Annotated in this window: 52 protein-coding genes, 2 tRNA genes, 2 rRNA genes, 1 pseudogene and 1 riboswitch (2 of these 58 only partly in view); of the genes and pseudogenes, 43 read left to right on the top strand and 14 right to left on the bottom strand. The window is 46.0% G+C overall.

The features are described from left to right. The 8 genes from EXU30_RS09740 to EXU30_RS09705 form a co-directional block, all read left to right on the top strand. Positions 1–275, top strand: partial view of a formate dehydrogenase subunit gamma gene (locus EXU30_RS09740; RefSeq protein WP_130599578.1) — the 3' end only. The gene continues 742 nt to the left of window position 1, outside the view; 275 of the gene's 1,017 nt are visible here — the last part of the coding sequence; the start codon falls outside the window, past its left edge; its stop codon occupies positions 273–275. Positions 276–765: 490 nt separating this feature from the next. Beyond that, positions 766–963 (top strand): twin-arginine translocation signal domain-containing protein, encoded by a 198-nt coding sequence (locus EXU30_RS09735; protein WP_130599576.1) that lies wholly within the window; start codon positions 766–768, stop codon positions 961–963. Positions 964–979: 16 nt separating this feature from the next. Next, on the top strand, positions 980–3,835 hold the full coding sequence (locus EXU30_RS09730) for a molybdopterin-dependent oxidoreductase (RefSeq protein WP_130599574.1): 2,856 nt from the start codon (positions 980–982) through the stop codon (positions 3,833–3,835). Between the two features lie 29 nt (positions 3,836–3,864). After that, positions 3,865–4,434 carry a formate dehydrogenase FDH3 subunit beta gene (gene fdh3B / locus EXU30_RS09725; protein WP_130599572.1) on the top strand — a complete coding sequence of 190 codons (570 nt, stop codon included), beginning with the start codon at positions 3,865–3,867 and terminating at the stop codon, positions 4,432–4,434. A 72-nt stretch (positions 4,435–4,506) separates the two neighbouring features. Beyond that, positions 4,507–5,475 carry a formate dehydrogenase subunit gamma gene (locus EXU30_RS09720; protein ID WP_130599570.1) on the top strand — a complete coding sequence of 323 codons (969 nt, stop codon included), beginning with the start codon at positions 4,507–4,509 and terminating at the stop codon, positions 5,473–5,475. A 280-nt stretch (positions 5,476–5,755) separates the two neighbouring features. Further along, positions 5,756–7,093 (top strand): coproporphyrinogen III oxidase family protein, encoded by a 1,338-nt coding sequence (locus EXU30_RS09715; protein ID WP_130599568.1) that lies wholly within the window; start codon positions 5,756–5,758, stop codon positions 7,091–7,093. A gap of 165 nt (positions 7,094–7,258) precedes the next feature. Continuing rightward, positions 7,259–8,119: a PfkB family carbohydrate kinase gene (locus EXU30_RS09710; RefSeq protein ID WP_130599566.1), complete on the top strand. Its 861-nt coding sequence runs from the start codon at positions 7,259–7,261 to the stop codon at positions 8,117–8,119. A gap of 410 nt (positions 8,120–8,529) precedes the next feature. Continuing rightward, a complete protein-coding gene (locus tag EXU30_RS09705; RefSeq protein WP_130599564.1) occupies positions 8,530–9,288 on the top strand; it encodes an MOSC domain-containing protein in 759 nt (252 codons plus the stop codon). A gap of 101 nt (positions 9,289–9,389) precedes the next feature. On the opposite strand, the gene EXU30_RS09700 is transcribed toward EXU30_RS09705, so the two are convergent. Together EXU30_RS09700 and EXU30_RS09695 are read right to left on the bottom strand one after the other, a co-directional pair. Next, positions 9,390–11,303: a methyl-accepting chemotaxis protein gene (locus EXU30_RS09700; RefSeq protein WP_130599563.1), complete on the bottom strand. Its 1,914-nt coding sequence runs from the start codon at positions 11,301–11,303 to the stop codon at positions 9,390–9,392. Between the two features lie 237 nt (positions 11,304–11,540). Then, the gene (locus EXU30_RS09695; RefSeq protein ID WP_130599561.1) at positions 11,541–13,190 is read right to left on the bottom strand and encodes an electron transfer flavoprotein-ubiquinone oxidoreductase; all 1,650 of its coding nucleotides are present in this window, start codon (positions 13,188–13,190) and stop codon (positions 11,541–11,543) included. A 265-nt stretch (positions 13,191–13,455) separates the two neighbouring features. Continuing rightward, a riboswitch (molybdenum cofactor riboswitch) is annotated at positions 13,456–13,589 on the top strand. Here EXU30_RS09695 and moaA point away from each other — a divergent pair. From moaA to EXU30_RS09640, 11 genes are all read left to right on the top strand, one after another. Further along, positions 13,577–14,557, top strand: a complete 981-nt coding sequence (moaA, locus tag EXU30_RS09690; RefSeq protein WP_130599559.1) for a GTP 3',8-cyclase MoaA — start codon at positions 13,577–13,579, stop codon at positions 14,555–14,557. It overlaps the preceding riboswitch by 13 nt. A 32-nt stretch (positions 14,558–14,589) precedes the next feature. Next, complete coding sequence (moaC, locus tag EXU30_RS09685; protein ID WP_130599557.1) at positions 14,590–15,066, top strand: cyclic pyranopterin monophosphate synthase MoaC; 477 nt, start codon at positions 14,590–14,592, stop codon at positions 15,064–15,066. A gap of 84 nt (positions 15,067–15,150) precedes the next feature. Beyond that, positions 15,151–15,399, top strand: coding sequence for a molybdopterin synthase sulfur carrier subunit (gene moaD / locus EXU30_RS09680; protein ID WP_130599555.1), 249 nt, complete (start codon positions 15,151–15,153; stop codon positions 15,397–15,399). Between the two features lies 1 nt (position 15,400). Continuing rightward, positions 15,401–15,862 carry a molybdopterin synthase catalytic subunit MoaE gene (gene moaE / locus EXU30_RS09675; RefSeq protein WP_130599553.1) on the top strand — a complete coding sequence of 154 codons (462 nt, stop codon included), beginning with the start codon at positions 15,401–15,403 and terminating at the stop codon, positions 15,860–15,862. A 93-nt stretch (positions 15,863–15,955) separates the two neighbouring features. Next, positions 15,956–16,675, top strand: a complete 720-nt coding sequence (gene modA / locus EXU30_RS09670; RefSeq protein WP_130603391.1) for a molybdate ABC transporter substrate-binding protein — start codon at positions 15,956–15,958, stop codon at positions 16,673–16,675. Beyond that, positions 16,675–17,355 carry a molybdate ABC transporter permease subunit gene (gene modB, locus EXU30_RS09665; RefSeq protein WP_130599551.1) on the top strand — a complete coding sequence of 227 codons (681 nt, stop codon included), beginning with the start codon at positions 16,675–16,677 and terminating at the stop codon, positions 17,353–17,355. The genes modA and modB overlap by 1 nt, the downstream gene beginning before the upstream one ends. Further along, positions 17,336–18,439 (top strand): ABC transporter ATP-binding protein, encoded by a 1,104-nt coding sequence (locus EXU30_RS09660; protein WP_130599549.1) that lies wholly within the window; start codon positions 17,336–17,338, stop codon positions 18,437–18,439. Before modB ends, EXU30_RS09660 begins: the two co-directional genes overlap by 20 nt. A 214-nt stretch (positions 18,440–18,653) precedes the next feature. After that, positions 18,654–19,166, top strand: a complete 513-nt coding sequence (locus EXU30_RS09655) for a hypothetical protein (RefSeq protein ID WP_242620377.1) — start codon at positions 18,654–18,656, stop codon at positions 19,164–19,166. Between the two features lie 8 nt (positions 19,167–19,174). Then, positions 19,175–19,852, top strand: coding sequence for a response regulator transcription factor (locus EXU30_RS09650; protein ID WP_130599545.1), 678 nt, complete (start codon positions 19,175–19,177; stop codon positions 19,850–19,852). Between the two features lie 34 nt (positions 19,853–19,886). Continuing rightward, positions 19,887–21,158, top strand: coding sequence for a sensor histidine kinase (locus tag EXU30_RS09645; RefSeq protein ID WP_130603389.1), 1,272 nt, complete (start codon positions 19,887–19,889; stop codon positions 21,156–21,158). Positions 21,159–21,310: 152 nt separating this feature from the next. Beyond that, entirely contained in the window at positions 21,311–22,036 is a 726-nt protein-coding gene (locus tag EXU30_RS09640; protein WP_130599543.1) for a TIGR01621 family pseudouridine synthase, read from the top strand. 244 nt (positions 22,037–22,280) lie between these two features. Here EXU30_RS09640 and EXU30_RS09635 read toward each other — a convergent pair whose 3' ends face one another. Next, positions 22,281–23,453: a GGDEF domain-containing protein gene (locus EXU30_RS09635; protein WP_130599541.1), complete on the bottom strand. Its 1,173-nt coding sequence runs from the start codon at positions 23,451–23,453 to the stop codon at positions 22,281–22,283. A gap of 151 nt (positions 23,454–23,604) precedes the next feature. Continuing rightward, positions 23,605–24,681, bottom strand: a complete 1,077-nt coding sequence (locus EXU30_RS09630) for a GGDEF domain-containing protein (RefSeq protein WP_165399002.1) — start codon at positions 24,679–24,681, stop codon at positions 23,605–23,607. Positions 24,682–24,925: 244 nt separating this feature from the next. Between EXU30_RS09630 and EXU30_RS09625 the strand changes: the two genes are divergently transcribed. Then, positions 24,926–25,093 carry a YqaE/Pmp3 family membrane protein gene (locus tag EXU30_RS09625; RefSeq protein ID WP_130599537.1) on the top strand — a complete coding sequence of 56 codons (168 nt, stop codon included), beginning with the start codon at positions 24,926–24,928 and terminating at the stop codon, positions 25,091–25,093. A 223-nt stretch (positions 25,094–25,316) separates the two neighbouring features. Then, a complete protein-coding gene (locus tag EXU30_RS09620) occupies positions 25,317–25,571 on the top strand; it encodes a DUF2986 domain-containing protein (RefSeq protein WP_341274643.1) in 255 nt (84 codons plus the stop codon). 100 nt (positions 25,572–25,671) lie between these two features. Here EXU30_RS09620 and moeB read toward each other — a convergent pair whose 3' ends face one another. Together moeB and moeA are read right to left on the bottom strand one after the other, a co-directional pair. Beyond that, on the bottom strand, positions 25,672–26,430 hold the full coding sequence (gene moeB, locus EXU30_RS09615; protein ID WP_130599535.1) for a molybdopterin-synthase adenylyltransferase MoeB: 759 nt from the start codon (positions 26,428–26,430) through the stop codon (positions 25,672–25,674). A 38-nt stretch (positions 26,431–26,468) separates the two neighbouring features. After that, positions 26,469–27,721 (bottom strand): annotated as a pseudogene (moeA, locus tag EXU30_RS09610) (molybdopterin molybdotransferase MoeA). Positions 27,722–27,887: 166 nt separating this feature from the next. Between moeA and EXU30_RS09605 the strand changes: the two are divergent. Both EXU30_RS09605 and EXU30_RS09600 read left to right on the top strand, forming a co-directional pair. After that, complete coding sequence (locus EXU30_RS09605; protein WP_130599533.1) at positions 27,888–28,181, top strand: GIY-YIG nuclease family protein; 294 nt, start codon at positions 27,888–27,890, stop codon at positions 28,179–28,181. 159 nt (positions 28,182–28,340) lie between these two features. Then, a complete protein-coding gene (locus EXU30_RS09600; RefSeq protein ID WP_242620376.1) occupies positions 28,341–29,177 on the top strand; it encodes a hypothetical protein in 837 nt (278 codons plus the stop codon). Positions 29,178–29,284: 107 nt separating this feature from the next. Here EXU30_RS09600 and EXU30_RS09595 read toward each other — a convergent pair whose 3' ends face one another. The 4 genes from EXU30_RS09595 to hslR form a co-directional block, all read right to left on the bottom strand. Beyond that, positions 29,285–31,156, bottom strand: a complete 1,872-nt coding sequence (locus EXU30_RS09595) for a M14 family metallopeptidase (protein ID WP_130599529.1) — start codon at positions 31,154–31,156, stop codon at positions 29,285–29,287. Between the two features lie 163 nt (positions 31,157–31,319). Further along, positions 31,320–32,864 carry a phosphoenolpyruvate carboxykinase gene (locus EXU30_RS09590; RefSeq protein WP_130599527.1) on the bottom strand — a complete coding sequence of 515 codons (1,545 nt, stop codon included), beginning with the start codon at positions 32,862–32,864 and terminating at the stop codon, positions 31,320–31,322. Between the two features lie 323 nt (positions 32,865–33,187). After that, positions 33,188–34,051, bottom strand: coding sequence for an Hsp33 family molecular chaperone HslO (hslO, locus tag EXU30_RS09585; protein ID WP_130603385.1), 864 nt, complete (start codon positions 34,049–34,051; stop codon positions 33,188–33,190). 51 nt (positions 34,052–34,102) lie between these two features. Next, entirely contained in the window at positions 34,103–34,504 is a 402-nt protein-coding gene (gene hslR, locus EXU30_RS09580; protein ID WP_130599525.1) for a ribosome-associated heat shock protein Hsp15, read from the bottom strand. 266 nt (positions 34,505–34,770) lie between these two features. Between hslR and gspC the strand changes: the two genes are divergently transcribed. From gspC to EXU30_RS09520, 12 genes are all read left to right on the top strand, one after another. Next, on the top strand, positions 34,771–35,688 hold the full coding sequence (gene gspC / locus EXU30_RS09575) for a type II secretion system protein GspC (RefSeq protein WP_130599523.1): 918 nt from the start codon (positions 34,771–34,773) through the stop codon (positions 35,686–35,688). A 21-nt stretch (positions 35,689–35,709) separates the two neighbouring features. Continuing rightward, positions 35,710–37,833, top strand: a complete 2,124-nt coding sequence (gene gspD, locus EXU30_RS09570; RefSeq protein ID WP_130599521.1) for a type II secretion system secretin GspD — start codon at positions 35,710–35,712, stop codon at positions 37,831–37,833. A gap of 2 nt (positions 37,834–37,835) precedes the next feature. Then, positions 37,836–39,392 carry a type II secretion system ATPase GspE gene (gspE, locus tag EXU30_RS09565; protein WP_130599519.1) on the top strand — a complete coding sequence of 519 codons (1,557 nt, stop codon included), beginning with the start codon at positions 37,836–37,838 and terminating at the stop codon, positions 39,390–39,392. A 3-nt stretch (positions 39,393–39,395) separates the two neighbouring features. Continuing rightward, positions 39,396–40,625, top strand: a complete 1,230-nt coding sequence (gspF, locus tag EXU30_RS09560) for a type II secretion system inner membrane protein GspF (protein WP_130599517.1) — start codon at positions 39,396–39,398, stop codon at positions 40,623–40,625. 112 nt (positions 40,626–40,737) lie between these two features. Next, positions 40,738–41,172, top strand: coding sequence for a type II secretion system major pseudopilin GspG (gene gspG / locus EXU30_RS09555; protein ID WP_130599515.1), 435 nt, complete (start codon positions 40,738–40,740; stop codon positions 41,170–41,172). Continuing rightward, a complete protein-coding gene (gspH, locus tag EXU30_RS09550; RefSeq protein ID WP_130599513.1) occupies positions 41,173–41,754 on the top strand; it encodes a type II secretion system minor pseudopilin GspH in 582 nt (193 codons plus the stop codon). Further along, positions 41,744–42,139: a type II secretion system minor pseudopilin GspI gene (gspI, locus tag EXU30_RS09545; RefSeq protein WP_130599511.1), complete on the top strand. Its 396-nt coding sequence runs from the start codon at positions 41,744–41,746 to the stop codon at positions 42,137–42,139. The genes gspH and gspI overlap by 11 nt, the downstream gene beginning before the upstream one ends. Further along, complete coding sequence (gene gspJ / locus EXU30_RS09540) at positions 42,117–42,881, top strand: type II secretion system minor pseudopilin GspJ (protein ID WP_423213368.1); 765 nt, start codon at positions 42,117–42,119, stop codon at positions 42,879–42,881. Before gspI ends, gspJ begins: the two co-directional genes overlap by 23 nt. Then, on the top strand, positions 42,881–43,894 hold the full coding sequence (gspK, locus tag EXU30_RS09535) for a type II secretion system minor pseudopilin GspK (protein ID WP_242620375.1): 1,014 nt from the start codon (positions 42,881–42,883) through the stop codon (positions 43,892–43,894). The genes gspJ and gspK overlap by 1 nt, the downstream gene beginning before the upstream one ends. 52 nt (positions 43,895–43,946) lie before the next feature. Then, positions 43,947–45,149: a type II secretion system protein GspL gene (gene gspL / locus EXU30_RS09530; protein WP_130599507.1), complete on the top strand. Its 1,203-nt coding sequence runs from the start codon at positions 43,947–43,949 to the stop codon at positions 45,147–45,149. Next, positions 45,150–45,626 carry a type II secretion system protein M gene (locus EXU30_RS09525; protein WP_130599505.1) on the top strand — a complete coding sequence of 159 codons (477 nt, stop codon included), beginning with the start codon at positions 45,150–45,152 and terminating at the stop codon, positions 45,624–45,626. A gap of 56 nt (positions 45,627–45,682) precedes the next feature. Further along, positions 45,683–46,444: a type II secretion system protein N gene (locus tag EXU30_RS09520; RefSeq protein ID WP_130599503.1), complete on the top strand. Its 762-nt coding sequence runs from the start codon at positions 45,683–45,685 to the stop codon at positions 46,442–46,444. A 159-nt stretch (positions 46,445–46,603) separates the two neighbouring features. Here the strand turns inward: EXU30_RS09520 and yrfG are convergent, their stop codons facing one another. Then, a complete protein-coding gene (yrfG, locus tag EXU30_RS09515; protein WP_130599501.1) occupies positions 46,604–47,269 on the bottom strand; it encodes a GMP/IMP nucleotidase in 666 nt (221 codons plus the stop codon). A gap of 79 nt (positions 47,270–47,348) precedes the next feature. Between yrfG and nudE the strand changes: the two genes are divergently transcribed. After that, positions 47,349–47,903 (top strand): ADP compounds hydrolase NudE, encoded by a 555-nt coding sequence (gene nudE / locus EXU30_RS09510; RefSeq protein WP_130599499.1) that lies wholly within the window; start codon positions 47,349–47,351, stop codon positions 47,901–47,903. 213 nt (positions 47,904–48,116) lie between these two features. Further along, positions 48,117–48,926: a 3'(2'),5'-bisphosphate nucleotidase CysQ gene (cysQ, locus tag EXU30_RS09505; RefSeq protein WP_130599497.1), complete on the top strand. Its 810-nt coding sequence runs from the start codon at positions 48,117–48,119 to the stop codon at positions 48,924–48,926. Between the two features lie 74 nt (positions 48,927–49,000). Here cysQ and EXU30_RS09500 read toward each other — a convergent pair whose 3' ends face one another. After that, positions 49,001–50,107, bottom strand: a complete 1,107-nt coding sequence (locus EXU30_RS09500; protein ID WP_130599495.1) for a fatty acid desaturase — start codon at positions 50,105–50,107, stop codon at positions 49,001–49,003. 150 nt (positions 50,108–50,257) lie between these two features. On the opposite strand from EXU30_RS09500, the gene fabR reads away from it, so the two are divergent. Beyond that, positions 50,258–50,881 carry an HTH-type transcriptional repressor FabR gene (fabR, locus tag EXU30_RS09495; RefSeq protein ID WP_130599493.1) on the top strand — a complete coding sequence of 208 codons (624 nt, stop codon included), beginning with the start codon at positions 50,258–50,260 and terminating at the stop codon, positions 50,879–50,881. Between the two features lie 182 nt (positions 50,882–51,063). On the opposite strand, the gene trmA is transcribed toward fabR, so the two are convergent. Beyond that, the gene (trmA, locus tag EXU30_RS09490; RefSeq protein WP_130599491.1) at positions 51,064–52,161 is read right to left on the bottom strand and encodes a tRNA (uridine(54)-C5)-methyltransferase TrmA; all 1,098 of its coding nucleotides are present in this window, start codon (positions 52,159–52,161) and stop codon (positions 51,064–51,066) included. 131 nt (positions 52,162–52,292) lie between these two features. Here trmA and murI point away from each other — a divergent pair, with 131 nt between their 5' ends. Beyond that, entirely contained in the window at positions 52,293–53,063 is a 771-nt protein-coding gene (murI, locus tag EXU30_RS09485; protein ID WP_130599489.1) for a glutamate racemase, read from the top strand. Positions 53,064–53,194: 131 nt separating this feature from the next. On the opposite strand, the gene EXU30_RS09480 is transcribed toward murI, so the two are convergent. Further along, positions 53,195–53,659, bottom strand: a complete 465-nt coding sequence (locus tag EXU30_RS09480; protein WP_130599487.1) for an RNA recognition motif domain-containing protein — start codon at positions 53,657–53,659, stop codon at positions 53,195–53,197. A 660-nt stretch (positions 53,660–54,319) separates the two neighbouring features. Here EXU30_RS09480 and EXU30_RS09475 point away from each other — a divergent pair. From EXU30_RS09475 to EXU30_RS09460, 4 genes are all read left to right on the top strand, one after another. Next, positions 54,320–55,871, top strand: a 16S ribosomal RNA gene (locus EXU30_RS09475). Between the two features lie 199 nt (positions 55,872–56,070). After that, a tRNA-Ile gene (locus EXU30_RS09470) sits at positions 56,071–56,147 on the top strand. A 113-nt stretch (positions 56,148–56,260) separates the two neighbouring features. Then, positions 56,261–56,336 (top strand) — tRNA-Ala (locus EXU30_RS09465). Positions 56,337–56,631: 295 nt separating this feature from the next. After that, positions 56,632–57,671: ribosomal RNA gene (locus EXU30_RS09460) — 23S ribosomal RNA — on the top strand; it runs 1,847 nt beyond the window's last position. Together the 16S and 23S rRNA genes with 2 tRNA genes alongside form the textbook arrangement of a ribosomal RNA operon.

Here is a 57,671-nt window from a genome sequence, read left to right as displayed (position 1 = left end):
TTGGTCTGTTTGTCAGTGTTTCGGGCTTAATGCTAGTACTGCCTAACCTAGATTTACCGCGTGAAGCTTCTATGCTAGCGCTGTTAGTTCATGGTGTAAGTGCGGCAATTTTGATTGCATTTACGATTGTACATATCTGGATGGCAACCGTACTGAGTGAAGGCGGTATGGAGTGTATGGTGTCTGGCTACTGTGATGAAAACTGGGCAATCCAGCATCACAACCTTTGGTATGACGAAATCAAAGATAACGGCACATTAAAGTACAAAGACTAAGCGTTACTCGTTAATTCGCACTAGTCGAAAATTGAAAAGCCCGTGATACATCTGGTCACGGGCTTTTTTATGGGTGTTTGCAAATTCTCAACATGGGTGCAAATTCACATGCATCATTTAGGTGCTGCTAATTTTTGTATGCCTAAAGTGGTACAGTCCTTTGTTATCGCGAAAACTCGATAAATTTAACCTCAAATTAACATATTGTTTTTAATAAAAATCCTCTCTAAAACCCCACAAAAAATGCATGTTTATAAGTGTGATTTGGTAGACGTTTTTAAGTTAAAAAACCTTAAAAATTAACAAAAGCTGATGTCACGTCAAAAACTGCCCTTGTCTTTATCTTTATAGTGCGTTTGCACTTTAAATACGCAGCCTGATGAACCTGCGTAACTAGACGAATTGTAAACAAAAAACTAACAAGTCAGTCTGAAAAGTGCCTTTTATATATTTGTTTTCTATGAAAGGTCACTTTCATTTAGGAGTAAAGATGAGTAAGCAACAGCCCGATCTGAACCGCAGATCTTTGCTGAAAGCGATAACTGTTGGTGGCACTGCAAGTGCTGCATTAGCAGTTAGCGGAATCAGTATTGCACAGGCGCAAGCGCCAAGTGCAATCAATACAAAATCAAAAGGCTATCAAGAAACTGCTCACGTACGCAGTTACTACGATAGCTTACGCGGCTAGGATTAGGAGAATTTAGATGAAACTAACTCGTAAGTCTGCGACGGCCACAGAAGCTAAAACAGCAAGCTTAGGCATTAACCGTCGTCAATTTATGAAGCAAGTGGGTGTTACCACTGGTGGTATCGCTGCCGCTTCAATGTTAGGCACTGGCATGATGCGCCGTGCAGAAGCGAAAGATGTACCGCACGATGCGCCAATTGAAATCAAACGTACCGTTTGTTCTGCATGTGCTGTAGGTTGTGGTTTATACGCTGAAGTACAAAACGGTGTATGGACTGGTCAAGAGCCTGCATTCGATCACCCATTCAACGCTGGTGGTCACTGTGCAAAAGGTGCTGCGCTACGTGAGCACGGTCACGGTGAGAAACGTCTTAAATACCCAATGAAATTGGTAGACGGTAAGTGGAAGAAACTATCTTGGGAGCAAGCTTTCAACGAAGTTGGCGACAAGATGTTAGACATCCGCAAAGAATCAGGTCCAGACTCTTTATACTTCATGGGTAGTGCTAAGTTCTCGAACGAAGGCTGCTACATGTACCGTAAATTTGCGGCAATGTGGGGTACGAACAACGTCGACCACTCTGCACGTATTTGTCACTCTACCACTGTAGCCGGTGTTGCTAACACTTGGGGTTACGGTGCGCAAACTAACTCTTTCAACGACATTCAAAATGCCAATGCTATTTTCTTCATCGGTGCTAACCCGGCTGAAGCTCACCCAGTAGCAATGCAGCACATTCTGATCGCGAAAGAGAAGAACAACGCTAAGATTATCGTGGTAGATCCACGTTACTCTCGTACAGCAGCTCACGCAGACCTTCACTGTGGTCTACGTCCTGGTACTGACATTCCATTCATCTACGGTATGTTATGGCATATCTTCGAAAATGGTTGGGAAGACAAAACTTTCATCGAGCAACGTGTATTCGAAATGGATGCCATCCGCGAGGAAGTGAAAAAGTTCCCACCTAAAGAAGTTGCAGACATCACAGGTTGTAGCGAAGAAGAAGTATACCAAGCAGCTAAGTTAATGGCTGAAAACCGTCCAGGTACGGTTGTATGGTGTATGGGTGGTACTCAGCACCACGTTGGTAATGCTAACACTCGTGCTTACTGTATCCTTCAGCTTGCTCTAGGTAACATGGGTAAACAAGGTGGCGGTACTAACATCTTCCGTGGTCATGATAACGTACAGGGTGCAACTGACTTAGGTCTACTATTTGACACGCTACCAGGTTACTACGGTCTTAAGACCGGTTCTTGGAAGCACTGGTCAAACGTTTGGGATCTAGAATTTGACTGGGTTAAAGGTCGTTTCGACCAAAACGAATACCTAGGTCGTATCCCAATGAACACGCCTGGTATTCCATGTTCTCGTTGGCATGACGGTGTACTAGAAACACCTGAAAAACTAGCGCAGAAAGACCGCGTTCGCATGGGCTTCTTCTGGGGTCAATCAGTTAACACTGAAACTCGTCAGTCAGACGTTCGTGATGCACTAGACAAGATGGATACAGTAGTTGTTGTGGACCCATTCCCAACAATGGCGGGTGTAATGCACCGTCGTCAAAATGGTGTTTACCTACTTCCTGCTTGTACTCAGTTCGAAACTGAAGGTTCAGTATCTAACTCAGGTCGTAGCCAACAATGGCGTGAAAAAGTGGTTGAGCCACTATTTGAATCTAAGACTGACTTAGAGATCATGTACCGTCTGTCGCAAAAGCTTGGCTTTGCTGACGAGTACACTAAGCGTATCGCTAAAGACAGCAAAGACATGCTAGTGATTGAAGACATTACTCGCGAAATCAACCGCGGTATGTGGACAATCGGTATGACAGGTCAAAGCCCTGAGCGTATCAAGCAACACACTCAAAACTGGGGTACTTTCAGCAACAAGACTCTTGAAGCTGCGGGTGGTCCTGCTAAAGGCGATACTTACGGTATGCCTTGGCCATGTTGGGGTACACCAGAGCAGAAGCACCCTGGTACTCAAATTCTGTACAACACAAACAAGCACGTACTTGAAGGCGGCGGTAACTTCCGTGCGCGTTACGGTATCGAGTATCAAGGTAAGAACCTACTTGCTGAAGGCAGCTTCTCTAAAGGTGCTGAAATCCAAGACGGTTACCCAGAATTCACTGCTGACATGCTGAAACAGCTAGGTTGGTGGGACGAGCTAACTGCAGAAGAGAAAGTACATGCAGAAGGCAAAAACTGGAAGACTGATATCTCAGGTGGTATCCAACGTGTTGCTATGAAGCACGGTTGTATCCCTTACGGTAACGCAAAAGCTCGTTGTATTGTTTGGACTTTCCCTGACCAAGTACCTGTACACCGCGAGCCGCTATACACGCCTCGTCGTGACCTTGTATCTAAGTACCCAACTTACGATGATATGCAAATTCATCGTCTGCCTACTCTGTACAAGACTATTCAAGACAATGACAACACAGATAAGTACCCACTAGGTCTTACTTCTGGTCGTCTAGTTGAGTACGAGGGTGGTGGTGAAGAATCACGTTCTAACCCATGGCTAGCTGAGCTTCAACAAGAAATGTTTGTTGAAATCAACCCTGCTGATGCTGCTGATCGCGGTATCCGTAACGGTGACACAGTATGGCTAGAGGGTGCAGAAGGTGGTCGCATTAAGATTAAAGCTATGGTTACACCTCGTGTTAAACCAGGCGTTACTTGGATGCCATACCACTTCGCAGGTGAAATGCACGGTGAAAGCTTAGCGCCTAACTACCCAGAAGGCACTGTACCTTATGTTCTAGGTGAATCTGCGAACACGGCTCTAACTTACGGTTATGACCCAATCACGCAGATGCAAGAAACCAAAGCATCGCTTTGTCAAATCACCAAAGCATAGTTGCAGATTAAGCTAGGAGAATTGCCAATATGGCTACAATGAAATTTTTATGTGATACCAAGCGCTGCATCGAATGTAATGGCTGTGTCACAGCATGTAAGAACGAAAACGACTCTGCACTAGAGTGGGGTATTCAACGTCGTCGCGTAGTGACGATTAACGACGGTAAGCCTGGTGAAGCATCTATCTCAGTTGCATGTATGCACTGTAGTGATGCGCCTTGTATGGCTGTATGTCCAGCAAACTGTTTCTATAAAACAGAAGATGGCATCGTACTTCACGACAAAGACACTTGTATCGGTTGTGGTTACTGCTTCTATGCATGTCCATTCGGTGCTCCACAGTTCCCACAAAAGTCAGTATTTGGCGGCCGTGGCAAGATGGACAAGTGTACTTTCTGTGCCGGTGGCCCAGAAGAGAACCACTCTGACAAAGAGCGTAAGCAATACGGTGCTAACCGTATCGCCGAAGGTAAGCTACCTATGTGTGCTGAGCTTTGTGCGACTAAAGCACTGCTTGCTGGTGATGCAGAAGTTGTTTCTAACATCTTCCGTGAGCGTGTTGCTTCTCGTGGCTCTAACAAGGCGATTTGGGGTTAATCCTCACATCCTGAGTTAGTCCGATTAATCTAGGCGCTGCTTGCAGCGCCTAGTGAGCCAGAAGGATGTAACATGAAAAATTTATTTATTATGTTAAGCGTTGCTATCACCTTGCTATTTAGCGGTGTAAGCATGGCTGACACAAATACAGCGACAGAGACTGAAGGACAAATTTGGGCCCAAGTTAAAGAGGGTGCCAAAGGCGTAACCACATCTCATGGTCAAGCTCACGAACAGCTGATCAACACTTATGATTTACGCGTGTTCGAGCTACGTAGCGACTTACTTGCTCCGGCATTAACCGCTGCACTGTTCGGCATGATCATCGTCTTTGTGGTGTTTATCAAAATCAATGGTATCTCTAAACTGCACGGTGGTTTCACAGGCAAGTTAGTTTATCGTTGGTCTAAGTTCGACGTATCGATTCACTGGTTGGGTGCTATCCCTTGTTTGCTGTTAATCCTAACGGGTTTAACTTTGCTAGCGGGTCGCTTCTTCCTGCAGCCGTACGTTGGAGAAGGTTTATGGGCCGGTTTAATCAACTCTGCGAAATTAATCCACGACTACATGGCGATTCCGTTCATGCTAGGTTGGGCATTAATGACGCTACTTTGGGCTAAAAACCAGCTACCAAAAATGTACGACCTTAAGTGGATGATGTACGTTGGTGGCTACATTAACTTTGGTCCATTTAAAGGTAAGCACCCTGACGCAGGTTTTGCTAACGCGGGTGAGAAATTATGGTTCTGGGCATTTGCCTTCTTTGGCCTAGTTATCTCAGCATCAGGTATGTTGCTATTATTCCCTAACTTGTTTGAACCAAGCCGCACACTAAGCTTAATTGCACTAGTATTGCACTCAGTGAGCGCAATCGTGATTACTGCTTTCTCTATCGTACATATCTTCATGGCAACAGTTATGTCTGAAGGTGGTATGGAGTGTATGGTTTCTGGTTACTGTGATGAGCAGTGGGCAAAGCAACACCACAACCTTTGGTATGATGAAATCAAAGAGAACGGCACGTTAAAATACAAAGAGTAATCGCGTATAAACTGCCAATAAAAACACCCCAGCCCTAACTGGGGTGTTTTTGTTTACTTAGTTATCAAATAGTGATCTTTTGACTAAGATCAACATTAAATAAAGTTAAACTTGTTAGGGGAGTGAATATTAGTGATAGCTTGTTCACAGTTTGTTGGGTGATGATTGTGTAAGCTAATACCTAAAAATACGTAGGTGAAGGGGATTAGACCTACGCTAAGTTAACTGCATAAATTTATCGGCGCGCCTTGAGGTGTTCAAGCGTGGGCCCGGAGTAACCATGTCATCTTCAATTGTTTTACCAGACAGCAAAATAATTACCCCTTATCAAGCTGATATTACCGTACCCAACTGGATGGTGAGCTCATTGGAGCGCGTCATGCAGTATTTTGTTGATAAGAACCTCAAGCTAGATACGATTTCTGCCGACCGCATGCCAAAGCCGGTTGAGGGCAAGAAATACATGCTGTATGCGCATATCCCGTTCTGCCATACCTTGTGCTCATTTTGTACTTTCCACCGTTTTTTATTTAACGAAGAAAAAGCACGCGCCTATTTTATAGCCCTGCGTAAAGAAATGCAGATGGCCAAAGACCTCGGCTATCGTTTCGAGTCCATGTACATCGGTGGCGGTACCACAACTGTATTGGAAGACGAGTTGGCGCGCACCATTGAGCACGCAAAGACTTTATTTCCAGAAATTAAAGAAGTGTCTTGTGAGTCTGATCCGCAGCATTTAGCTAATCCTGAGTTTAAACAGCTCAAGGGCTTAGTGGATCGCATGTCGATTGGGGTGCAAAGTTTCGATAACGGCATCCTCAAGATGACCGACCGTCTAGAGAAGTTTGGCACAGGTGAAGAAACCTTTGATCGCATTATGGCGGCGAAAGAGCTATTCCCAATTATCAACATCGACTTAATCTTTGGCTTCAAAGGCCAAACAACCGAAATCATTCAATCTGATCTGGATATAGCTTCTAAGTTAGACCCAAGACAGATCACCACTTATCCATTGATGATCACGCACCAAACTCGTAAAAGCGTTAAAGGAAAACTAGCGGCGCCACACGGTGAGATGATGGATCAATATAGACAAATCCTAAACAGCTTAATTGGTCAGTATAACCAGTTGTCTGGTTGGGCATTTGGCAAAGCTAATAACGAAGGCTTTGACGAGTACGTGATTGATTACGACGAGTATCTTGGCGTTGGCTCTGGCTCGTTTAGTTTCTTGAATGACACCTTGTATGTGAATACTTTTAGCCTGCGTAAATACCAGGAGCGTATCGCTCAAGGGCGCATGGCGGTTGAGCAGCAAAAGCTGTATCACAAGAAAGAGGTTATGCAATATCGCTTCTTGCTTGGGATGTTCTCGGGTCGTCTTTCACGCAAGTACTTCCGCGATCAGTTTGGGGTTAACCTTGATACTGCGTTGTTTAAAGAGATGACCTCGATGAAGGCAATCGGCGCAATCAAGAACGACCCAAGCGACCCTGACAACATCATCGTTACTGATAACGGTAAAATGATGGGTCTTGTGATGATGAAAGAGTTCTACTCTGGCATGGATAACGTTCGCGCCCAACTGCGTAAGCCGCTTGCTAAGCGAGATATGTAGCTTTCGGGTCATGCAAAACTTTGAATTTACGGCAGCTGAAACAGTTGCCGTTTTTTTTGATTCGCGTAATCTCAGGGCTTAATGAGCGTATTGAAACAACAATGGATTGTGAGTTGAGCTGACGATCTTCTCACCAGACTAGCTTCTCACGTTAAAGGCTGATGTATGGCGAACATTCTTTTACTAGCGAACATCAATTGCGACCGTATTTTGCAATTAGACAAACCCTTGCAAACTGGCGGGCGTTTCCACTACGAAGATGGTGGACTGCGCTTAGGTGGCGGCGGTGCGAATACTGGTCTAGGACTAGTATGGGCGCAGCATGATGTATCGATAGTGGCGCAAGTTGGTAGCGATGACTTAGGGGACTGGGTACTGGCACAAGCTGGCACTTTAGGTCTAGATTGCCGTATGGTGCAACGTTATCAAGGCCATACCAGTGAAATGCTATTGGTCATGACGCCAGATGGTGAGCGCACTATTATCCGCTCGCGTCGCCCTGAATTTCACTTACCAAAACAGCCCAAATGGCATAAGTGGCAAGGTTTTTACATAAACTCTTGTGCTAAAGATCCGCATGTATGGTCGCAAGCGGCTATCGAGCAGAATCCTGAGTGTGTGGTAGTTGCCCAATTAAGTAGCAGTAATGAGCCGTTGCCTTGTCATGTGTTAGTGGCATCTCTTGCTGATATGCAGGAGCGTTGTAGTGATGACTTCTGGGTGTTTGGACAAAGCATAGCGGGTAAAGCGTTGCGGTATTTTGTGGTGACCGATGGTGAGAATGGCGCGACGGCTTATCATGATGGTGAACCTATCAAGGTAAGTGCCATGCCCGCTGAGGTTGTGGATACCACAGGTGCGGGTGATGCATATGCTGCAGGGTTGATCGATAGTTTAATTAATGGCGCAGACATAAAGGTAGCTATGCAACAGGCTGCAGTTTGGGCAAGTTTTGCTGTGGCAACACAAAGCTCGGTACCGGGCGAAGATCTACTGGATTACCTAGAAACTCGACCGGCTATTTAATCCAACCGAAAGTTGCTACAGCTTTGGATACGGGCAAGATCTTGGGTATTTGCACCTAAACGCCTAATAAAACTGCCAACTTACTGTCATCTAGCTGTCATCTGAACACTTTACTATGCCCGTGCTTTAGAAGATGCTGAGGCTAGCAGAGGCAGGCTCCCCATAACTGTTGTTGCAGTTATCCTATACTCGGGCTAGTTAACTAGGCTTCTCGCAACTCCCTTCTTTTAAGAGCTCGGTATAGATTAATATGCCCAGCTGTTAAGTCGTAATAGTGATTTACAGCCCTGTGATTATTCACGGGGCTTTTTTTTGAGCGATTTTCCAGTATATTGAGCCTCACATTGTTCAGGGGGCATACCTATGTTCGCAAGATTTCACCTCTGAAAACACAATAAAGGGAGCAAGCTGTGAGTAAGCAATTAGTGAGTCGATTATCTGGGCTGTATCTCGGTGATAAGCAAGATAATCATGATGGTGTAAGCACCACAATCAATCAAAAGCGTCCTGCAAAACAGCTAATTGTTACTCATGAACGTATTCAAGGTAATGGCGAAGCCGATCCTAAGCACCATGGTGGTGTTGACCGGGTGATCCACCATTTTCCTCGCGAGCATTATGGTCAGTATCGCCGTTGGGATTTAATTTCTGGAGTGCGAGACGCCCCGACCATGGGCGAAAATATTTCAACCGTAGGCGTCAATGAAGCGCAGGTAAATATTGGTGATATTGTGCGATTTGGTGATGTGGTGTTGCAGGTGACACAGCCGCGCTCGCCATGTTTTAAGTTAAACCTACAATTTAATCAGCCACAGTTTGCTCTAGCTATGCAAGAAACAGCCTTGTGTGGTTGGTTCTATAAGGTGATTGAAGCCGGCACCATTGATAAGTCTGACAGTATGGAGCTTATAGAGCGCCGCAGTGATATCAGCCTAGCTGAGGCTATGCGAATTTACTTTTTGCCTCAGTTTGATGCCAATCAATACCAAAGATTGCTCGATAGTGATGGACTCGCGCAAAGCTGGGTTAATAGCCTGCAAAATCGCTTGGATATGGGGAGTATTGAACCATGGGATATGCGTTTATATGGGCCTCAAGGTAAACCAAAATTAGATTCAGTATTGGTTAAAACCATTACTAATTATCAGCTTCCAGCTCACGACCATTAATGTGCTAACTCCACAAGCCGATAGCATTTGGCCGCTGTCAAATAAATAAAAACGCCGCAGTTAATATCTGCGGCGTTTTTTGTGCTGGCTTTATTTTTGACTTACACCTTAAAGCTAGCAACTAGGCTATCAAGGCGACTAGCCAGTTGATTTAATGACTCACTGGCTGCTGCGGCAGCTTGTGCGGTATCTGCGGTGCGCTGGGTGATATCATTAATTTCAGTGACGTTGCGATTAATGTCTTCCACAACTGTAGATTGCTCTTCGGTTGCCGCTGCCACCTGAATATTCATGTCGCTAATGGTGGCGATTTGCTGACTAATACCTGTGAGCGACTGACTAGCCTCGTCAACCGCGCTAACACCTTGTTGCGAGCGGTTACGCGATTTTTCCATGGCATCTACGGCGCGGCTAGCTTCCGCTTGTAGCTTATCAATCATGGTTTGCACTTCGTTGGTTGAGTCGGCGGTGCGCGATGCCAGACTACGCACTTCATCAGCTACAACGGCAAAGCCGCGTCCGGCTTCACCTGCCCGAGCTGCCTCAATTGCTGCGTTGAGTGCGAGTAAGTTAGTCTGTTCTGAAATGGCACGGATCACGTCTAAAATGCCACCGATAGACTTAGTATGGGTAGCTAGTGATTCAATCACTTCGCCCACTTGTTCAACATCGTTTGACAACTGATTGATGGTATCGCGGGCTGTCATCACCACTTGCTGGCCTTCTGAAGATTCCTCGTCCGCCGCCCTTGCAGTGTCTGCAGCCTGAGCTGCACTGTTGGCAATCTCGCTCACAGTCGCACCCATTTGATTAATCGCGGTAACGACCATCATGGTGCGGTCTTTTTGTTGGTAACTGTCGTCAAGGGTTTGATTAGCTTGCGCCGATACATCATTTGCCGACAAACTTAGTTGTTCGCTAGTTTGCGCCACCTCAATCACAGATTGCTGAATCTTACTGATAAAGCTGTTAAAGCCCTGGGCAAGTTGCGCGAGCTCATCGTTGCCCTCGACGGGTAAACGCTGGCGTAAGTCACCTTCACCCTCGCCAATATCTCTAAATAACTCAGCAACCTTAGAAATCGGCCTGCTAACAGAGGTGGCAACGCCAATAGCGAGACCGGTGAATATCGCAGCGATAATCAAGGTACTGACTAAGATTTGATATGCTGCGGTATCGAGTAGGGCGAAAATTTCAGATTCAGGTACTTGAGCCACGAGATACCAGTCCATCGCAGGAATGTAGCTGCTGGCGACTAAGGTTGAGTCGCCATCGACGTCAGTACGTAGCAAATTAAAGTCATTGCGATTTAGCAAGCTGCCGGCTGAATCGTAGAGGCCATTAAGGTTAACTTTGCCAATTTTGCTGGTATCTGGGTGCAGCTTAATTTCACCTTTGGCATCCACTAGATAAACAAAACCCGTATCTTCAATTTTGATTGAGTCCAGCAATCGAACCATATCATCAAGGGATTTAGCTAAGCCAACCAGGCCGCGGCCATTAGGTTGCTGATAGTTGATGAACAGCTTTACCTCGCCATTGGTTTCGGTAAAAACATTGAGCATGCGCTCTTGGCCGCTGTCGCGATACCCAAAGAACCAGCCATCTTGGTCTGGAGTCAAAATACGTAGAAAACCGTCTTGCGTATAATAAGCTGCTGTTTCGCGGTCGGCATAAGACGCTTGCACTAAGTCATACTGATTTTTTACATCTCTTAGCTGCGCAATCACATTAGCTTCTTGAGCTTGTGGTCTGTCTTGCTCAAGCCAATTAAGCAGCATACGGCTAGTTGCAAGCTGCTCAGCAGCATTGAGCAAGCTATTGATGTCTAACTCTACTTTGTGGCGAATTTGCATCAATAGGCTGGGAAATTCAGAGTCTAACATCCGCTCTTCAACCACATTTTTAGCGCTACGCTGGCCTAGGTAACCAACCAGTATGGTTGATAGCAATACGGCAACAGTGACCGACATCAGAATTTTTTGTTTAATGGTTAGCTTGGATAGTGCATTCATTTACAGCAGCCTCAATTATCAGGTATTGGTTTTATCGGCCTGATGACAAATTATTTAACCTTGTTTGCGGTTTTTTAATGCACTGTTTACCTCAAAATATACGGGAATAGACAATGCAATCTTGGGTAACTAGGTGCTTGGTTAATAGTAGTAGAATTATCGATAGATATGCTTGTAAAGGAAAGAAAAAGCGCACCAAAGGGTGCGCTTAATTCGTTCTATCATCGAGCAATGAGACTACATGTTCGGATAGTTAGGCCCACCGCCGCCCTCAGGCGTTACCCAGGTGATATTTTGACTTGGGTCTTTGATATCACAAGTCTTACAGTGAATGCAGTTTTGACCATTAATTACCAGCTTTGACTCGCCTTCTTCCTCAACAATCTCATAAACACCAGCAGGGCAGTAACGTTGCGCGGGTTCATCATATTTTGCAAGGTTTACGCTTACCGGAATGCTTTGGTCACTTAGGCGCAGATGGCAAGGCTGATCTTCTTCATGGTAGGTATTGGATAAATACACTGAAGACAGCTTATCAAAGCTCAGCTTTCCGTCAGGTTTAGGGTAGTCGATTTTGGCATAATCACTTGCCAGTCCCATGCCTTGATGATCAGGCGTGGTATCTCTAAACGTGACAGGGAACTTGCCACCAAACCAGTTCTGGTCGACAAAGTTAAACGCGCCGCCTAACAAGGTGCCAAACTTATGCAGTGCTGGGCCAAAGTTGCGTGAGCTGTGTAGCTCTTCGTGCAACCAGCTGTTTTCAAAACGACTTTGGAAGCAATCGAGATCTTTCCCGCCTTCAAGGCCGGCAATTAGCCCTTCACCTAGAGTTTCTGCTGCTAGAATACCGCTCTTAATTGCAGTGTGAGTGCCTTTGATCTTGGCAAAGTTCAAGGTGCCAGCGTCACAACCCACAAGTAGGCCACCCGGGAATGACATTTTAGGTAGTGAGTTAAGGCCGCCCTTGGCAATCGCGCGGGCACCATAAGTTAAGCGCTCACCGCCTTCTAGGTATTGCGCAATAACAGGATGAGTTTTGTAGCGCTGGAACTCATCGAATGGGCTCAAATGTGGGTTTTTGTAGTTAAGGTCAACAATCAGACCAACTGCAACCTGGTTATCTTCCATGTGATAGAGGAAACCACCGCCAGATGCGCCATCAACTAATGGCCAGCCGCCTGTGTGGACGACTTTACCTTGCTGATGTTGCTCAGCAGGGATTTTCCAAATTTCTTTAAAGCCAAGACCGTAATGCTGCGGTGTTTTGCCATTATCTAGGTGATATTTAGCGATAAGCTGCTTACCTAAATGACCACGACAACCTTCAGAGAACACTGTGTACTTAGCTAGCAGTTCCATGCCTGGCATATAGCCGTCTTTTTCGCTGCCATCGGCGCCAACACCCATATCGCCAGTTAAGATACCTTTAACCGCGTTGTTTTCATCAAATAGTAGTTCGCTCGCAGTAAAGCCTGGGAAGATCTCCACCCCAAGCTCTTCGGCTCTTTCTGCTAACCAGCGAGCAAGGTTACCTACACTCACGATATAGTTGCCGTCGTTGTGCATGGTTTTTGGCACCAGGCTATTTGGCATTAGGCGCGATTTGGTATCGCTATTGAACAGATAAATGTCATCATTAGTAACAGGAGTGGTGAGTGGAGCACAGTTAGTGCGCCAGTCTTTAAATAGTTCATCTAACACATCTGGTTGGAATACCGCACCTGAAAGAATGTGCGCACCCACTTCTGAGCCTTTTTCTACCACACAAACGCTGATTTCTTTGTCAGCGTCTTTTGATATTTGCATTAAACGACAGGCTGTTGCTAAACCAGCTGGGCCTGCGCCGACGATGACTACGTCGAACTCCATTGATTCGCGTTCCATTTCCTCACCTTTTGTAGTGGCTAAACTCTGTACATTGCAGAGTCATTTGTTGTTGTGACGATTTTTGTTTATTTAGCGGCATTCCGTGACGCTAACGTAAACGATCGTTTAGTTATTAACCTTACCGTAAAATTGCGCTGTGTCACAGCGGAAAAAACAATCTGCCACTGTTGATATGAGTCACAAATAGTTAACAGTAGTGTGATCAAAAGTGAAAATTTGAGCTAAAGGGGTATTGGTTGGGCAAAAAATCTGCCTATAATTAGACATGACGGTTCTCCGAGCTTTCATCCCTACGTCCACAGATATGGGATGCTAGCCGTGGTAATGATGCCACCGGGGTGGGTAAAGAAATGCACTCACCTCCCGCACTTGGAAAGGTTAACATGTCCCAACTACAAGATAATTTTGGTCGTAGATTTCATTATCTGCGCATGTCAGTCACTGACGTATGTAACTTCAAATGCACTTACTGCCTTCCTGATGGTTATCGCCCTGATGGTAAACCTAAGTTTTTATCTCTCAATGAGATTGAAAATCTGGTTGCCGCCTTTTCTGAAGTAGGCACGCAAAAAATCCGCATTACTGGTGGTGAACCTTCATTGCGTAAGGATTTCACTGACATCATTCGTGTTGTTGCTGATACTCCTAATATTAAAACTGTTGCAACCACCACTAATGGTTACCGTTTAGCCAAGCACGCTAAAGAATGGTATGACGCTGGTTTGCGCCGCATTAATGTCTCAGTTGATAGCCTTGACCCGAAAATGTTTTATCAGATCACTGGCGAGAATAAATTCGACGAAGTGATGCGTGGTATCGATGCGGCGTTAGAAGCCGGTTTTGAGCGTATTAAAGTTAACGCTGTATTGCTTAAAGGCCTTAACGATAAAGACTTACCTAAGTTTTTAGACTGGATTAAGCACACGCCAATTGATTTGCGCTTTATCGAGCTGATGGAAACGGGTCTGGGTCACGACTATTTCCAGGAACATCATTTATCGGGCATCGATATTAAGAAGCAGCTTGAGCAACAAGGCTGGTTGTTCGATTTGCCACGAGTTGATGACGGCCCAGCGCAAAACTTTAGCCATGGTGACTATCAAGGTCGCATTGGCCTTATCATGCCCTATGAAAAGAACTTCTGCGCTTCATGTAATCGCCTGCGGGTTTCGGCAAAAGGTAAGCTGCATTTATGCCTGTTTACTGAAAATGGCCTTGACCTGCGCGATTTATTGCAAGATGCAAGTCAACGACCTGAGCTTATTGAGCGTCTACATGGTCAGCTTGAGCAGAAAAAAGAAACTCATTTCTTACATCAAGGAGTGACTGGTGTGACGCAACATTTGGCGTCCATTGGTGGCTAACCTTTCTAGTTAATATTAAACAAGGTTTATTCATGAGCGAGCGTTTTACCCATATTAATGCCGATGGCAACGCCCACATGGTCGATGTGACCGAAAAAGCAGTGACTGAGCGTGAAGCCCGCGCAGAAGCATTTATCGAAATGGCACCATCGACTTTAGAGATGATCATGAGTGGCAGTCATCACAAGGGGGATGTATTTGCCACCGCCCGTATTGCAGGTATTCAAGCCGCTAAAAAAACTTCAGATTTAATTCCACTGTGTCATCCACTCATGTTGACCAAGGTCGAGGTTGAACTTGAGCCACAGGTTGAACATAACCGTGTGCGCATTGTTAGCCTGTGTAAACTATCTGGCAAAACGGGCGTAGAAATGGAAGCATTAACTGCTGCGTCAACCGCGGCGTTAACCATTTACGATATGTGTAAAGCCGTGCAAAAAGACATGATTATTTCGCAGGTGCGTTTACTTGAAAAACGCGGTGGAAAATCAGGACACTTCACTGCTTAAGTCTTTATTTAAAATTATTATTAGGTCAGATTCAGCTAGCTGAAACGTATGCTCAGTTAGCGCTGGTTTTATGAGAGAGTTGTTATGATCCAGGTATTATTTTTTGCTCAAGTACGTGAATTGCTAGGTACAGATAAAGTAGCTGTACCGGCTTCAGGGATCCACACCACGGAAGATTTACGAGCGGTATTAGCCGCTAAAAATGAAAAGTGGGGCAAAGTAATGACCTCAGACAAACTACTTGTTGCGGTAAACCAAACCATGAGCAACTGGGATACTGTGGTTGAACAAGGTGACGAAGTTGCATTCTTCCCACCAGTAACAGGTGGTTAATATGAGCCAGCAAGCAAAAGTCATCGTTCAAACCCAAGACTTTAACGTTGCCGAAGAATATGCGCTACTAGCCAATGATATTAGCGACGGTGCAGTGGTTAATTTTGTTGGTAAAGTGCGCGATTTTAATGACGGTAGTGACGTCACCGACTTAACCCTTGAGCATTACCCAGGGATGACAGAGTCAGTGCTGAATCAACTTGCTGAGCAGGCTTATGACCGCTGGCCGCTGAACAAGGTCACCATTATCCACCGTGTTGGCACTATGGGGCTAGGAGAGCAAATCGTATTTATTGGCGTGACCAGTGCACACCGTAAAGCGGCTTTTGCGGCTTGTGAGTTTTTAATCGACTTTTTAAAAACCAAAGCACCATTTTGGAAACTCGAAGCCGGTAGTGATGGCGATAAATGGGTCGAAGCACGCGACAGTGACGAACAAGCTGCCAAAATGTGGCAAGAATAATTGCACTAGGACTCAGTATTTGTGAGTGTATTTTCTAAGATATCAGCGCGCGTCATTAGCGCGCTGATTTGTATTAGCGTGTTATTGCCGAACATGGCGAGCGCCAAGGATGTCCCAGCTATCGCTGCCGCTTCCAGCATCAAGTTCGCTCTGGATGATATTGCCAAGCAATTTAGCCAAGATACAGGCAAGCGGGTGCGAATTTCCTATGGCTCGTCGGGTAATTTTGTGGCGCAGATAAAACACGGTGCCCCGTTCGAATTATTCTTATCCGCCGATAGGCGTTATACCCAGCAGCTTGAACAAGCTGGCTTTACTCAAGGCGATGGTGATATTTATGCCCTAGGTAAATTGGTACTAGCTGCGCCTAAAAATTCACCACTGCAGTTAGATGAGCAGCTAAATGGCGTGAAAGCCCTGCTCGCCTCAGGCAAGCTATCACGTTTTACCATTGCCAACCCTGAACATGCGCCTTATGGCGAGCGAGCGCGGCAAGTGTTGCAACAGCTGTCACTTTGGCAAGATATTCAGCCGCAGCTGATTTACGGAGAAAATGTCTCGCAAGCGGCTCAGTTTGCGTTAAGTGGTTCAACCCAAGGTGGTATTGTTGCTTTGTCGCTTGCCAGTGCGCCACGTTTTAAAGCGCGGGCTAACTATATCGAAATTCCACAGCAATATTATCAACCACTCGCCCAGAAAATGGTGTTAACCAAAAAAGCGGGCGATACCGCAAAAGCATTTTATTCATATTTACAATCAGACGCCGCGCAGGCTATTTTTGAGCAATACGGTTTCGGTAAAGGCGGGAATTGATGGATTGGGAAGCACTAACACTTTCAATTAAGTTAAGTTGTTACACTGTGCTGTTTTTGATCCCGCTATCTATTATCGCTGGCCGTGCGCTAGCTTATGGGCGCTTTAAAGGTAAGTCCTGGGTTGAAGCATTAATCATGGTGCCGCTGGTATTGCCGCCTACTGTGATTGGTTACTATCTATTGGTTGGTTTGGGCAGTCAAAGCTTGATCGGTAGCTGGGTTGAGCAAGTTTTTGGTCAGCAGTTGGTGTTTCATTTCTCTGGCTTAGTCATTGCCTCTATGCTGGTAAATATTCCCTTTGCCATGCAGCCGATTCAGCGCGCGTTTGAATCTATTCCTGCTGATATTCGTGACGCCGCTGCTTGCTGCGGTATGAGCCGCTGGACGACGTTTATTAAGGTCGAGTTACCTATGGTGTGGCCTGGCGTATTAACAGCCTTTGTACTGTGTTTCTCCCACGTACTGGGTGAGTTTGGGGTTGTGCTCATGCTAGGTGGCAGTATCGCCGGTGAAACCAAAACTATTTCAATTGCCATATACGACAGTGTGCAGGCATTTGACTTTGATGCTGCCGGCGTGATGTCGCTTATCCTGTTGCTATTTGCCATTAGCGCGTTAGCGTTAACTACCAGTTTATCAAGACGATTAGGAGGCCAGCATGAGCGTCGTAGCCGCTGATCTCCATTGTGAATTAAAGCAACAGTCGCCTATCCCTATTGATGCTAGTTTTAGTTGTAAAGCTGGTGAAGTTTTGGCTGTGGTTGGCCCATCTGGCGGCGGTAAAACCACCTTGCTGAGAATGATTGCCGGTTTATCCCATGCCGAACAAGGCTTTATTCGCTATGGAGAGCAAGACTGGTTTAATGCCAATACTTCGACCCAACTAAGTCCCCAGCAACGCCATATTGGTTATATGCCGCAGCATTTTGGGTTGTTTCCGCATTTATCTGCAGTGCAAAACGTGATGGCAGGGCTTGAGCACATTGCTAAGCCTGAGCGCTTGCCTAGAGCACAAGACTGGCTAGAGAGAGTTAACCTACATGGCATGCCAGATAGGTTACCCGCTAATTTATCAGGCGGGCAAAGGCAGCGAGTAGCGCTGGCGCGTGCACTCGCACGTGAACCAAAAGTCTTGTTGTTAGACGAGCCGTTCTCAGCCGTTGATAGAGAAACGCGTGAGCGCTTATATATCGAGCTTGCCAAGCTCAAGTCTCAGCTGGCGATCCCTGTGATTATGGTGACCCATGATATTAACGAGGCTTTACTGTTGGCAGATAAAATGCTGCTGATTAGCCAAGGCAAAATGCAACAGCAGGGCAAGCCGTTTGAGGTGTTATCTCACCCGCAAAATGAGGCGGTGGCAAGGCAAATGGGTCTGCGTAATATTTTCTCAAGTACTGTAGCAGAAGTTGATAAGCAACAAAATCTAACCCGATTTAAGCTAGGTGACCATGTTATTGCCTGCGATGGCGTGACAGATTTTGAGCCTGACCAAGCCATTCGCTGGGTCATCCCCAACCAAGGTATTCGTTTTAATTCAATCAGCCGTGGTCGTTTGTGTCGCAGTATCAATAAACTAGAAGTGACTATTGAGTCGTTACTGGTCATGGGTGAAAGTGTGCGCATAATTGCCAGTATTGATGGTGTGAATGAGCGAATCAACACTGATGTACCAAGTCATCTTGCTGACAAACTTCAACTGCGAGTTGGCTTACAGACCACGGTTGCGCTTAAGTCAGATCAAATTCATATCTTTAGTTAGTCTCTAATGTGGTAAGTAGTTAAGGTTAATTGAGATTAATCATTGGTTCATCTGTGGCTAATCCCTTGTTAAGTGCGTAGTAATGCTGATTTTGTTTCGTAATCCACTGACTTTATGATCAATTATTAATCTCGCAATAGTTGGGAATGCCTACACTCTTAGGTAAAGTAGTAACCCTAAATTTTAATCGTTGAGGCTTTTAATGGTTCGCTTGTTGTTGGCAATCTGTTTTATACCTTTCAGTAGTATTGCTGCGCCTACTATTCAATCTTTGCTGGCTGAAAGCGAGGTCATTGCGCCAGTCGTTGTGATGCAGCAAATTGAACAGCAACATAAAAAAAGCACCATTTGCGGTTTCGGCGTTGAAGTTGAAGATCAGCAACTAGTGTACAAGGTGTCGATGATTGATCTGGTAACAGAGCAGCGTTCGCGCTTTTTTGTACGAGCCAGTGACGGTGAAGTGCTTGAACACACCCAAGAGCGGGTGGTGTTGGATAAGATTGATCAAGCCCATGCAGTGTCTATGCTGCAAGATAAGCACATTGCCTTTTCTAAGCTGGTGGCAATGGCGCGTAAAAACCACCAAGGCTTTTTATTACAAGCCGAACTTGACCACGACCTGTCCATTAGTTATCTCGAGCTAAAACTCCTTAATCAAAGCCGCAAAAGCATAGTGGCGTTTGATATTGAGAAGTTAAGGCCGCTACCTTTGTTGAAATGGGATTAATCAAGCTTATGCGTATTTTGATTGTTGAAGATGATGCCACCACACTGAAGTATGTTACTGAAGGCTTTACCGCCCAGCAGTATCAGGTGGACAGTGCCACTGATGGTCAGCAAGGGCTAACGCTTGCTAAGCACAATGATTATGACCTGATTATTCTAGACCGCATGTTGCCCAAGCTTGATGGTTTAACCTTGCTATCGGCGCTACGCACCTGTGGTAATACTACGCCAGTGCTTATCTTGTCTGCATTAAGCCATGTGGACGAGCGGGTAAAAGGCCTGCGAGCTGGTGGTGACGATTATATGACTAAGCCGTTCGCATTTGCCGAGTTATTGGTGCGTGCAGAAAAGCTTGCTCAGCGCAATCAAGTTCAGCCAGCAGCAACCGATCTTGAAGTTGGCCCACTGAGCATGGAGCTGCTGACCCGTAAAGTGACGCTGGATGATCAAGAGCTCATGCTACAGCCAAAAGAGTTCCAGTTACTTAAATACCTAATGGAAAACCCCAACAAGGTGATTAGCCGCACCTTGCTATTTGAAGCCGTATGGGATTACCACTTTGACCCACGTACCAATGTGATTGATGTGCATATTGCTAAGCTGCGCCGCAAGTTTGAAGAGCTCGGCTATGGCGAGTTAATTGAAACTGTGCGAGGGGCAGGTTATCGCCTTTGCAAAGGGCATTAAGCCTTATCAGAGTAGTGCCTGGCGCATTACCTTAATCTTCTCTACCTTAGTCACCCTACTTATTGTGCTGCTGGTGTCAGGCTTGTATCGCCAGCTTGTCATCGAGCAGCAAACTCAAGTTGATACCCACCTCGCTGCAGAGATGCAACGTTATCAGCAGTTGTCGTTAACTGTTGATAGGCGTAGCTTTGCCGCGCAAATTCGTGCTGCCGATCCTAAAACGGCGCTGATTGCCTGGCAAAGTAATGTCGATATGGTGGGCTCGTTAACCTTCTTACCTGACGATATGCCGCTGCTGCCGGAAACCAAAGAGTTTCCGATTTTTACGGGTGGCCCTGACAAGCTACATATTCTTACGGGTGGCATAGTGATGACCCGCTACGGCCCCGTGTTAATCGCGACGCGTACTGATCAGCTTGCAGCCTTAATTGAGAAGTTTTTCAACGCTGCTTTTTGGGCTGTGGTGTTTATGCTGGTGTTGTCTTTGGCGGTGGGTTATGGGTTTTCCAAGGCCATTTTACGCCGAATCGTGCAGTACAACCGTTTGAGTGAGCAGGTACAAAAAGGTCACTATGAAACTCGGTTGCCGGTAAGTGATCAGCAAGATGAGTTTGATGTTCTCGCTAAGCAGTTTAATTCAGTGCTTGATACGCTTGAGCAGAATTTATTGGCGGTGCGCGGTGTAACCGACAATATTGCTCATGATCTACGCACGCCATTATCGCACTTGCGAATAGGCATTGAGCAATTAGCCTATAAGCCACCTGAACAGGTAGCTGATGCAACCGCTGAGCTGCTTGAAGAGTTAGACGACTGTTTGGCGACCTTTGATGCCATGTTGTCACTCACTCGTATTGAGGAAGGACAACAAACCCTCGACCTACAGAAGATCAGTCTTCAACAATTGTGTCAGGACTTGTATGAAATGGCTGAAGTGGTTGCTGAATCGAAAGAGCAGGCATTGTTGCTTAATCTTGAGGGTGACGCTCATATTCAGGGCGATAAACACTTGTTGTTCCAAGCCTTGTTTAACCTAATTGATAACGCTATAAAGTATTCGCCTGACGGCGCGCAAATTACCATTAGTCAGCGTAATAAGCTGATTGTGATTGCTGATAATGGTCCCGGCATTAGCGATGAAGACAAAGAGCGTGTGTTTGAGCGTCTAGTGCGCCTTGACCCAAGCCGTCACTATAAGGGCACGGGCCTTGGGTTATCTATGGTGAAGGCGATTTTATCGCGCCACCAAGCGAGTATCGCATTGTCAGACAATAATCCTGGTTTGGTTGTTAGCATTCGCTTTTAATCACCAGATTGCCCTAAAACAAAGGGAAGCTTGCTTCCCTTCATCTTCTTTCATTAATCCGCTTTTGCTATGACCTCAGTGTCATTGCTGAAACCTGTCTCAGTTGGTTACACTAAGCCGTCTGTGTTTACCTGTTATGGTTCTTGCCTTCTATGCCCAATTCAGTTTCTGATCCTGCATCGCCTACTAATGCCAGTTATCAAATCGTCAGCCAGCATGATGACTTTGTTGTGATCGATAAAGCGCCTGAAGTGCACTTTCATAGTCAAGATGGTCACGCGGGCGTGGTTGCGCAAGTAGAGCGGGATTTAAACTGCAAGCTTTACTCAGTGCACCGGCTTGATACGCCGACATCGGGTTTAATTATTCTGGCAAAATCTTCGGCTGTTGCCGCCAAGTTTACCGAGCTGTTTAGCCAGCATTTAGTGCAGAAATACTATTTGGCTATCGCTGAGGGAAAACCTAAGAAGAAGCAAGGTTGGGTCATTGGTGACATGGCGAAATCTCGTCGCAGCATGTACAAACTGCTGCGAAGCCAGGAAAACCCAGCAATTACTCAGTTTTTCTCGCAATCAATTGCCGAGGGGTTAAGACTATATCTACTAAAACCACACAGTGGTAAAACTCACCAATTACGGGTGGCGCTCGCTAGTATAGGTGTGCCGATTGCGGGCGATAAGCTCTATGGCAAGGCTGATAGCCAACATCAACGCTGCTACTTACATGCTTATACTTTGGTTTTTGAATATCTGGGGCAACAATACCAGTTTCAGTCATTGCCACAAATTGGCAGCTTGTTTACTGATATAGCGTGTATGCAGCAGCTTCAAACTGAGTGGGCGAGCCCTGATGAGTTAGTTTGGCCTAAACGTAAGTAACCTGAACCCTGGATAATAAATCGGTTTCTAACGGCTATTTTTGTCTATTTCTTTGTTGAAGCTACTTGCAATAGGCTAGCTATTGACGCGTAGCTTCGCCTTGAACTAAACAAAAACTATCTCGCTAGAAACATAATGGGGGGATACTTCTGGCCTAGGTAGTGGTTAGCACTTCCTTATCCAGAGTTCAGGTTAAGTAGTCTATTTGACGCTTGATGTTGTGAGCAAATGATTATTGCTCTCGCTAGGCAGCGCTGCGGATGCAATCTCTTCCAGCATGTTTGGCCTGATACATGGCTTTGTCTGCATGGGACAGTAGCTGCTCAGACGACATTCCTTGGGATATGCTAGCCACGCCAAAACTAGCGCTCACCTTAATCGCGCCTTGCGCAGTTGCCACCGAAAAGTCATTCAATATTGCCTTGCAACGCTGCGCCAAAGAGTGTGCCTGATCTACACTGGTGTTGGGCATGAGCACCAGAAACTCTTCACCGCCAAAACGGAAGAAAAAATCATCACTGTACAGAGACTGACTAATTCTCTGGGCTGTTTGCTTCAACACTTCGTCACCAATACCGTGACCATAAGTGTCATTAATTTGCTTAAAGTGGTCGAGATCGAACAGTAGCACACTATATTGCGACTGATGTTGCAGCCATTGACGATGCACCTTATTAAGTTTGTGGTGCAAATAATTGCGGTTATACACGCCCGTAAGTGCATCGACGTTCGCCATAGAGAGAATTTTGGTGACTAGCTTATTGATGGAGTTGCCAACCGCTAAAATGTTCACCACCAGAATAAACACGATATAAACCCACAACACTAAAACCGGACGTTGTGGGCTAGCATCAAGGGTTGCAATCGAGCTTAAGTGGCTGGTGTCGACAATCAACAGAATGGCTCGTGATAGGAACAATAAGCTGATCAGGACCAAAGGTACAACGAGCCAATAAGTGGCAAAAGAAGTGAGGGTTTCTTTAAAACCAAAATAGTGGTCTCTGGCAAAACCATAAAACAGCACGGCGCAGCTGACAGAAAGCAAACATACATGGTAAGCGCCCGAGGCTGCGCTAGGTGGTACTAGCGACATTAATAGCGCCGTAATTGCAATAATAGATAAATCGATGTGCAGGCTAGATGGCAGGTGGTATAGCGCTTGCGCGCCAGAGCGCAGACATGAAACGCCAAGCAGTATGGTTACATCAGCGCCAATCCAGTATAGGTAACTGACATCAGCTGAGCGCTGGGTATACAGCAGCATGCCGGCTAATACACAAGCATTTGCAATGGAAAAGCGCAAACTGGCTTTAGGGGCGATACGCATTGGTCGCACCATAATTGCCCAAGATACAGCTGCAAATGCCAGTAAAAGGCACACTACCTGCATTAACGTATTGGCTGAATCATATTCCATTGATTGACTTATTTTTGTTGTTTTTAAGAGGCTTAACTTACGGCTTCACTTAGCTGGTGAAAAACTCAGCAGCTAGCATAGCAACAGTTTGGCAACATGTCTTTAGTAAAAGTATTGGCTAAAGTAAACAGTGGCCAGCTTGAATTGGCTCTTATGCAGCGCAGCGGATGGTATTGCGGCCATTTTGTTTAGCTTCAAACATGGCGCTGTCGGCAGCATTAAGTGTTTGATCATAGTTAAGGTCGTTGCGGCAGGTGGCGACACCAATGCTGGCGGTAAGGTAAAGGTTAGTATTGGCCGTTTTAAATGGCGCTCTATTAATGATGGTCAATAGTTTGTCTGCCACCAACATTGCTTGTTGTGTTGGTGTGGAAGGTAAGATTACTAAAAATTCTTCGCCACCGTAACGGCAAATAAAGTCAACTTTTCTGAGTGAGTTAGTGAGTAAGGTACTGAAATGTTTCAGTGCCTCATCGCCAATTTGATGGCCATATTGGTCGTTAATATGCTTAAAGTGGTCTAGATCAATTACCAACACACTATAGACATGTTGGTGGCGGCGCCAATGAGCATCAACATCTGCTAGCTTGGTTAATAGAGCATGACGATTCCATAAGCCAGTCAGTTGATCGCGATTGGCTAGCTGACGAATTTTATATACTAAACGCGCCACAGCATTGCCTAGCAGTACGATGTTGACGGTGAGTAGCATAACGATATAAGTCCACATCAACACGGGTTGATCTAGGCTGTTTTGTTCTGCCAGCAGTAACATATCGTCAGGCCAAAGCAGGTATCCTAGTCCTCGGGCAAGAAAAAGAATGCTGGCAAGGGCAAAAGGTACACTAAGCACCACACTGTAATGCAAGTTTACCCCGCGATTCAGTGCGTGATAATTATCGCGGGTTACCATGGCAAAAATGTATGCCGCGACTAGGCTCATCAACAGTACCATGTAGGCCGCATAAGTGGTTTGTGGTGGTACCAGCAGCATGAGTAGCGCGGTGGCGAGCAGTAATAAACAATCGTTGGTAATGGTGCTAGATTGTTTGAATAGGCTTTGCCCGCCCCAGCGAACTAGCATAAAGCCTAATAGCATCACCATGTCAGCAACAAACCAGGCGAAATAGCTGATTTCGTTGCTGCGCTGAGTGTAAAGAATAAAGCCTGTCATCATGGCAATATTGGCGATAGCAAAGCGAGTACTGGCTTGAGGGGCTATTTTCATTGGTCCTGCTAGTGCGGCCCAGGCGAGGGTGCAAGCAGTTGCAATTAGACAAAGGAATTGAACGTAAATCATCAGCGCAATTTGATTGTTGTTATGGTTATAGTAATTGCAATTTTTTGAGCATACGGTTTAAAACGCTTTGATGGTAGAAATAATTACACTGGTTTACAACTTGAATCATGTGTTATTTTGGGTTGAGACAGGAATGTTTTCGTGACACCAACTTATAAAATAGGGCTCATACATGGATACTAATAAGCTACTTCTGATCATCATTGCTATCTTTATTCCGCCAGTAACAGTTTTTTTGAAAAAAGGTGCAGGTAAAGACTTGTTGATCAACATAGTGTTGACCATCTTCTTCTTTATTCCGGGCTTAATCCATGCAATTTGGGTTGTGCTGCAAGACTAGTAAACCAATATAAACTGGCCTGAATAAGGTTGCTTTAAAGAACAAATACCAGCCAGTTAATAATGTGGCTAGTCTGACAAGAAAAACACAGCTTTGGCTGTGTTTTTTGTTTGTGAGCAATCTTGTGCTAATTGGTATGTAGGTAGAGGTTTGCGGTTAGCGCGACAAATGAGTGCCTGCAGCGCTTGGCTTTGTTTTATAATTACTGGCAAATTGCGAGGTAATGATGAACCGTAGAAAGAAGATCAACTCAACTCTAAAAGCGAAGGCGAAGAAAGCCAATGCCAAAAAGGCGGGCGGCAATGGCAAAGCTAAATATGTTAGTAAGGCTGATCGTGCTGCCCTTGAAGCAAAAGAACTTGAAGCTAAGCAGCGTGAGACTCAACAAACTGGGACTTCGCAAACAGATGATGAGCAAAATGATGTTGCGTCAACAGGTGTAGTGAAATTAGAAACTCAGCCGCTTTGCTCTCAATAGTTGTCTAGGCAATAGCTGCCTGTTCAATAGATGCCTAGGCAGCACTTGTCCATGCAGCAAAGGTTAACAACACGGCTGAGGTTAAATAAGTCGGTCGAGCTTAGCCGCAAACAGGACAGTTTGCCTGCTTAGGTAGCTTCATTGAGCGAAACTCCATGGTCATTGCATCAATCATTAAGATACGACCCGCGAGGTTATCGCCAAATTCAGCCAGCGTTTTGATTGCTTCGGTTGCTTGAACACAACCCACTAATCCCACCACAGGCGCTAGGATACCTGACTCAACACAGGTTAGGTGTTGCTCGCCAAACATGCTGCTATAGCACTGATAACACGGGCTATCTTGCTGATAGTCAAACACGGTCACAGTGCCTTCCATACGAATGGCCGCCGCTGAGATAAAGTTGACCTTGTGCTTAAGGCTGCAGCGATTGAGCTGTTCTCGCACGGTCACATTGTCGGTGCAATCTAAAACTAGCTGATGCGAGCCGACCAGTTGGTCTAATTGTTCTTCATCTAACAGTTGGTTAATTGCATCGACTTTAATGTGCGGGTTTAGTTGCTCAAGTGAGGCTTTAGCCGACTCCACTTTAGCAATACCAACATCGGCATCATGGTGCAGTACCTGACGCTGCAGGTTTGACACTTCAACATGGTCAAAATCAACCAAGGTCATGTGGCCAACACCTGATACGGCTAAATATTGGCTGGTGGCACAACCCAAGCCGCCAGCACCAATAACTAGCACCTTAGCTTGTTTTAGTTTTTCCTGGCCTTCAAAGTCCATCGCTTTGATGGAGATATGACGGCTATAACGCATAATCTCTGCGTCAGATAAGATTTCAGCTTGGTTATCCATTGGCTATCGTGTTGCCCTTGCCTTGTTTACGTCGAGGGTTAATCTAAAACGGTATTAAATGGCTCAATAATGACAGTGCTGCCAGCAGGGGTATCGCCTTGCTGTTGCTCAAGCAAAATAAAGCAATTTGCCATACTCATTGAGGTCAACATACCTGAGCCTTGGCCACCGGTGGTTGCCACAGTTAACTCACCGTTTTCATTTGTGGTAACAATACCGCGCTGATATTCAAAGCGGCCAGGTTGCTTGCGAATGTCACTAGTTAAGGTTGCTTTGCAAGTCAGTGGTTTAGCTGGGGTAAGCCCTGCATCTTATTGATGATAGGCCATACTAGTTTGTAGAAAGTCACCATAGACGATACGGGATTGCCTGGTAGACCGCAGAACACTGCACCATCCAATTTACCAAAGGCGAAAGGCTTGCCTGGTTTAATGGCAAGGCGCCAGAAGGTAATCTCACCTTCTTCTGAGAGAATTTGCTTAGTGTAATCAGCGTCACCAACCGATACGCCGCCAGAGGTCAATACCATGTCGGCTTTATCAGCGGCTTCTTTAAACGCACCGCGGATTGCCTCTTTGTCATCAGGAATGACACCAAGATCAATCCATTCAATATTGGCTTTGGTTAATAAACCTTGAATTGAGTAGCGGTTCGAGTCGTAAATTTGCCCCGGCGCTAGCTCACTGCCAACAGGACGCAGCTCATCACCGGTTGAGAAAAAGGCAACGGTCATTTTACGCTTTACTCGCACATGGCTAACGCCAATGGTTGCTAACACGCCCATTTCAGCTGCGCGAATGATACAGCCTTGGCGCAGCACTTTTGTGCCAGCAGTGAGCTCTTCACCTTGGCGGCGAACATTCGCGCCTTGACGTGCTGGAATTTCAATGCTGATGCTATCGCCATTGGCTGAAGTTTTCTCTTGCATTTGCACTGTGTCGAAACCGGCAGGGACGGGAGCACCCGTCATAATGCGAATACAGCTGCCAGGCTTTGCTTCACCTGTAAATGGGTGACCTGCAAAAGAGCTGCCGACTAAGGTAAATTCTTGCTTGCTGGTTTCAGGTTTCACATCCGCATAAGCAAAGGCGTAACCGTCCATTGCTGAGTTATCAAATGGTGGTAAATCGATACTTGAAGCTAGATCCTCAGCTAACACTCGACCCGTAGCTTGTGACAAACTGACTAATTCGGTTTCTTCAATTGGCGTGACTTGCGCGAGCAATTGCTCAATTGCTTTAGCTGGGTGTAGCAAACCTGGTTGAGTGCATGGGTCTTGAGTTGGTAACATCATAGCTTCCTTTAGATTACTCACTACTTTGTCTTTCGAAGTTGGAATGACAACGGCAATACTCATTGGTTTTGTGAGCTTGTAGCCGGGTCAAGTCATAACATTAGTGCATTAGTATGCCACGAAGTACAATTGTATAGGATTTTCATCTGGTTTAATTCAACATATGCCGCAAAATTCACTCCAAGAATCAGCGCAATCAGCCTGGTTTGTTTATATCATCGAATGCGCCAAAGGGACTTTATATACTGGGATCACCACAGATGTTGCGCGGCGTTTTGACGAGCATCAGCATGGCATCAAAGGCGCAAAGTATTTAAAAGGGAAAGGGCCATTGCGTTTGGTGTATCAAGAAGCGCAGCAAAACCGCAGTTTAGCGACTAAACGTGAACTAGAAATTAAAAAAATGACTCGCTCTAAAAAGTTGGCGTTAATTACATCTAAAAAGTCTGGAGGCTAGCAATTTTTCGTTTAAGTCTTTGCGCTAGATGAAAAATTTAGGCTAGTATTGGGCAAAAATTTGTGTGAATGGGCACCTATGGAAAGGTTGCAGTTAGTCCTAATTTTCGCATTATCAATGCTTGTATCCTGTCTGCCAACATGCAGTTTGGCGGAGGATGTGTTGCGAATTCAAGCTGCTAAATCGGCAGAAAATTTAAGTCATCAATATTATCAAGATTTATTACAGCTAGTTGTTGAAGAAACACAAGCTGAATATGGCCCGCTCAAAATCGACAAAGTTGCTAGTCATGTCACTCAGTCCCGTGGCTTTAGTATGCTTAATCACGGTGAATTAGACGTGTTCTGGGCTGGTACAAATACACAGAGGGAGTTGGATTTCAACGCAATTCGCATTCCTGCTATTGGAGGACTATTAGGTGTGCGCATTCCAGTTATTCGCAAAGATAGCTTGGACAAGTTCAATCAAATTACTCAGCCGTATCAGCTAAAACAGTTGGTCGCGTGTCAAGGGGCGCAGTGGCCAGACTCTGATATCTTGCAAGAAAATGGCTATCGCGTGGAACGCATTATTACCTTCAACCTGATGTATACCATGCTTGATGAAGGGCGATGTGATTACTTTCCTCGAGGTTTAAATGAGGGTTATGCCGAGGTTAAGGGGCTGAACAATCCCAACTTAATGGCGTTTGATAAAATCTTACTGCGTTACCACTTGCCGATGTATTTCTTTACTAGCAAACAAAATACTGAGCTGAATGAGCGCCTGACCAAAGGGCTGACTCAGTTAGTTGATTCGGGGCGCCTGCTTGGGTTTATGCAGCAACACCCTACAACCGCAGAGATCTTCCCGTTGTCGCGTTTTAAATCAAGCACAGTTTTCGAACTGTACAACAGCTCTTTACCTAGCGACACACCTGTGAGCGACCCTAAGTTATGGATGTCGTTAACCGATCAACCCAATATCAAAGTTAAGCTTGAACATAGCTTTTTGTAGTTGCCGCTATGTTACTGGCTGTTTACAGGTGTCTGTTTGCAACTGATGAAATGCAATAAGCGAGCAGGCAATAAGTGAACCTTATTGCCGCCACAGATAAATGCGAGTTAATCGACAGAACGCATCACAGGGTATGCCTGATACTGCTTGTCGTAGTAGGGGCTGCGCTGATAGAACCAACTTAGTCGCGCGCGAGGATCATTAGCGAAAGCTTCATCTTGTAGAGCTTTGTCGAACTCAGCTTTTAGTTCAGGTTGCTGCTCAAGCATCTTAGCTGCCATTACCTCAACAGCGTAGCCTTCAATGTATTCAGTACGAGTGAAAATCGTGTTGAACTCACCCCAAAAGAACAAAGAGTCAGGTGCTTGCGGCTCTAGCAGTAACATTGCCAGACGCCCCAATGGCTGAGCAGTATTAACCTTAATTGTGCCAGCGGCGATGTCAGTCGTTTTAACCGTAGAGCTCACTTTAGCTTTGACTGTTTGCCTGCTCTCATAGGCATTGAGGGCAAACTGTGGCTCGCTAAAACGGTAATGCTCAAGCTCTATAGTCATTGGCTTTTCAACAACTTCCATACGTACCCCGTGCAGGGCTAGCGTATCAATCACTTTGGTCCACTGCGCAGGGATATAGTAAGCCGCTGGGCGCGTGACACTGATATCGGCTTTGGTATTACCGTAAACTGGTAGCTGCTCATACACAGTTGGCTTGCCGCTCCAGCGCACTACATCTGCGCCGCTAATTGGGCTTTTCTTTGTTGTGTAACTAATGCCTTTGAAGTCCCAGCCTTGAGGCTGCAGCTCAGATTTCCAGGTGAGGGTTAGGGTGTCTGGATGTTGGTATTTATCTGAGTAGATAGCCGACTTAAGCTCAGTGGCATGTTTGGCAACAGTTTTAAGGGTCTGCTCTAGCATCACATATGTACCAAGCACCCTTTGTTTAAAGGGTTTAAGACTGTGGTTTTCAATCAATACCGTTGGTAGATGGCGCGCATCACCATAGCCGTTTGAGTAGCGTGCGCTTGGGTTCCAATAAGATAAGCCCTTGCTCATATCACCATTATCCATGGCAAAGACTAGTGGCCCTGGAATGTGTCCTTGCTTCGTGAGTTCAGCTTCAACCTCAACACGATAGATATTCTCTAGCCAGTCAAAACTATTAGGGCTGTAGCCTTGTTTAACGTTATAACCAAAGGTGACATCGTATTGGTAGTCGATGCCATCGGTGACATGCACATCAAGGTAAAGGTCGGGTTGCCAAATATTGATGGTGCGTAGCAGGTGCTGCATCTCTGGCGCATCGGCTTTGGCGTAGTCGCGGTTAAGGTTAAGGTTGGTTGCTGTGGTGCGCCAGCCCATATTGACAGGTCCGCGTTGATTAACTCGATTGAACTCGCTGCTACGCTCATGACCATCAACACTTAAAATTGGAATAAACAGCAGATTCACATCATCCAGCAGTGAAGCTTTATCACCTTGAGTGATGTCTCGTAGCAGCATCATGCCAGCATCTTTACCATCAATTTCACCTGAGTGGATACCCGCCTGTACTAACACCTTAGGTTTACGATTTTGATTTAGCTCAGCTGCATTTGTCGCGCCTTGTTTGCTGGCAACAATCATCCAGATATCGCGACCCTGAGGACTTTTACCTATGCTTTGCATATGCAGCATTGGCGAGCTATCGACTAACTTCTCTAACCAGGCAACGGTATCGTCGTAGTTTGGGCTGGTTTTAAAACCCTCTAATTCAAACGGTGTTACCCAGGGATGCTCGTGGCCTTTAAGCAGTTGCTCGCTGTTGCCGTGCCAAGGAATGTAAGCTGGCAAAATTGCATCATTAATGTAGTCATTGGCAATAACAGGCTGCTTATCGCTGTGGTTACTTGCTAAGGGTAAATCGTCATTGGCGAGAAGATTCGATGAGACGGCGAGTGAAATACAGCTAATAAGGCTCAAAGCGAGAGGTTGGCGCAGCATGGTTATCCCTTCAACATGTCTGAAATTAAGCCATCATCTTAGCACTGTTGCGGTGGCAGTAAACTTGATGCTGTCTGCGATTCGGTAAAAAAAATGTAATAAAAAACCCTGAGTTAGCTCAGGGTTTGGTTGTAGCATTTAAAGGAGGTTTAAAGCGTGGTAATTACGCTTTCGGGCCTGCCGCTTTAATTGCATCTGAAACATCATACTTGGCAAAGTTTTCTGAAAACTCTTTACCCAACTGAGCTGCGTACTCTTGATACTTAGCCTTGTCATCCCAGGTGTTGATTGGGTTCAGTAGCGTGCTATCAACATTGGTGATGGCCTTTGGTACTGACAGGTTCAGCTGCTCTAGGTACTCAGTTTCAGCATCTTTTAGCTCGCCAGACACAATCGCATCGACAATCGCGCGAGTGGTAGGAATATCAAAACGTTTACCTGTGCCGTAAGGGCCGCCAGTCCAACCTGTGTTGACGAGATAAACTCGGCTACCGAATGACTCTATACGCTTCATTAATAGCTCAGCGTAAACACCTGCTGGGCGTGGGAAGAATGGCGCGCCGAAACAAGTCGAGAAGGTCGACTGAATCGCTGCAGTTGAGCCCATCTCAGTCGAGCCAACTTTAGCTGTGTAACCTGATAAGAAATGATACGCCGCTTGCTCTTTAGTTAGTACAGATACAGGAGGAAGTACGCCAGACACGTCACAGGTTAGGAAGACCACTGAGTTAGGTTCTGCACCGCGGTTAGCTGCAACGCGCTTTTCGATATGCTCAAGTGGGTAAGCTGCGCGGCTGTTCTCGGTAAGCGTGGTGTCGCTGTAATCAGGTGTACGAGTGTCATCTAAGGTTACGTTTTCAAGCACAGTACCAAAGCGGATTGCATCCCAAATCACTGGCTCGTTTTTCTGGCTCAGGTCGATACATTTAGCGTAGCAACCGCCTTCGATGTTAAACACGCCGCCTGGTGCCCAGCCGTGCTCATCGTCACCAATTAATAGGCGTTTTGGATCTGCTGACAGCGTGGTTTTACCTGTGCCAGATAAACCAAAGAATAATGTGGTGTCGCCATCGTGACCTACGTTGGCCGAGCAGTGCATTGGCAGAACGCCTTTGGCTGGCAGTAGGAAGTTTTGTACGGAGAACATCGATTTTTTCATTTCGCCCGCATATTTAAGGCCAGCGAGTAGCACCTTGCGCTCTGCGAAGTTAATGATCACTGTGGCTTCAGAGTTTGTCCCATCGCGCTCAGGCTCACACACAAAACCTGGGGCATTGATGATTTGCCAAACTGGCTTGTCACCACGGTTAAACTCAGTTGGTGTGATAAATAAGTTGCGAGCAAAGATTTGGTGCCATGCATATTCGGTAGTGACTTGCAGCGGCAGGTAATGTTCATCGTCAGCACCCACTTCAAGCTCAGAGCGGAATAGCTCATTCTTTTGCGCTAGATAGTCAGACACTCGTGCCCAAAGCGCATCGAATTTACCTGCATCGAAAGGGCGGTTGACCTTACCCCACTCGATTTCGTTTTCAGTGCCTGGCTCCTTAACAATGAAACGATCATTCGGCGAGCGACCTGTACGCTCACCAGTTTTCGCGACTAGCGCACCATTTGCAGTCAGTTGGCCTTCGTTGCGAGCTAGGGCTAGTTCAACAAGTTGCGCAGAGGTTAGGTTGAGGTGAACGCGGTTTTGAACATCCGCCATAGTGTCAATCTCCGTATAAGTGTTAGGTCGTTTTCTAGTGAGGGGAAGCCTCACAACTGCATCGCGCCGAGATTATTATTTTTGTTCGCCTGAGCTTAATGACTCTTAATTGGCGTGCGTTTTTGTGCTGTAGCTCTCGGTTGTACAATTGTAACTTATGTTAGGTAGATGATGGCATACAGTTTGGTAATTATTTTGAAAGTTTTTCGTGATAAAGCAGGTTAGATTGGCATGGATAGCAAAAAGGCACCGTTTTGGTGCCTTTTTTGGTAACTGTTGCTGTAAATGAGATCATTTTAGGTCGATCTATTTACGCGTAGCGTTTACTGTGCAGGAGTATCCGTTGTTGGGCTATCAGCAAAAATTGCAGCGACATCAATGGCGTCGAATTTATAGGTTGCTGAGCAGTACTCACAACCCATTACGATTTCACCGTCTTGCGCAATAATGCTGTCAACTTCTGTCTTTGCTAGTGTGCGCAGTGCCGCCGAAGTACGCTCGCGAGAACAACTACATTTGAATGTAACGTCGTCGCCATCAAATAGACGCACATCTTCTTCATGGTATAGGCGGTGCAGCACTTCAGTTGCTGGTAGCTCAAACAGTTCTTGCTGCTTAATCGTGGTGGTTAGCGTGGTTAAGTGCTCAAAGTCTTCATTATTGTCTTTGTCAGACGGTAATACCTGTAACAACATTCCTGCAGCTTGCTTACCGTCAGCAAATAGCTTGATTTGAGTTGGTAGCTGCTCAGATTGATTGAAGTATTCTTCTAGGCAGGCTGCAAGGTCGGCATGCTCAAGCGAGACGATACCCTGATAGCGCTCGCCCTCAGTTGGGGTTAGCGTGATCACCATATAACCCTTACCGAAAAGTTCGCTGAGCGAAGCCGTGTCTGCTAGCTCACCCTTCCAGCGCGCAACACCACGTAACTCAAGATCACTATTACCATTGATCACTGCGAGTGAAACCGGACCGTCACCTTGTAGTTGCACACTGATATCGCCAGAAAACTTAATCGTGGCAGATAATAGTGAGGTTGCAACTAATAGCTCACCTAGGATTTTCTGCAGTACCACTGGGTAGTTATTTGCTGCCAATATTTGTTGGTAGCTTTGCTCTAGCTGCGCGATTTCACCGCGCACATCTAGGTTGTCAAAAACAAAACGGTGTAATGTATCTTTGTTCATCATGTCTCTCGTACATATCTGCTGCACATCTTTCATGTACATATAGGCGCGTTAAAGGGTTTTAAAGCGCATAATTTGTCTACGTTGCTTTTTATCCGGTTTATTTTCTGGTGCCGGATTATTGAGAATGTTGAGGCGGCGAGCTTCTGCATTGAAGGCGCGCTTACTCTCGCTCTCTGCGGTTTCGCGATATAGGGTTTGAGCGATGGCAGCCTTTTGCCGCTGCTCTGATAATTTTTCGATTACGACTTCTTTGTCATCATAGCCTTGGCGTAAACGCAAGGTCGCGCCAATTTCGGCATTTTTACTCGATTTGACTCTTTGACCGTTATAGTGAACTTTTCCGCCATTGATCATGTCTTTTGCTATAGAACGAGTTTTATAAAAGCGGGCGGCCCATAACCATTTATCGAGACGGACTTGAAGTTTGTCATCTTTGCTATTACTACTCATAGAATCTCCTGAAACTGGGATGAGTTCACAAGCTGAGTCATTTCCTAGTCATACTTTTTGGGTATAATCGCAAAACTCGCCTCTGTGCATAGCGTTTTTAGGCGCGCAAAGTTAACATATTTTGCGCATATTCGCCAATCCGCAAGCGGATGTGCACTTGTTGCAAAACGCCGCGTGGGTTAGCATGAGAAGTTATTACTTAATAAAAAATGAATATAATAAAAGAGACCTTGCCCTTACTATGCGCTAATAGGGTGAAATAACTTATGGATTTACTCGATAAACTAGTCGCTAAAGCCGCAACTGTGCCGCAAAAGCCCCTTAGTAACCTACTATTTATGTTGGGTTTGGTGCTGGCATTAATGCTAGCCGCGCAAATCACATGGAAGTTGGTTCCTGTGCCAAAAGACAATACTCGTTGGAGCCCAACGCCAGTCACTAGCAATCAAGCCGGTGGCAGTATTGACCTGAGTGCCGTTCACAAATTGTCCTTGTTTGGCGATGCCGATGCAGAAGCTGCCCAACCTAAAGTCGAGCAGGTAGAGCAGATTACCGACGCGCCTAAAACTAACCTTTCGATTCAGCTTACCGGTGTTGTTGCCTCAACTGCGCAAACTAAAGGTTTAGCTGTGATTGAGTCTAGCGGCAGCCAAGAAACCTATAGCCTAGGTGATAAAATCAAAGGCACCTCAGCCTCATTAAAAGAAGTCTATGCTGACCGCATTATTATCTCTAACGCTGGTCGCTACGAGACCTTGATGCTTGATGGTCTTAAGTACACTACCAACAGTGCAGCAAATGATTCTTTGCAACAAGCTAAGACCAAGCAAAAGGTTCAGAAGTTAGATAAGCGCAATAGCGCAATTTCAGAAACCATTGCTGAGTCTCGCGCTGAGTTACTTGCTGATCCAAGCAAAATTACCGAATACATTGCAATTTCACCGGTTAGAAAAGGCGAAGAAATTGCAGGATATCGCTTAAACCCTGGTAAAGATCGTGACCTATTTAAACAGGCCGGTTTTAAAGCCAACGACTTAGCGAAATCGATAAATGGATACGACCTGACCGATATGAGTCAGGGATTAGAAGTGATGGCGCAATTGCCGGAGTTAACCGAAATGTCAGTCATGGTTGAACGTGAAGGGCAATTGGTCGAAATCATGTTTAGTTTGCCAGAGCAATAACTGGCAGTAGGGGAAGAATAAATGAATAACGCAGGTATTCGACGCAAAGTCATCGCAGGCCTCATTGCAGGCGCTGCCCTATTTGCTTCGCAACCAACTTGGTCAGATCAATATGCGGCCAACTTTAAGGGCACTGACATCCAAGAATTTATCAACATCGTTGGTAAAAACCTTAACAAAACCATCATTGTTGACCCTACTGTACGTGGCAAAATTAATGTCCGTAGTTATGACCTTTTAGATGATGAGCAATATTACCAGTTCTTCTTAAACGTGCTGCAAGTCTACGGCTACGCAGTGGTTGAGATGGACAACCAAGTCATCAAGGTGATCAAAGACAAAGACGCTAAAACTGCTGCTATCCGTGTAGCCGATGATGACCGTCCAGGTCTAGGTGATGAAATGGTCACCCGCATTGTTGCGCTATATAACACTGAGGCAAAACAGCTTGCGCCATTACTACGTCAGCTCAACGATAACGCTGGCGGCGGTAACGTTGTTAACTACGACCCATCAAATGTATTAATGATCACAGGCCGCGCTGAAGTCGTAAATAAGCTGGTTGAGATTGTTCGCCGCGTCGACAAGCAAGGTGACACTGAAGTAGAAGTGGTTTCACTGCAATATGCCTCAGCTGGTGAAATTGTGCGTATTGTTGATACCTTGTACCGCGCTAATGCCAAGCAAGCTCAGTTGCCAGGACAAGCACCTAAAGTGGTTGCAGATGAACGCATTAACGCCGTGGTTGTTAGTGGTGATGAAAAAAGCCGCTCACGTGTAGTTGAATTGATTAAGCGTTTAGACTCAGAGCAAGCCAATACCGGCAATACTAAGGTACGTTACCTACGTTATGCTAACGCCGAAGACTTAGTTGAAGTGCTAACCGGTTTTGCCAAAAAGCTTGAAAACGACCAAGACAGCGGTCAGCAATCTGGCGGCAGCAAGCGCCGCAATGAGATTAATATTATGGCGCACACCGACACCAATGCCTTGGTTATAAGTGCTGAGCCAGATCAATTACGTACTATTGAAAGTGTTATTAACCAGCTAGATATTCGCCGTGCTCAGGTATTGGTTGAAGCGATTATTGTAGAAGTAGCTGAAGGGGATGACGTTGGCTTTGGTATTCAGTGGGCAACAGAAGCCGGTGGTGGTACGCAGTTTAACAACTTAGGTCCAACCATTGGTGAGATTGGCGCGGGTATTTGGCAAGCTCAGCCAACGGACGGTTCGACTGTTTGTAATGACGGTACTTGTACTGAAAACCCAGAGCAACGCGGTGATATCACTTTGCTTGCCTCTGCGTTAGGTAAAGTGAACGGTATGGCATGGGGTGTGGCAATGGGCGACTTTGGTGCGCTTATTCAAGCTGTGTCGAGCGATACGACTTCAAACGTACTAGCAACACCTTCGATTACTACGTTAGATAACCAAGAAGCATCGTTCATCGTGGGTGATGAAGTACCAATTCTTACCGGGGCGCAAAACTCAAGCAACGGCAACTCTAACCCGTTCCAAACCGTTGAACGTAAAGAAGTGGGTGTGAAGCTAAAAGTTGTACCACAAATTAACGAAGGCACTTCAGTTAAACTCACTATTGAGCAAGAAGTATCAGGCATTAATGGTAAAACCGGCGTCGACGTTACCTTTGCTACTCGTCGTTTAACAACAACCGTTATGGCCGACTCAGGTCAAATTGTTGTGCTAGGCGGTCTGATTAATGAAGAAGTGCAAGAAAGTGTGCAAAAGGTACCTTTCTTAGGCGACCTACCAATCATTGGACACTTATTTAAGTCATCGTCTAGCGGTAAGAAAAAGCGCAACCTAATGGTATTTATCAAGCCGACGATTGTTCGTGACGGTATTACCATGGAAGGTGTAGCAGGTCGCAAGTACAACTATTTCCGTGCATTGCAACTTGAACAACAAGAGCGTGGCGTTAACCTAATGCCGCAAACTACTGTGCCTGTGTTAGAAGAGTGGGACCAAGAAGCTTACCTACCTGATGACGTAAACAGGGTATTAGAAGGTTATAAGTCTGGTGAAGGACTAAAAACCGAGATGCGCGAAACAGACGCGACATTAAAAGCACTTGAAGAGAGTAAGCAAAAGTCCAACTCTCAAGATACAGAAAGTGGTAACTAATTATGAGTGAAGCGACAGAAGCAGAAGCGCTTGCTCAGGTTTCTAGTGAGCTAGCGATGGAAGTGGAAGGCGATGAAGTCTTTCACTCTGACAGCAAAGAGCAACTGCCGTTTGCGTTTTCTCATCGCTTTCACTTAGTGCTAGCAAAAGAAGAAGACCAACTGCATCTGTACTACACAGATGAAACGCCGCTATCGGCCATGTTAGAAGTGCGCCGTTATACTGGCGCTGATCTGCAAGTGACCAAGCTTGATAGCAGTGTGTTCGAGTCAAAGCTAACTAAGACATTCCAGGCCAATTCGTCTGAAGCGCAGCAATTGATGGAAGACCTCGGCAACGAGATGGACTTGTTCACCCTTGCTGAAGAGCTACCTCAAACCGAAGATCTACTTGAAGGCGATGACGACGCGCCAATTATTAAGCTGATCAATGCGCTGCTGTCTGAGGCAATTAAAGAAGAAGCCTCGGATATTCACGTTGAAACCTACGAGAAACAACTGGTCGTGCGTTTCCGTGTTGATGGCGTACTAAAAGAAGTATTGAAACCTAACCGTAAGCTGTCATCGCTGCTGGTATCGCGTATTAAGGTTATGGCGCGTCTTGATATCGCCGAAAAACGTGTACCGCAAGATGGCCGTATCTCACTGCGTATTGCCGGTCGCGCGGTAGACGTACGTGTATCGACCATGCCATCAAGCCACGGTGAGCGCGTGGTGATGCGTCTTCTGGATAAAAACACCGGCAACCTAGACTTACAACAGCTAGGTATGACACCGACAATCCGCGATCAATTCGACCAGCTTATTCGTAAGCCACACGGCATTATTTTGGTGACCGGTCCAACCGGTTCGGGTAAGAGTACCACCTTGTATGCAGGTCTTACCGAGATTAACTCTAAAGACACCAACATTCTGACCGTTGAAGACCCAATCGAGTACGAGCTTGAAGGTATTGGTCAAACTCAGGTGAATACCAAGGTTGATATGACCTTTGCTCGCGGTCTACGCGCTATTCTACGTCAAGACCCTGACGTGGTGATGATTGGTGAGATCCGTGACCTTGAAACCGCGCAAATTGCGGTGCAAGCATCATTAACTGGTCACTTGGTGATCTCTACTTTACATACCAACACCGCATCAGGCGCAATCACTCGTTTGCAAGATATGGGTGTTGAGCCATTCCTAGTTTCATCAAGCTTACTTGGGGTACTGGCCCAGCGTCTTATTCGTACCCTATGTGAAGACTGTAAAGAAGCCCACGAGCCTGATGAGCGTGAACGCGAGCTATTAGGCATTACAGCCAATGATACTCGTCAAATCTACCGCGCTACCGGTTGTAAGAAGTGTGGCTATAACGGCTATCGCGGCCGTACCGGTATTCATGAGCTGCTGACCGTTGATGACAATGTGCGTGAGCTTATTCACGGCGGCAAAGGTGAATTAGCGATTGAGAAATACATTCGCACAATGGTGCCGAGTATTCGTCATGATGGTATGAGCAAGGTACTTGATGGCATCACTACACTTGAAGAAGTGCTACGCGTAACCCGCGAGGAATAATCAATGGCAGCGTTTGAGTACAAAGCCCTTGATAAAAAAGGCAAGCAAACTAAAGGTGTGGTTGAAGCTGACACTGCACGCCATGCTCGCAGTCAGTTGCGCGATCAAGGCTTAATGCCGTTAGAGATCCAGCAGGTTAACGACAAAGAATCGCAAGCGGCAAAAGGTGGTTTTAGTTTAGGTTCGCTGTTTAAACAGCGCATTTCGGTTGCTGAGCTCGCATTGATCACGCGCCAAATCTCAACCCTTGTTGCTGCTGGCTTACCTATTGAGGAAGCGCTAAAAGCTGTGGGGCAACAGTCTGAAAAGGCTCGCCTTGGCAGTATGGTGATGGCAGTGCGCTCACGGGTAGTCGAAGGTTATAGCCTTGCCGATTCCATGGCCGAGTTCCCCCACGTTTTTGACGACTTATACCGAGCTATGGTGGCATCGGGTGAAAAATCGGGACATTTAGATGTGGTACTTAATCGCCTTGCTGATTACACCGAGCGCCGTCAACAGCTTAAATCTAAGCTGACTCAAGCGATGATTTACCCAATTGTACTGACGATAGTGGCGATCAGCGTGATTTCCGTGTTGCTTGCTGCAGTAGTGCCTAAGGTTGTTGGTCAGTTTGAGCATATGGGGCAAGACTTGCCGGGCACCACACAGTTTTTGATCTTGGCGTCAGATTTTGTCAAAGATTACGGTCTGATTATTTTAGGCGTGATTATGGCTGTAGTGGTGGTGACTCAGCGTTTGCTTAAAAAGCCAAATCTGCGGATGAAGTACGATACAGCACTGCTAAAAATGCCGGTTATTGGCAAGGTCAGTCGAAGCATTAATACCGCGCGTTTTGCCCGTACACTTAGCATTTTGTCGGCAAGCTCTGTGCCCCTGCTTGACGGTATGCGTATTGCCAGTGAAGTACTGCAAAACGTAAAAGTGCGCGCAGCGGTGGATGTAGCAACTTCTAGGGTGCGCGAAGGTACCAGTTTAGGTGCGGCGCTAACGCAAACGAAACTTTTCCCTGCCATGATGCTCTATATGATTGCATCCGGTGAAAAAAGTGGTCAGCTAGAGAGCATGCTTGAGCGGGCGGCGGATAACCAGGACCGCGAGTTTGAGTCCAACGTTAATATCGCCCTTGGCGTGTTTGAGCCAGCGCTGGTTGTCAGTATGGCGTCAGTGGTGCTGTTTATCGTGATGGCGATTTTGCAGCCAATTTTAGAGCTCAACAATTTAATTAGTTAAGCGACTGTGGTGATTGGTGATAGAGTGCTGTAATTCTTGTGGCATCAACAACGGCAGTTAAACCGAATCGTAATGGCGATAGCGCCAACGAGTGTAAAGAGGAAAGTAGTCAATGCAAATGAACAATAAGCAACGTGGTTTTACCCTGTTAGAGGTAATGGTTGTTATCGTAATCCTAGGTATTTTGGCATCTATGGTGGTACCAAACCTAATGGGTAACAAAGATAAAGCTGACCAACAAAAAGCCGTTTCAGACATCGTTGCGCTGGAAAATGCACTAGATATGTATCGCCTAGATAATGGTGTATACCCAACTACAGAGCAAGGCTTAGATGCACTAGTGCAAAAGCCAACGTCGTCGCCTGAGCCACGTAATTACCGCGACGGTGGTTATGTTAAGCGTCTGCCGCAAGACCCATGGCGCAATGACTACTTGCTAATGAGCCCAGGTGAAAACGGTCGTATCGACATTTTCTCAGCTGGTCCTGACATGCAAGCAGGCACTGAAGATGATATCGGTAACTGGAATCTACAGAACTTTCAGTAAATGACCCATCAACGTCAATCTGGTTTCACCCTACTTGAAGTCCTATTAGTTGCACTGCTAATGGGACTTGCTGCGACTGCAGTCACTTTAACAATGAACAATGCTGGCCCTAAGCAAGCATTGGATAAAGAGGCGCAGCAGTTTTTGGTGGCAACTGAGATGATCATTGATGAAGCTGTACTTAGTGGCAGCTTTGTAGGCATCGTGATTGACGATCATGAATATCAGTTTGTGTATTTTCATGAGCAAAAGTGGCAGCCGATTGTGCTTGATAGGCTGAACACGTCAAAACAGTTAGACGAAAACATCGAGCTAAGCTTGGTCCTTGATGGTATGCCGTTAGTGCAAGGCGATGAAGAAGAGGACGAGTCTTGGTTTGATGAGCCATTTATTGATGGCAAAAGCGAAGAAGAAAAAAAGAAGAACCCTGAGCCACAAATATTGTTGTTCCCAAGCGGTGAGTTAACCCCGTTTGAGTTAACGTTTTCGCTGGTGGGTAATACCAGTCGCGACAACTTTGATGCCTTGGTTAGCGGCGATGCACTTGGCAGGCTAACCCTAGGACGCTTTGATGATTTCTAATTCGTTGCTGTCACACCAAAAGCAACAAGGCATGACATTACTTGAAGTGATTGTTGCCCTTGCGGTGTTTTCTATTGCTGCGGTTGCCATTGTAAAAAGCCTCGGCGAGCAAATGGCCAATATGCCCATTCTAGAGCAGCGCACTTTGGCGCAATGGGTAGCTAGTAACCAAATGGTCGATGCCAGACTCACCAAGGATTTTCCTGATATCGGCCAGAAAACAGGTCAAGAAGAATTAGCTGGAAAAGAGTGGTACTGGCGCAGAGATGTAATTAAAACCACTGACGCCAAATTTAGAATGATCCGCATTACCGTTAGTGATGATGAGCGCTTCAAAAGGGTTGCGGCTCAGGTAAGTAGTTATGTGCATGACCCTAGTTCATAAACGTAAAAAGCGCGCAGCAGGCTTTACCTTGCTGGAAATGCTGGTGGCAATTGCCATTTTTGCCATGTTGGGTTTGGCGGCAAACTCTGTGCTGCAGACGGTTATGAGCAATGACGAAACCACAGCGGCATTTTCCAAGCGACTAAAAGCGCTACAACAAGGTTTTGGTGTGCTCGAGCGTGACCTTGGACAAATGGTAGCGCGCACCTTAAGACCGGTGTCAGGCGATAGAACAACGTCGTTTTTCCAGCATGGCGATAACATGCTCGAATCGGAAACCGAAGCCTTGGCATTTTATCGCCTCGGTTGGCTTAATCCAGATGGTTTGTTGCCACGCGGTAGCTTACAAAGCGTGGCTTACGTGGTGCAAGAAGGGCGCTTAGAGCGTTGGTATTATCCTTACCCTGAGCCTGTTGCAGGTGCTGAGCCACTTAAAAGCATCATTATTGAGAATGTGTTGGAAGTGAAATATTCCTTCTATCTCAATGATAAGTGGGAAACCACCGTCAGTGGTAGTGAGATGCCTAAAGCGATTGCTATGCAGCTTGAGGTCGAAGGGCTTGGCATTATTGAGCGGCGCTTTTTGTTATCTGCTGGCGCGCCAGCAGATGGTAGCAACAATAACAACAATAATGGCGGTAACTCGGGCAACAATGGTGGTAACTCGGGTGGCAATTCTGGTAGTGGCGGCAATTCGGGAAATAACTCGGGTGGTGGCAACAACAATACTGGTGGTGGCTGATGAATAGAATGCACCTCAAACCACCAATGCAGTTAGGCAAACAACGTGGCGTAGCCTTGATCTTTGTGATTTTGATTGTTGCCATGGTATCGATTATTGCCACCAATATTTCTGGTCGTAATCAACTGTCTATGCGCCGTACGCTAAATTTAGCGCAGTATGATCAAGCATATTGGTATGCCATCTCTGCTGAGCAGTTAGCGATGAAAGTGCTAAAGCAAGACATGGAAGACGCTAATGGCACAGTGCACAGACAGCAGTATTGGGCATTAACAGACGTGGTGTTCCCAGCTGAGCAAGGTGAAATAGCAGGTAGCATTAGTGATATGCGCGCCTGTTTTAATCTAAATGCCGTGTCGCAGCCATCGCCTGGCAACCAAAATGGTCAACCGCAGTTGTCTGTGGCAGCTACACAATATAAGGGTTTGCTAGTTGCATTAGGTATGGATGAGTTTGCCGCAGAGCGCTTAACTCATACTTTAAAAGATTATCTTGATGAAGATACGGTAGCCAGCCCGTATGGCGCTGAAGACTCTGAATACGAGTCGCGTGATGTGCCATATCGCGCTGCGAATACCTTAATGCAGCATCGCAGCGAATTGCGTGCTGTGATTGGTTACGCACAGAAAACCTATCAGGTACTCATGCCTTATGTGTGCGCCGTACCCGGTGATAATCGCCAGCTACTTAATGTTAACACCCTTGAGGTTGAGCAAGCCGCACTGATGGTAGGCATGATGGACGGCAAAATCAGCCTAAGTGATGCTGAAAGTGTGATCAACCAGCGCCCAGGTGATGGTTTTGAGTCGATTCAAGACTTTTGGAGCAATTCGGTACTTGCCAATGTGCAAATCGATGCAGCACTTAAGTCGAGTTTTGTGGTCGATAGCAATTATTTTTTATTAAACGCAGGCGCTAAGGTAGACAACGCCATCTTTAAGTTGGACAGTGTCCTTAAGCGTAGCGGTAACAATTTTGAAGTGATCACCAGACAATACGGTGGTCAGCAGTAATGAAAGCTCAAGCAACAAAGAATAAATACCAGTAATTGGTGGAGAATAAAGCGTGTCAGAAAGGTTATTTATCCGCTTAGGAAATACATCCGAACAAGCATGCTCGTGGTTGGTGTGGTCAGAGCAAGAACAAGAAATTATAGCATCGGGTGAATTACCTGATGCCCAAAGCTTGACCAGCTTAACTGAGCGCGCCGGCAACCGCCCGGTGGATGTCCTTGTACCTGCGGCTAGTATGATGCTGACTCAGGTAGCGCTACCCGAAAAAGGGCAGCGTCAGGCGATGAAAGCAATTCCATTTATGCTTGAGGATTCGCTGGCGAGTAATATCGACGATATGCATGTGGTTGTTGGCCCTCGCGATGGCGAAAACGTTAACGTGATTGCCGTTGCCCATGAGCAAATGCAGTCGTGGCTATCTTGGTTAATGGATGCTGGGCTAAAGGTCAAAAATATTGTACCGGATTGTTTGGCATTGCCACTTGCACAGTGCAAATGGGCAATGCTCGACTTTGGCAACGAATACCTAATTCGCACCGGTGAAGGTAGCGGCGTTAGCGTGCCAAAAGCTTGGTCGTCAATTGCGATGCCGCAGCTTGTTAGTGAACATACTGAAGATGATGAAGCTATCCGAGTGGCGAGCTATAGTGCTGATTTGGCTGTCGATGATGTCGCGCTTGAACCTCAGCCGCTGGATATGCCGATGTTGGTGCTAGCTAAAGGTATCTTATCTGCGCCGGTAAACCTATTAACCGACATGTACAAGCCAAAGCGCGAGTACAGCAAGCATTTGGTGTTATGGCGCAACTGCGCAATCGTATTTGCGGTTGTGGTGATACTGGCGCTGGTCAATAAAGGGCTCAGCATCAGTCAGTTAAATACACAAACTGAGCAGGTGCGTCAGCAAACTCAGCAAGTGTTTAAGCAAGCCGTTCCGGGTGTGAAACGCATTGTTAATGTGCGCTCGCAAATCGACACTCATTTACGTTCACTAAGTGGTCAAGGTGGCGGCGCTGAGTTCTTTGAAATGCTCAACAAGTTAAAGCCTGCGTTCAATGCTGTGCCAGATCTTAAACCTGACTCAATTCGCTTTGATGCCAATCGCGGTGAGTTACGGATGCAAATTACTGCTAAGAGTTATGGGCAAATTGATAAGTTCAAAGAGCAAGTAAGCCAGAACTTCCAAATGGAAGGCGGTGCAATGAACAACAATGAAGACAATGTGACCAGTACGATTACGCTGAGGAGCAAGTAGATGGAAAATTTACAAAACTGGTGGCGTGGTCTTGCTCAGCGCGAACAACAGTTAGTGGGAACTTGTGCGGTTTTCGCTATCATTGGCATCTTGTACTGGGGCATTTGGACACCCATTGCCAATGCGCAAGAGGAAGCTGAGCGTAATTTTGCTTCAGCAAATGCCACCCTTAATCATGTGAAGCAAACCGCCAGTAAAATTGCTGGTTTGCAGCAAACTGGTGGCAAGCCGAAAGCTAATGGCAGCTTAAGCTCAATCGTTAACAGCACTGCTGGCAAGTACAAGTTAGTGATCACTCGCATGCAGCCTCAGGGCGATAAAATCCAATTGTGGATGGATGATGTGCCGTTTGAAGCACTGCTGAATTACTTGTTTGACTTGGTTGAAAGTAAGGGATTAACCCTAGATAGCGTTGATTTAGCAGAATCAGATCAAGCTGGATTTGTTAAAGTTCGCCGTGTTCAGCTGTCGCGTTAGTACTTGGTTATTCAAGGCTAATGACAGTAAAGGTTATTGTTCGTTAAGGTCTTTTTGTGAAACTATTTTTTAAAATCTTATTAGCGCTGCTAATTTACGTCTTCTTTTTGGTGGCGTATGTACCTGCCAACTGGTTAGTGAGTATTGCGCCAGTACCACACAATATTAAGCTATCTGGTGTATCGGGCACCTTGTGGCAGGGTCAGGCAGATATGCTCAAGATTGACCGTCGCCAAATTGATCAAGTTAGCTGGCAGCTTAATCCTTGGAGTTTATTACTGGCTCAAGCCGATCTTGACGTGACCATAGGTACACGCGCCACACCCGTGAGCGGTAAAGCGAATGTGACTTTATCTATGTCTGGCATCAAGGCTGAGAATCTCCGTTTTGAAGCGCCAAGTAGCTTTTTGTTAGCAGGCGCTCGCTTACCATTTAGAACTAAGGTTCTGGGTGACTTATCTGTCATTGTGGAAAAGTTCGAGCAAGGCCAGCCTTGGTGTGAGCAATTAACCGGTAAGTTGTTTGTTAACGGCGTGGATGTGACCAATCAGTTTGGTGCATACCCGTTGGGCAATATGGCGTTTAATCTTGCTTGCGTTGATGGTCAGGTGCAGCTAAGCGCAGAGGACAAAGGTAATGATATCGGCCTTGCTGGTACTGTTACCTTGGTTGATCAAAAGCGCGTGCAGGTCGCCGCGAAAATCAAGCCAACACCGAATCAGCCTGAAGATTTAACTAAGGCGTTAGCCTTCTTAGGTAAACAAGATAGTCAGGGCTATTACCCAATTAATTATCAAGGCCGAATTCCTGGCATGTAATTCCTGACATGCAAGTGGCGAAATCGCTGCGAGAGTAATTTAAAAGCCCTTTGTGATAAGCGATCACAAAGGGCTTTTGTTTGACTTGTTCATGGTTAGTAACTGCTTACTCGTTTCTATTTCTTAACCTTATAACGTCTCAACCCATCAACTCGCTTTCTATGCATTTGCCAATGAGTTAACCAGTTGTTGGTAATCATCAATTTGTTTAAAGTACTCAAATGAGTGCGGTGCTTTGGTGCTATCTGGATTGGTCACACCTAGCTGATAACCGACACCAGCAAGCTTAGATGCCTTTAAAATGGTTTCGCTATCATCAATAAACAAACAGCGACTCGGGTCTAGGTCAAACTTGTTAAATCCATAGCGCCAAAACTCTGGGTGCTCTTTGGCAAATCCGCTTTCGTGACTTGAGAGCATGGCATCTAGTCCACCTGCTAAATCAGTGTATTCCAGTTTTAGAGCCAGGCTTTTAGGGTGAGCATTAGTAAATAAAATCCGCTTTTTACCCGCATTAGCCAGCGCGTTAAGTAGCGGCATTGTGTCATCACGCATGGCGATTTTATCTTTAGCCTGATGGTGCAGGGCAATAATGTCTAACTCGAGCTGTTGCTGCCAATAATCTAAACAATACCAGTTGAGCGTACCGGCAACCTGATTGTATGCATGTTTGACCAGTTGATGGCTCTGTTCGAGGTTAATATTACGCTGCAGGCTCAATTGCTCTGGCACCAAATGGAGCCAAAAATAATTGTCGAAGTGGAGGTCTAAAAGAGTACCGTCCATATCGAGTAATACTGCATCAATTTTTTGCCATGGAAACATACAAATACCGGTTGTAGATTGTGGTTAGCGTAGTAAGATTGTATCTATTAATTTGATACGCGTCACATAAGAGGCTTGAATGACACAGCGGCACCCTAAACCAGAAATCTTAGCTACTAAACTGGTTGCTCAAAGTCGCTTGTTTAAAGTCGAGCAGGTGGATCTTAAGTTCTCTAATGGCGAATTGCGCCAGTACGAGAGAATGAAAGGCAACAATAGTGGCGCGGTAATGGTTGTGCCAGTGCGCAATGGTCAGCTATTGCTTGCTCGTGAATATGCAGCCGGTACCGAGAATTATGAAATTGGTTTTCCTAAAGGTTTGATAGACCCTGGTGAAGACGCAGCCGAGGCGGCAAATCGCGAGCTACAAGAAGAGATTGGTTTTGCCAGTCGTAAACTGACGCACCTTAAGCAGTTATCACTAGCGCCGAGTTACTTTGCCAGCAAGATGCAGATATTTTTAGCTGAAGACTTATATGCCAGTGAGCTTGAGGGTGATGAGCCAGAGCCTATTGAAGTCGTAGAGTGGCCGCTTGCAGACTGGCAAGCATTGATTGCTAGCCCTGATTTTAGTGAGTCTCGCAGCGTGAGCGCTTTGTTTTTAGCGCAGCAGTTTTTAGCTCAACAGGGCTAAGCTTTACCAGATTTGGCTCTGCAAGATTTAGTCGGGCAGTCTCAAGACTCACTTACCTATACGTAAGAATATATGCCGCTTGGCACTGGCTGAACTAGACCTTAGCCATAATCAAGCGGTTTACCCAGTACTAGCCTAGAATTAGTAATATTAGATATTTAGAGTTAACCCATAGTCGTATTTTTCGCTGAGTTTCCAGTATATGGAGAAGTAATGAAGCCAGAAGACATCATTGAACAGGTCATCGATATTGCCACAAGCGCGGGTAAGGAAATCCGCGGGATCTATCAACAAGGTGATTTTGAGCGCGAAATTAAATCCGACAACACTCCAGTCACCTCAGCAGATCTCGCTGCCAACGACATTATATGTAGCAAACTAGCTGCGCTTACCCCAGATATCCCAATCTTAAGTGAAGAATCTGTCGATATTCCATTGAGTGAGCGTGAGCAATGGCAACGCTATTGGCTCGTCGACCCATTAGATGGCACAGGTGAATTTATTGCAGGCAGTGGTGACTTTTCGGTGATCATTGCACTCGTTGAGCACAATCGCCCAATCGTTGGTGTGGTTTATGCGCCAATGACAGAAGTTTGTTACTACGCTATTGCGGGTCTTGGTGCTTACAAGCGCGATACTAAAGGCGAAACCCGTATTCAGACTAACCAAGTAGATCAAGATAAACACGACCACTTGCGTATTGCAGTCAGTCGTCGTCAAGATCCACAGTCAGTACTAAAGCTATTCAATAATGCCAAGCATTGCCAGTTAGTGGTACTCGGCGGCGCCGCGCTTAAAAGCTGCCTAGTGGCAGAAGGCCGTGCAGACTGTTACGTACGTTTAGGGCCAACGGGTGAGTGGGATACAGGCGCTGCTCAAATTATTGTTGAGGAAGCTGGCGGCGCTATTATGGATCTCAACCTTCAGCCTTTGTCATACAATGAGCGTGACAGTCTAGAAAACCCTAATTTCATCGTAGTAGGCATGCCAAGTCTGCCCTGGGATGAATTACTTGTAGGCTAACTTGAACAGTTGCAAATAACAAAGCCGCTCAATGAGCGGCTTTGTTATTTCCGGAGCTTATTAAGCACTATTGCTTAGGCGTAACTGGCGACCAATAGCTTCCAGCTGCGCTGTTGCTCTGCGAGTCTAAGCTTAAGTGAGTCAACTTGCTGAGTAAGGTTTTGCACTGACAACTCATCGCGCTTGGCTTCCAGTAAGGTTTTCTTGGCGCGGTAGTACTCACTAATGTGTTGTTTCATTAGCTCATACTCAGCTTGTAGCTTATCGACAATCTCATCATAGTTTGCCAGATGCGCAACCTTGTTTTTGGTACGCAGCAACTGCATTTGTAATTTGGCTGCTTCAATGCGCTCTTGCGGTACTTTGCGTAAATCTTTTGCAAGGCCCACCCAGCTCATTGATTTAATTAACCACTTAGTTGGGTCGTAATCCCACCACTTAATCCCGTTGCGATAGTCATTCTCGAAGATGTGGTGGAAGTTGTGATAACCCTCACCATATGTCAACAAGGCAAGAAAAGCGTTATCGCGGGCTGTATTCTTGTCGGTGTACGGCTGTGAGCCCCAGATGTGTGCTAATGAGTTAATAAAGAAGGTGCAGTGATGCACGATAACCAAACGCAATAAGCCTGCCATGAGTAACATAGATAGAATGTCGCCGTTGAGCCAACCTAAGAATGCGGGGAGGCCAACGTTCATTAGAATGGCGAGCAGTAAGTAGTGCTTGTGTTGCCACATGACAATCTTATCGTTTTGTAGATCGCGCACGTTTTTGTAGTCGTGGTAACGGCTAGCCTGATATTCACGTAGCATCCAACCGATATGGCTATACCAAAAACCTTTCTTAGCTGAGTATGGGTCTTTATCGTTGTTATCAACGTGTTTGTGGTGAACCCTGTGATCGCTACTCCAGTGCAATGCGCTGTTTTGCAGGGCCAGCGCGCCGCCTAGTGCGAACATGAATCGCATTACAGGGTGTGCTTTATAAGCTTTGTGCGACCAAAGGCGGTGGTAGCCAGCTGTGATTGACAAGCCACTTGCGTAGGCTAAGGCAATCAGCGCAAATATCTCGATACCATCAAAACCGTGAGTGATTGCTCGCCAAGGGATCAGGGTAACAGTGGCAAGCAGGGTACTGGCAAACAAGATAACGTTAAGCCAGATAATGGGTGGTTTTTTCATTGTAATTATCCAAAACAACTAAGAAAATTAAGCGTACATGTGTAAGCTAATTTAGCTTGGAAGCAGTTAAGGGTCAAGTTGCTAAGGGCTGTGTTTTTGCTTTAAAAACGGTATCATCTGTGAATTAATCTTGACTAAATGGATCATCTAATGGGTGTTAGAGCTCAACAAAAAGAAAAAACCCGTCGTGCATTAGTCGATGCTGCGTTTAATCAATTGAGCGCCGAAAGAAGTTTTTCTAGCCTAAGCTTGCGTGAAGTTGCCCGTGAAGCGGGGATTGCGCCAACCTCTTTTTATCGCCACTTTAAAGACATGAATGAGCTTGGCTTAACCATGGTTGACGAAGGTGGATTGACCCTAAGACAGATGATGCGTAAAGGTCGCCAGCGAGCTGAAGCAGGCGGTAGTGTTATCCGTATTTCTGTCGATACCTTTATGGAAGTGCTTGAGTCTAACCCTAACGTATTTCGTATTTTATTGCATGAGCGCTCTGGCACATCGGCGGCGTTTCGCGCAGCGGTTGAACGTGAGATTGAACATTTTATTTCAGAGCTAACCCACTATACCGTTGCTACTGCTAATCGCACGGAGGAGTTAGCTCGCGCGCAGGCAGAGGCCTTGGTGACTTTGGTATTTAATGCCGGAGCGAGTGCGTTAGATTTAAAGCGTGCTGAACGTAAGCGTTTGGCTGACCAATTAGTGATGCAGCTAAGAATTGTGGCAACTGGCGCAGATGCACTGCAAAGCAAGCTGGAAAGTCGCGCTGATAGTTAATCTCTATTGCAGCACGGTATTGCTGTGTGTGGGATAGACCATATAAATGATAAAGGCACCTCATGGTGCCTTTATTGATCTTGTGGTGTTAGCACTGGTTGCTAGTAGAACCAAGCCAATGCGCTATTTATTTGCCAGCACTAACTCTTCCCTCTAACACTATTCCTTACGCGCTAGCGCTATTATTTTCGCTCTAGCAGTACGCCCGATTCCATGTGGTGGGTATATGGGAATTGGTCGAACAGCGCAAAGCGGCTGATTTTATGGGTAGTGCTCAATACCTTGAGGTTGTCTTTTAACGTCTCTGGATTACAAGAGATATAAAGAATACGGTCGTAGTTTTGCATTAATGCCAGAGTATCGTCATCAATACCTGCGCGTGGCGGGTCAACAAAGATAGTATTGCAGTTATAGCTGTCTAAATCGATACCTTCTAAGCGTCTGAATTTGCGTTTTTTAGCCATGGCATCGCTAAAATCTTCTGCAGACATACGAATGATTTGCAGATTGTCGACATTATTCTCGGCAATGTTGTACTGGGCAGCATCAACCGACGGTTTGGCTAGTTCAGTTGCCAGTACGCGATCGAAATTCTTAGCTAAAGCAATAGAGAAGTTACCGTTACCGCAATACAGTTCAAGCAAATCGCCTGTGCTGTTATTAGTGACATCAATAGCCCACTCCAGCATTTTCACTGAAACTTTAGCATTTGGCTGAGTAAAGCTGTTCTCAATTTGCTTGTACTTTAATGTTTGACCGTCAACTTCAAGTGACTCAACCACGTAGTCTTTATCTAAATCGATTTTTTGCTTTCGCGCGCGGCCGATAAAGTTAACATTAAAGCGCTCAGACAAACGCTGCTTCATTTGCTCAGCTTGTTCACGCCAAGCATCATCTAGTTGTCGGTGATACAGCAGGCTCACTAAAATCTCACCGCTCAGTGTCGATAAAAAGTCTACCTGGAACAGTTTCCATCGTAAGTCACGATTTGGACGAAGTTCTTCCATTAATGCGGTCATCATGTCATTAATAAGCTTGCCCGCTGGTAGGTATTGCTCAGTACGCACTTTCTCGTTAAGTGCTTTGTCGAACATATAGTAGTAAAGATCTTCACCATCGTGCCAAACACGAAACTCGGCGCGCATACGGTAGTTAGCAGGTTCAGATGCAAATACTTCTAGCGCTGGTGGCGTGAATTCAGCAAAAGATTCGCTAAGCTCGCTTTGCTTTTGTTCAAGCTGAGCTTGGTAGTTTTGGGGATCCATGGCTGCTAAATTCATTTTGTGTCACCTAAGGCTGTAAAATAAGGGCGCAAATATTATACTACACACCGCTGATGTCCAGTGGCATTAAGCTATCTTAGTAAATTCATATAAAAAGGTGTGGTAAGCACCTATTCTTGGAGTAACGCTTGTCTGGTCCCATTCTCGTATTTGATTCAGGTATTGGTGGTCTGTCAGTGCTAGAGCATATACATAAGCAGTTGCCCAATCACAGCATTCATTACCTGTTTGACAATGCTCGTCTGCCTTATGGCGATCTTGCTGAACAAGCACTTATTACTGGCTGCGTGAAACTGGTTACTGAGCAGGTTACAAAGATGGGGGCGCAGGTGGTGGTTATCGCCTGTAATACAGCAAGCACACTCGTATTGCCTGCTTTAAGGGCTGTGTTGTCTATTCCTGTGGTTGGAGTAGTGCCTGCAATTAAACCGGCAGCCTTGCAGTCAAAGACTAAGCACATCGCGCTACTTGCGACACCGGGAACAGTATCGCGACCTTATACTCAGGCGCTTATCAATGATTTTGCCGCCAATTGTCAGGTAAGCTTGCTCGGTACGTCAGAGTTAGTGCTGATGGCAGAAGACAAGCTCAGTGGCAAGAGTGTTGATTTAGCGAGGTTGCAGCAAATTATCAGCCCGCTTGATAACCCGAATATTGATACCTTGGTATTAGGTTGTACGCACTTTCCGCTATTAAAAACTGAAATTACCCAAGCATTCAGTCACTCAATTAGTCTTCTAGACTCAGGTGCAGCAATTGCAGCTCGGGTTGATTCTTTAGTTGCGGATGCAGGGGTAAACGATGCCACTATATCTTGCGCTTATACCCAGCAAATTTCTAAGTCGTTGTATCAGGCAATGGTTAATAGAGGCTTTGACCACTTTAGTTTGTTGAACTAAGAGATTATCGCAGCTGGTAGTGAAGGTGCGCTAATAAGATAGGGATAAGGCTGAAGGATAAAATTTTAGGGAAAGATTTAATAGAAAGAATAAATAATAAAAGTCGGCAATGATAAATAACCACTGCCGACTCAAAATCGATTACTCAGCTTCGCGGTCTTAGCTTCGTTTTCTTGAGATTTAGCCTCACGTACCTTCAATGTACGTTCCTGGAAGTTGTAGTCGTTTAGTTTAGTCATCGCTTTCTTAGCACCAGCTTCTGACATTTCCACGAAACCAAATCCTTTACGACGTCCGGTCTTGCGATCGCGTACCAGGCGCACTGAATTAACAGGACCATACTCGCCAAATAAGGTTTTGACTTCACCTTCGTGTACACGGTAAGGAAGGTTGCCAACATAAAGTGTCATGGTTGGGCCATTATATGGCTCGTCTGCACGGTTGACTGTTGGGGTGGCAAAGATAGTAAAGATAAGAGTCGCTACAATAACGCCAACTAAGTAGCTAACGAACGGGGCAAGGTCAGTTGCAAATTGAGAAAACACAAATGCACCAGCGAGTGCTGCAACCAAAACCATAATCAATGATTTCTGCATAAAATTGTCTCGAATGAATATGAATTGATAAAATACTGTTAAAAACGCTTACATATTAATGAATAATGACTAGCTTAACCACCAATTTCATCTTAAGTCGATGAAAAAATAAGCGTAACTCAATACTGCAAGCAGTGCTTTCAATGAAATTCTCACTAAAACTGCCCTAAAAGCGGCGAAATCAATTAAAAATGCAGCGATCTGAACAAAAGATCGACGCTTGAATAAAAAGATCCAAATCCCCCCTTGCGCGCCAATCAAAACCCCCTATAATGCGCACCCACTGACACGGCGCAGCAGCAAACATTAAGCGATAAGCTTAGTAAGCGCAGCTAGCCTGACAGCTTGGTTTGAGCGGTAACTAACCACTTAAATCAAGGGCGAAAAGAAAGTTTGAAAAAACGCTTGACGCTCACAAGGGAATGCGTAAAATACGCAGCCCTGACCACTTAAACGGTCAACGCTCTTTAACAATTTATCAAGTAATCTGTGTGGACATTCACAGAGCTTTAAATTCGACAGATTCACTTTCGAGTGAGTCACAAAATTTAAAACTCATTGATGTTCATACGACACAAGTTAATTTGAATTGATGATTCAATTTAAATTGACGCATGACAGTAGAATTCATTGAGTCGAACGAAAGTTCGTAAAAACTTTTAATTGAAGAGTTTGATCATGGCTCAGATTGAACGCTGGCGGCAGGCCTAACACATGCAAGTCGAGCGGAAACGAGTTATCTGAACCTTCGGGGAACGATAACGGCGTCGAGCGGCGGACGGGTGAGTAATGCCTAGGGATCTGCCCAGTCGAGGGGGATAACAGTTGGAAACGACTGCTAATACCGCATACGCCCTACGGGGGAAAGGAGGGGACCTTCGGGCCTTTCGCGATTGGATGAACCTAGGTGGGATTAGCTAGTTGGTGAGGTAATGGCTCACCAAGGCAACGATCCCTAGCTGTTCTGAGAGGATGATCAGCCACACTGGGACTGAGACACGGCCCAGACTCCTACGGGAGGCAGCAGTGGGGAATATTGCACAATGGGGGAAACCCTGATGCAGCCATGCCGCGTGTGTGAAGAAGGCCCTAGGGTTGTAAAGCACTTTCAGCGAGGAGGAAAGGTTAGTGGTTAATACCCGCTAGCTGTGACGTTACTCGCAGAAGAAGGACCGGCTAACTCCGTGCCAGCAGCCGCGGTAATACGGAGGGTCCGAGCGTTAATCGGAATTACTGGGCGTAAAGCGTACGCAGGCGGTTCGTTAAGCCAGATGTGAAAGCCCCGGGCTCAACCTGGGAATTGCATTTGGAACTGGCGAACTAGAGTCTTGTAGAGGGAGGTAGAATTTCAGGTGTAGCGGTGAAATGCGTAGAGATCTGAAGGAATACCGGTGGCGAAGGCGGCCTCCTGGACAAAGACTGACGCTCATGTACGAAAGCGTGGGGAGCAAACGGGATTAGATACCCCGGTAGTCCACGCCGTAAACGATGTCTACTCGGAGTTTGGTGTCTTGAACACTGGGCTCTCAAGCTAACGCATTAAGTAGACCGCCTGGGGAGTACGGCCGCAAGGTTAAAACTCAAATGAATTGACGGGGGCCCGCACAAGCGGTGGAGCATGTGGTTTAATTCGATGCAACGCGAAGAACCTTACCTACTCTTGACATCCAGAGAACTTTCCAGAGATGGATTGGTGCCTTCGGGAACTCTGAGACAGGTGCTGCATGGCTGTCGTCAGCTCGTGTTGTGAAATGTTGGGTTAAGTCCCGCAACGAGCGCAACCCTTATCCTTATTTGCCAGCACTTCGGGTGGGAACTTTAGGGAGACTGCCGGTGATAAACCGGAGGAAGGTGGGGACGACGTCAAGTCATCATGGCCCTTACGAGTAGGGCTACACACGTGCTACAATGGCGTATACAGAGGGTTGCGAGACCGCGAGGTGGAGCTAATCTCAGAAAGTACGTCGTAGTCCGGATTGGAGTCTGCAACTCGACTCCATGAAGTCGGAATCGCTAGTAATCGTAGATCAGAATGCTACGGTGAATACGTTCCCGGGCCTTGTACACACCGCCCGTCACACCATGGGAGTGGGCTGCAAAAGAAGTGGGTAGTTTAACCTTCGGGAGAACGCTCACCACTTTGTGGTTCATGACTGGGGTGAAGTCGTAACAAGGTAGCCCTAGGGGAACCTGGGGCTGGATCACCTCCTTATCGACACGAATTTAGACTTTGTTGAGTGTTCACACAGATTACTTGATTAATAGTAAGAGATTTATACGCAATCGTTTAGGCGTAGTTAATTTGCTCTAGAACAAGGCGCTTGAAGAGCGAGGGAGGACGTGTAGTACACTACACGACGACCGAGCGATGAAAAGCAACGCAGTAATAGAGTAAAGAAACAAGCATAAATGGGTCTGTAGCTCAGCTGGTTAGAGCGCACCCCTGATAAGGGTGAGGTCGGTGGTTCAAGTCCACTCTGACCCACCAAAATCTTCGCTACTCTGCGCTGGTTGATAACTCGTTTAGCAGGCTAAACGTCGTCATCACCCGCCTTGATTAGCTTGATTTGGTTTTAGCGTATAAACAAACTGCATGTAAATGGGGCTATAGCTCAGCTGGGAGAGCGCCTGCCTTGCACGCAGGAGGTCTGCGGTTCGATCCCGCATAGCTCCACCACTTACATCTGACAGTACTTACTAGTTTGGTTAGAGAGGCCAAAGATAAAGCAATTTATCTTTGGCTTTTTTAAGCCCGCTCTTTAACAATTTGGAAAGCTGATAGTATTTTTATGTGAAAACATAAAATGCGAAATAATTGAGTTCTCAAAACACTATTTAAGTGTCTTGAATATTCTAAAACTAAGGCGATACACATGAATGAGTTTACTCATTGATGTGATTTATCAAATAAACCAGCTAGTCACCTATGTGGCTTGAATGACTTACATTAGTAAGACTCATTTGGGTTGTATGGTTAAGTGACTAAGCGTATACGGTGGATGCCTTGGCAGTCAGAGGCGATGAAGGACGTAGTAACTTGCGAAAAGCGTTGGCGAGCTAGTAACAAGCATTTGAGTCAACGATGTCCGAATGGGGAAACCCAATTGCATAAGCAATTATCCTAACGTGAATACATAGCGTTAGGAGGCAAACCCGGGGAACTGAAACATCTAAGTACCCGGAGGAAAAGAAATCAACCGAGATTCCCCTAGTAGCGGCGAGCGAACGGGGATTAGCCCTTAAGTCATTGGGGTGTTAGTGGAATGTGTTGGAAAGCACAGCGGCACAGGGTGATAGCCCCGTACATGAAAACTAACCAGTGATGAAATCGAGTAAGGCGGGACACGTGACATCCTGTCTGAATATGGGGGACCATCCTCCAAGGCTAAATACTCCTGACTGACCGATAGTGAACCAGTACCGTGAGGGAAAGGCGAAAAGAACCCCTGTGAGGGGAGTGAAATAGAACCTGAAACCGTATACGTACAAGCAGTGGGAGCGGTTCTTGAGACCGTGACTGCGTACCTTTTGTATAATGGGTCAGCGACTTACATTTTGTAGCGAGGTTAAGCGAATAGCGGAGCCGTAGGGAAACCGAGTGTTAACTGCGCGTTTAGTTGCAAGGTGTAGACCCGAAACCCGGTGATCTAGCCATGGGCAGGTTGAAGGTTGAGTAACATCAACTGGAGGACCGAACACACGTATGTTGAAAAATGCGGTGATGACTTGTGGCTGGGGGTGAAAGGCCAATCAAACCGGGAGATATCTGGTTCTCCTCGAAAGCTATTTAGGTAGCGCCTCGCACGAATACCATTGGGGGTAGAGCACTGTTAAGGCTAGGGGGTCATCCCGACTTACCAACCCTTTGCAAACTCCGAATACCAATGAGTACTATGCGGGAGACAGACGGCGGGTGCTAACGTCCGTCGTCAAAAGGGAAACAACCCAGACCGTCAGCTAAGGTCCCAAAGTGTATGTTAAGTGGGAAACGATGTGGGAAGGCTTAGACAGC

Origin of the sequence: Shewanella maritima (assembly GCF_004295345.1) — a bacterium.
In the GTDB taxonomy this organism is placed as follows: Bacteria; Pseudomonadota; Gammaproteobacteria; order Enterobacterales; family Shewanellaceae; genus Shewanella; species Shewanella maritima.
This window is presented reverse-complemented; position numbering and strand designations above follow the sequence as displayed.

Bases quoted from the DNA above. Each gene is read 5' to 3' on its own strand.
- EXU30_RS09735 (WP_130599576.1), top strand. From the start codon at position 766: ATGAGTAAGCAACAGCCCGATCTGAACCGCAGATCTTTGCTGAAAGCG.
- EXU30_RS09730 (WP_130599574.1), top strand. From the start codon at position 980: ATGAAACTAACTCGTAAGTCTGCGACGGCCACAGAAGCTAAAACAGCA.
- fdh3B (WP_130599572.1), top strand. From the start codon at position 3,865: ATGGCTACAATGAAATTTTTATGTGATACCAAGCGCTGCATCGAATGT.
- EXU30_RS09720 (WP_130599570.1), top strand. From the start codon at position 4,507: ATGAAAAATTTATTTATTATGTTAAGCGTTGCTATCACCTTGCTATTT.
- EXU30_RS09715 (WP_130599568.1), top strand. From the start codon at position 5,756: ATGTCATCTTCAATTGTTTTACCAGACAGCAAAATAATTACCCCTTAT.
- EXU30_RS09710 (WP_130599566.1), top strand. From the start codon at position 7,259: ATGGCGAACATTCTTTTACTAGCGAACATCAATTGCGACCGTATTTTG.
- EXU30_RS09700 (WP_130599563.1), bottom strand. From the start codon at position 11,303: ATGAATGCACTATCCAAGCTAACCATTAAACAAAAAATTCTGATGTCG.
- EXU30_RS09695 (WP_130599561.1), bottom strand. From the start codon at position 13,190: ATGGAACGCGAATCAATGGAGTTCGACGTAGTCATCGTCGGCGCAGGC.
- moaA (WP_130599559.1), top strand. From the start codon at position 13,577: ATGTCCCAACTACAAGATAATTTTGGTCGTAGATTTCATTATCTGCGC.
- moaC (WP_130599557.1), top strand. From the start codon at position 14,590: ATGAGCGAGCGTTTTACCCATATTAATGCCGATGGCAACGCCCACATG.
- moaD (WP_130599555.1), top strand. From the start codon at position 15,151: ATGATCCAGGTATTATTTTTTGCTCAAGTACGTGAATTGCTAGGTACA.
- moaE (WP_130599553.1), top strand. From the start codon at position 15,401: ATGAGCCAGCAAGCAAAAGTCATCGTTCAAACCCAAGACTTTAACGTT.
- modA (WP_130603391.1), top strand. From the start codon at position 15,956: ATGGCGAGCGCCAAGGATGTCCCAGCTATCGCTGCCGCTTCCAGCATC.
- modB (WP_130599551.1), top strand. From the start codon at position 16,675: ATGGATTGGGAAGCACTAACACTTTCAATTAAGTTAAGTTGTTACACT.
- EXU30_RS09660 (WP_130599549.1), top strand. From the start codon at position 17,336: ATGAGCGTCGTAGCCGCTGATCTCCATTGTGAATTAAAGCAACAGTCG.
- EXU30_RS09650 (WP_130599545.1), top strand. From the start codon at position 19,175: ATGCGTATTTTGATTGTTGAAGATGATGCCACCACACTGAAGTATGTT.
- EXU30_RS09640 (WP_130599543.1), top strand. From the start codon at position 21,311: ATGCCCAATTCAGTTTCTGATCCTGCATCGCCTACTAATGCCAGTTAT.
- EXU30_RS09635 (WP_130599541.1), bottom strand. From the start codon at position 23,453: ATGGAATATGATTCAGCCAATACGTTAATGCAGGTAGTGTGCCTTTTA.
- EXU30_RS09630 (WP_165399002.1), bottom strand. From the start codon at position 24,681: ATGAAAATAGCCCCTCAAGCCAGTACTCGCTTTGCTATCGCCAATATT.
- EXU30_RS09625 (WP_130599537.1), top strand. From the start codon at position 24,926: ATGGATACTAATAAGCTACTTCTGATCATCATTGCTATCTTTATTCCG.
- EXU30_RS09620 (WP_341274643.1), top strand. From the start codon at position 25,317: ATGATGAACCGTAGAAAGAAGATCAACTCAACTCTAAAAGCGAAGGCG.
- moeB (WP_130599535.1), bottom strand. From the start codon at position 26,430: ATGGATAACCAAGCTGAAATCTTATCTGACGCAGAGATTATGCGTTAT.
- EXU30_RS09605 (WP_130599533.1), top strand. From the start codon at position 27,888: ATGCCGCAAAATTCACTCCAAGAATCAGCGCAATCAGCCTGGTTTGTT.
- EXU30_RS09595 (WP_130599529.1), bottom strand. From the start codon at position 31,156: ATGCTGCGCCAACCTCTCGCTTTGAGCCTTATTAGCTGTATTTCACTC.
- EXU30_RS09590 (WP_130599527.1), bottom strand. From the start codon at position 32,864: ATGGCGGATGTTCAAAACCGCGTTCACCTCAACCTAACCTCTGCGCAA.
- hslO (WP_130603385.1), bottom strand. From the start codon at position 34,051: ATGAACAAAGATACATTACACCGTTTTGTTTTTGACAACCTAGATGTG.
- hslR (WP_130599525.1), bottom strand. From the start codon at position 34,504: ATGAGTAGTAATAGCAAAGATGACAAACTTCAAGTCCGTCTCGATAAA.
- gspC (WP_130599523.1), top strand. From the start codon at position 34,771: ATGGATTTACTCGATAAACTAGTCGCTAAAGCCGCAACTGTGCCGCAA.
- gspD (WP_130599521.1), top strand. From the start codon at position 35,710: ATGAATAACGCAGGTATTCGACGCAAAGTCATCGCAGGCCTCATTGCA.
- gspE (WP_130599519.1), top strand. From the start codon at position 37,836: ATGAGTGAAGCGACAGAAGCAGAAGCGCTTGCTCAGGTTTCTAGTGAG.
- gspF (WP_130599517.1), top strand. From the start codon at position 39,396: ATGGCAGCGTTTGAGTACAAAGCCCTTGATAAAAAAGGCAAGCAAACT.
- gspG (WP_130599515.1), top strand. From the start codon at position 40,738: ATGCAAATGAACAATAAGCAACGTGGTTTTACCCTGTTAGAGGTAATG.
- gspH (WP_130599513.1), top strand. From the start codon at position 41,173: ATGACCCATCAACGTCAATCTGGTTTCACCCTACTTGAAGTCCTATTA.
- gspI (WP_130599511.1), top strand. From the start codon at position 41,744: ATGATTTCTAATTCGTTGCTGTCACACCAAAAGCAACAAGGCATGACA.
- gspJ (WP_423213368.1), top strand. From the start codon at position 42,117: ATGTGCATGACCCTAGTTCATAAACGTAAAAAGCGCGCAGCAGGCTTT.
- gspK (WP_242620375.1), top strand. From the start codon at position 42,881: ATGAATAGAATGCACCTCAAACCACCAATGCAGTTAGGCAAACAACGT.
- EXU30_RS09525 (WP_130599505.1), top strand. From the start codon at position 45,150: ATGGAAAATTTACAAAACTGGTGGCGTGGTCTTGCTCAGCGCGAACAA.
- yrfG (WP_130599501.1), bottom strand. From the start codon at position 47,269: ATGTTTCCATGGCAAAAAATTGATGCAGTATTACTCGATATGGACGGT.
- nudE (WP_130599499.1), top strand. From the start codon at position 47,349: ATGACACAGCGGCACCCTAAACCAGAAATCTTAGCTACTAAACTGGTT.
- cysQ (WP_130599497.1), top strand. From the start codon at position 48,117: ATGAAGCCAGAAGACATCATTGAACAGGTCATCGATATTGCCACAAGC.
- EXU30_RS09500 (WP_130599495.1), bottom strand. From the start codon at position 50,107: ATGAAAAAACCACCCATTATCTGGCTTAACGTTATCTTGTTTGCCAGT.
- fabR (WP_130599493.1), top strand. From the start codon at position 50,258: ATGGGTGTTAGAGCTCAACAAAAAGAAAAAACCCGTCGTGCATTAGTC.
- trmA (WP_130599491.1), bottom strand. From the start codon at position 52,161: ATGAATTTAGCAGCCATGGATCCCCAAAACTACCAAGCTCAGCTTGAA.
- EXU30_RS09480 (WP_130599487.1), bottom strand. From the start codon at position 53,659: ATGCAGAAATCATTGATTATGGTTTTGGTTGCAGCACTCGCTGGTGCA.